The organism is Hylemonella gracilis ATCC 19624 (assembly GCF_000211835.1).
Classification (GTDB): domain Bacteria; phylum Pseudomonadota; class Gammaproteobacteria; order Burkholderiales; family Burkholderiaceae_C; genus Hylemonella; species Hylemonella gracilis.
Map to the genome: position 1 here is coordinate 1 of NZ_AEGR01000039.1, position 55561 is coordinate 55561.

Annotated in this window: 54 protein-coding genes (1 of these 54 cut by a window edge); 17 read left to right on the plus strand and 37 right to left on the minus strand. The window is 66.1% G+C overall.

Going from position 1 to position 55561, the window contains the following annotated elements:
• Window positions 1–517, plus strand: a 517-nt coding sequence (locus HGR_RS03250; RefSeq protein WP_006296653.1) for a methyl-accepting chemotaxis protein, incomplete at its 5' end; no start/stop codon positions are given.
• 88 nt (window positions 518–605) lie between these two features.
• Here the strand turns inward: HGR_RS03250 and HGR_RS03255 are convergent.
• From HGR_RS03255 to HGR_RS03275, 5 genes are all read right to left on the minus strand, one after another.
• A complete protein-coding gene (locus tag HGR_RS03255; protein WP_237701365.1) occupies window positions 606–1055 on the minus strand; it encodes a PaaI family thioesterase in 450 nt (149 codons plus the stop codon).
• Window positions 1052–1498, minus strand: a complete 447-nt coding sequence (locus HGR_RS03260) for an SRPBCC family protein (RefSeq protein WP_006296655.1) — start codon at window positions 1496–1498, stop codon at window positions 1052–1054. The genes HGR_RS03255 and HGR_RS03260 overlap by 4 nt, the downstream gene beginning before the upstream one ends.
• Window positions 1499–1614: 116 nt before the next feature.
• Window positions 1615–2238, minus strand: a complete 624-nt coding sequence (gene rsmD / locus HGR_RS03265) for a 16S rRNA (guanine(966)-N(2))-methyltransferase RsmD (protein ID WP_006296656.1) — start codon at window positions 2236–2238, stop codon at window positions 1615–1617.
• On the minus strand, window positions 2238–3692 hold the full coding sequence (locus HGR_RS03270; RefSeq protein ID WP_006296657.1) for a M16 family metallopeptidase: 1455 nt from the start codon (window positions 3690–3692) through the stop codon (window positions 2238–2240). The genes rsmD and HGR_RS03270 overlap by 1 nt, the downstream gene beginning before the upstream one ends.
• A 51-nt stretch (window positions 3693–3743) precedes the next feature.
• Window positions 3744–5180 (minus strand): M16 family metallopeptidase, encoded by a 1437-nt coding sequence (locus tag HGR_RS03275; protein WP_006296658.1) that lies wholly within the window; start codon window positions 5178–5180, stop codon window positions 3744–3746.
• Window positions 5181–5208: 28 nt separating this feature from the next.
• Between HGR_RS03275 and ftsY the strand changes: the two genes are divergently transcribed.
• Entirely contained in the window at window positions 5209–6207 is a 999-nt protein-coding gene (gene ftsY, locus HGR_RS03280; protein WP_006296659.1) for a signal recognition particle-docking protein FtsY, read from the plus strand.
• A gap of 85 nt (window positions 6208–6292) precedes the next feature.
• Here ftsY and HGR_RS03285 read toward each other — a convergent pair whose 3' ends face one another.
• Complete coding sequence (locus HGR_RS03285) at window positions 6293–7213, minus strand: LysR family transcriptional regulator (RefSeq protein ID WP_006296660.1); 921 nt, start codon at window positions 7211–7213, stop codon at window positions 6293–6295.
• 124 nt (window positions 7214–7337) lie between these two features.
• On the opposite strand from HGR_RS03285, the gene HGR_RS03290 reads away from it, so the two are divergent.
• The 3 genes from HGR_RS03290 (at window position 7338) to HGR_RS03300 (ending at window position 10833) form a co-directional block, all read left to right on the plus strand.
• On the plus strand, window positions 7338–8309 hold the full coding sequence (locus HGR_RS03290; RefSeq protein ID WP_006296661.1) for a Bug family tripartite tricarboxylate transporter substrate binding protein: 972 nt from the start codon (window positions 7338–7340) through the stop codon (window positions 8307–8309).
• 23 nt (window positions 8310–8332) lie between these two features.
• Window positions 8333–9946: a gamma-glutamyltransferase family protein gene (locus HGR_RS03295; protein WP_006296662.1), complete on the plus strand. Its 1614-nt coding sequence runs from the start codon at window positions 8333–8335 to the stop codon at window positions 9944–9946.
• 140 nt (window positions 9947–10086) lie between these two features.
• Window positions 10087–10833 (plus strand): sulfite exporter TauE/SafE family protein, encoded by a 747-nt coding sequence (locus HGR_RS03300; protein WP_006296663.1) that lies wholly within the window; start codon window positions 10087–10089, stop codon window positions 10831–10833.
• Between the two features lie 65 nt (window positions 10834–10898).
• Here HGR_RS03300 and phhA read toward each other — a convergent pair whose 3' ends face one another.
• From phhA to selD, 3 genes are all read right to left on the minus strand, one after another.
• The gene (phhA, locus tag HGR_RS03305; protein ID WP_006296664.1) at window positions 10899–11786 is read right to left on the minus strand and encodes a phenylalanine 4-monooxygenase; all 888 of its coding nucleotides are present in this window, start codon (window positions 11784–11786) and stop codon (window positions 10899–10901) included.
• 15 nt (window positions 11787–11801) lie between these two features.
• Window positions 11802–12125 carry a 4a-hydroxytetrahydrobiopterin dehydratase gene (locus HGR_RS03310; RefSeq protein ID WP_006296665.1) on the minus strand — a complete coding sequence of 108 codons (324 nt, stop codon included), beginning with the start codon at window positions 12123–12125 and terminating at the stop codon, window positions 11802–11804.
• Window positions 12126–12427: 302 nt separating this feature from the next.
• Complete coding sequence (gene selD / locus HGR_RS03315) at window positions 12428–13507, minus strand: selenide, water dikinase SelD (RefSeq protein WP_006296666.1); 1080 nt, start codon at window positions 13505–13507, stop codon at window positions 12428–12430.
• Window positions 13508–13569: 62 nt separating this feature from the next.
• On the opposite strand from selD, the gene HGR_RS03320 reads away from it, so the two are divergent.
• The 3 genes from HGR_RS03320 (at window position 13570) to ypfH (ending at window position 15721) form a co-directional block, all read left to right on the plus strand.
• The gene (locus tag HGR_RS03320; RefSeq protein ID WP_006296667.1) at window positions 13570–14031 is read left to right on the plus strand and encodes an Mpo1 family 2-hydroxy fatty acid dioxygenase; all 462 of its coding nucleotides are present in this window, start codon (window positions 13570–13572) and stop codon (window positions 14029–14031) included.
• Between the two features lie 9 nt (window positions 14032–14040).
• The gene (locus HGR_RS03325; RefSeq protein WP_006296668.1) at window positions 14041–14931 is read left to right on the plus strand and encodes an urease accessory protein UreD; all 891 of its coding nucleotides are present in this window, start codon (window positions 14041–14043) and stop codon (window positions 14929–14931) included.
• A 67-nt stretch (window positions 14932–14998) separates the two neighbouring features.
• Complete coding sequence (gene ypfH, locus HGR_RS03330; RefSeq protein ID WP_006296669.1) at window positions 14999–15721, plus strand: esterase; 723 nt, start codon at window positions 14999–15001, stop codon at window positions 15719–15721.
• 25 nt (window positions 15722–15746) lie between these two features.
• Here ypfH and HGR_RS03335 read toward each other — a convergent pair whose 3' ends face one another.
• The 4 genes from HGR_RS03335 to HGR_RS03350 all read right to left on the minus strand — a co-directional run bounded on the left by HGR_RS03335 (window position 15747) and on the right by HGR_RS03350 (window position 18298).
• Window positions 15747–16181 carry a DoxX family protein gene (locus HGR_RS03335; protein ID WP_006296670.1) on the minus strand — a complete coding sequence of 145 codons (435 nt, stop codon included), beginning with the start codon at window positions 16179–16181 and terminating at the stop codon, window positions 15747–15749.
• 259 nt (window positions 16182–16440) lie between these two features.
• Window positions 16441–17019, minus strand: a complete 579-nt coding sequence (locus tag HGR_RS03340; protein WP_006296671.1) for a YceI family protein — start codon at window positions 17017–17019, stop codon at window positions 16441–16443.
• Between the two features lie 98 nt (window positions 17020–17117).
• Window positions 17118–17702 carry a YceI family protein gene (locus tag HGR_RS03345; protein ID WP_006296672.1) on the minus strand — a complete coding sequence of 195 codons (585 nt, stop codon included), beginning with the start codon at window positions 17700–17702 and terminating at the stop codon, window positions 17118–17120.
• A gap of 26 nt (window positions 17703–17728) precedes the next feature.
• A complete protein-coding gene (locus HGR_RS03350; protein WP_006296673.1) occupies window positions 17729–18298 on the minus strand; it encodes a cytochrome b in 570 nt (189 codons plus the stop codon).
• A 247-nt stretch (window positions 18299–18545) separates the two neighbouring features.
• Here HGR_RS03350 and HGR_RS03355 point away from each other — a divergent pair, with 247 nt between their 5' ends.
• The gene (locus HGR_RS03355) at window positions 18546–20057 is read left to right on the plus strand and encodes an amino acid permease (RefSeq protein ID WP_006296674.1); all 1512 of its coding nucleotides are present in this window, start codon (window positions 18546–18548) and stop codon (window positions 20055–20057) included.
• 128 nt (window positions 20058–20185) lie between these two features.
• Here HGR_RS03355 and HGR_RS03360 read toward each other — a convergent pair whose 3' ends face one another.
• Window positions 20186–20872: a TetR/AcrR family transcriptional regulator gene (locus tag HGR_RS03360; protein WP_006296675.1), complete on the minus strand. Its 687-nt coding sequence runs from the start codon at window positions 20870–20872 to the stop codon at window positions 20186–20188.
• A 74-nt stretch (window positions 20873–20946) separates the two neighbouring features.
• Between HGR_RS03360 and HGR_RS03365 the strand changes: the two genes are divergently transcribed.
• On the plus strand, window positions 20947–21393 hold the full coding sequence (locus tag HGR_RS03365) for a DUF2214 family protein (RefSeq protein ID WP_006296676.1): 447 nt from the start codon (window positions 20947–20949) through the stop codon (window positions 21391–21393).
• Between the two features lie 54 nt (window positions 21394–21447).
• Here the strand turns inward: HGR_RS03365 and eutC are convergent, their stop codons facing one another.
• The 12 genes from eutC to kdpA form a co-directional block, all read right to left on the minus strand.
• Window positions 21448–22284: an ethanolamine ammonia-lyase subunit EutC gene (eutC, locus tag HGR_RS03370; RefSeq protein ID WP_050797378.1), complete on the minus strand. Its 837-nt coding sequence runs from the start codon at window positions 22282–22284 to the stop codon at window positions 21448–21450.
• 50 nt (window positions 22285–22334) lie between these two features.
• Complete coding sequence (locus tag HGR_RS03375) at window positions 22335–23738, minus strand: ethanolamine ammonia-lyase subunit EutB (protein WP_006296678.1); 1404 nt, start codon at window positions 23736–23738, stop codon at window positions 22335–22337.
• 163 nt (window positions 23739–23901) lie between these two features.
• Window positions 23902–24846 (minus strand): DHH family phosphoesterase, encoded by a 945-nt coding sequence (locus HGR_RS03380; RefSeq protein WP_006296679.1) that lies wholly within the window; start codon window positions 24844–24846, stop codon window positions 23902–23904.
• Window positions 24847–24930: 84 nt separating this feature from the next.
• Window positions 24931–26067 carry a TIGR03364 family FAD-dependent oxidoreductase gene (locus HGR_RS03385; RefSeq protein WP_039852240.1) on the minus strand — a complete coding sequence of 379 codons (1137 nt, stop codon included), beginning with the start codon at window positions 26065–26067 and terminating at the stop codon, window positions 24931–24933.
• 32 nt (window positions 26068–26099) lie between these two features.
• Window positions 26100–27806, minus strand: coding sequence for a putative 2-aminoethylphosphonate ABC transporter permease subunit (locus HGR_RS03390; protein ID WP_006296681.1), 1707 nt, complete (start codon window positions 27804–27806; stop codon window positions 26100–26102).
• 98 nt (window positions 27807–27904) lie between these two features.
• Complete coding sequence (locus HGR_RS03395; protein WP_006296682.1) at window positions 27905–29008, minus strand: putative 2-aminoethylphosphonate ABC transporter ATP-binding protein; 1104 nt, start codon at window positions 29006–29008, stop codon at window positions 27905–27907.
• A 120-nt stretch (window positions 29009–29128) separates the two neighbouring features.
• Window positions 29129–30172, minus strand: coding sequence for a putative 2-aminoethylphosphonate ABC transporter substrate-binding protein (locus HGR_RS03400; RefSeq protein WP_006296683.1), 1044 nt, complete (start codon window positions 30170–30172; stop codon window positions 29129–29131).
• 245 nt (window positions 30173–30417) lie between these two features.
• A complete protein-coding gene (locus tag HGR_RS03405) occupies window positions 30418–31119 on the minus strand; it encodes a response regulator transcription factor (protein ID WP_006296684.1) in 702 nt (233 codons plus the stop codon).
• Window positions 31120–31230: 111 nt separating this feature from the next.
• Window positions 31231–34002, minus strand: a complete 2772-nt coding sequence (locus HGR_RS03410; RefSeq protein ID WP_006296685.1) for a sensor histidine kinase — start codon at window positions 34000–34002, stop codon at window positions 31231–31233.
• A 4-nt stretch (window positions 34003–34006) separates the two neighbouring features.
• A complete protein-coding gene (gene kdpC, locus HGR_RS03415) occupies window positions 34007–34621 on the minus strand; it encodes a potassium-transporting ATPase subunit KdpC (RefSeq protein ID WP_006296686.1) in 615 nt (204 codons plus the stop codon).
• Window positions 34622–34665: 44 nt separating this feature from the next.
• Window positions 34666–36738 carry a potassium-transporting ATPase subunit KdpB gene (gene kdpB, locus HGR_RS03420; protein ID WP_039852244.1) on the minus strand — a complete coding sequence of 691 codons (2073 nt, stop codon included), beginning with the start codon at window positions 36736–36738 and terminating at the stop codon, window positions 34666–34668.
• A gap of 32 nt (window positions 36739–36770) precedes the next feature.
• On the minus strand, window positions 36771–38498 hold the full coding sequence (gene kdpA / locus HGR_RS03425; RefSeq protein WP_006296689.1) for a potassium-transporting ATPase subunit KdpA: 1728 nt from the start codon (window positions 38496–38498) through the stop codon (window positions 36771–36773).
• Between the two features lie 265 nt (window positions 38499–38763).
• Between kdpA and HGR_RS03430 the strand changes: the two genes are divergently transcribed.
• Window positions 38764–39636, plus strand: coding sequence for an EamA family transporter (locus HGR_RS03430; protein WP_006296690.1), 873 nt, complete (start codon window positions 38764–38766; stop codon window positions 39634–39636).
• Between the two features lie 139 nt (window positions 39637–39775).
• On the opposite strand, the gene HGR_RS03435 is transcribed toward HGR_RS03430, so the two are convergent.
• Both HGR_RS03435 and HGR_RS03440 read right to left on the minus strand, forming a co-directional pair.
• Window positions 39776–40597 carry a DUF4198 domain-containing protein gene (locus HGR_RS03435; RefSeq protein WP_006296691.1) on the minus strand — a complete coding sequence of 274 codons (822 nt, stop codon included), beginning with the start codon at window positions 40595–40597 and terminating at the stop codon, window positions 39776–39778.
• Between the two features lie 2 nt (window positions 40598–40599).
• Window positions 40600–41106, minus strand: a complete 507-nt coding sequence (locus tag HGR_RS03440; RefSeq protein WP_006296692.1) for an EF-hand domain-containing protein — start codon at window positions 41104–41106, stop codon at window positions 40600–40602.
• Between the two features lie 174 nt (window positions 41107–41280).
• On the opposite strand from HGR_RS03440, the gene HGR_RS03445 reads away from it, so the two are divergent.
• The 3 genes from HGR_RS03445 to HGR_RS03455 all read left to right on the plus strand — a co-directional run bounded on the left by HGR_RS03445 (window position 41281) and on the right by HGR_RS03455 (window position 45824).
• Window positions 41281–43488, plus strand: coding sequence for a TonB-dependent hemoglobin/transferrin/lactoferrin family receptor (locus HGR_RS03445; protein ID WP_006296693.1), 2208 nt, complete (start codon window positions 41281–41283; stop codon window positions 43486–43488).
• A 151-nt stretch (window positions 43489–43639) separates the two neighbouring features.
• Window positions 43640–44482, plus strand: coding sequence for a phosphonoacetaldehyde hydrolase (gene phnX, locus HGR_RS03450; protein ID WP_006296694.1), 843 nt, complete (start codon window positions 43640–43642; stop codon window positions 44480–44482).
• Between the two features lie 178 nt (window positions 44483–44660).
• Window positions 44661–45824, plus strand: a complete 1164-nt coding sequence (locus tag HGR_RS03455; RefSeq protein ID WP_006296695.1) for a benzoate/H(+) symporter BenE family transporter — start codon at window positions 44661–44663, stop codon at window positions 45822–45824.
• Window positions 45825–45850: 26 nt separating this feature from the next.
• On the opposite strand, the gene HGR_RS17210 is transcribed toward HGR_RS03455, so the two are convergent.
• The 5 genes from HGR_RS17210 to HGR_RS03475 all read right to left on the minus strand — a co-directional run bounded on the left by HGR_RS17210 (window position 45851) and on the right by HGR_RS03475 (window position 49425).
• The gene (locus HGR_RS17210; protein ID WP_138922382.1) at window positions 45851–46138 is read right to left on the minus strand and encodes a hypothetical protein; all 288 of its coding nucleotides are present in this window, start codon (window positions 46136–46138) and stop codon (window positions 45851–45853) included.
• A gap of 33 nt (window positions 46139–46171) precedes the next feature.
• The gene (locus HGR_RS03460) at window positions 46172–46987 is read right to left on the minus strand and encodes an ABC transporter permease (protein ID WP_006296696.1); all 816 of its coding nucleotides are present in this window, start codon (window positions 46985–46987) and stop codon (window positions 46172–46174) included.
• A complete protein-coding gene (locus HGR_RS03465) occupies window positions 46984–48012 on the minus strand; it encodes a daunorubicin resistance protein DrrA family ABC transporter ATP-binding protein (protein WP_006296697.1) in 1029 nt (342 codons plus the stop codon). Before HGR_RS03465 ends, HGR_RS03460 begins: the two co-directional genes overlap by 4 nt.
• A 265-nt stretch (window positions 48013–48277) precedes the next feature.
• Entirely contained in the window at window positions 48278–48892 is a 615-nt protein-coding gene (locus HGR_RS03470; protein WP_006296698.1) for a TetR/AcrR family transcriptional regulator, read from the minus strand.
• Window positions 48889–49425, minus strand: coding sequence for a dihydrofolate reductase family protein (locus HGR_RS03475; protein WP_006296699.1), 537 nt, complete (start codon window positions 49423–49425; stop codon window positions 48889–48891). Before HGR_RS03475 ends, HGR_RS03470 begins: the two co-directional genes overlap by 4 nt.
• Before the next feature lie 135 nt (window positions 49426–49560).
• On the opposite strand from HGR_RS03475, the gene HGR_RS03480 reads away from it, so the two are divergent.
• The 3 genes from HGR_RS03480 to HGR_RS03490 are packed head-to-tail and all read left to right on the plus strand — an operon-like array spanning window position 49561 to window position 50748.
• Entirely contained in the window at window positions 49561–50067 is a 507-nt protein-coding gene (locus HGR_RS03480) for a helix-turn-helix transcriptional regulator (RefSeq protein WP_006296700.1), read from the plus strand.
• A gap of 25 nt (window positions 50068–50092) precedes the next feature.
• A complete protein-coding gene (locus tag HGR_RS03485) occupies window positions 50093–50500 on the plus strand; it encodes a VOC family protein (RefSeq protein WP_006296701.1) in 408 nt (135 codons plus the stop codon).
• A gap of 32 nt (window positions 50501–50532) precedes the next feature.
• A complete protein-coding gene (locus tag HGR_RS03490; protein WP_006296702.1) occupies window positions 50533–50748 on the plus strand; it encodes a hypothetical protein in 216 nt (71 codons plus the stop codon).
• Between the two features lie 12 nt (window positions 50749–50760).
• Here HGR_RS03490 and urtE read toward each other — a convergent pair whose 3' ends face one another.
• The 4 genes from urtE to urtB form a co-directional block, all read right to left on the minus strand.
• On the minus strand, window positions 50761–51453 hold the full coding sequence (gene urtE, locus HGR_RS03495) for an urea ABC transporter ATP-binding subunit UrtE (RefSeq protein WP_006296703.1): 693 nt from the start codon (window positions 51451–51453) through the stop codon (window positions 50761–50763).
• 648 nt (window positions 51454–52101) lie between these two features.
• Window positions 52102–52974, minus strand: coding sequence for an urea ABC transporter ATP-binding protein UrtD (gene urtD, locus HGR_RS03500; protein ID WP_006296704.1), 873 nt, complete (start codon window positions 52972–52974; stop codon window positions 52102–52104).
• Between the two features lie 82 nt (window positions 52975–53056).
• Window positions 53057–54175 carry an urea ABC transporter permease subunit UrtC gene (gene urtC, locus HGR_RS03505; RefSeq protein WP_006296705.1) on the minus strand — a complete coding sequence of 373 codons (1119 nt, stop codon included), beginning with the start codon at window positions 54173–54175 and terminating at the stop codon, window positions 53057–53059.
• A gap of 13 nt (window positions 54176–54188) precedes the next feature.
• On the minus strand, window positions 54189–55561 hold the 3' portion of the coding sequence (gene urtB / locus HGR_RS03510) for an urea ABC transporter permease subunit UrtB (protein WP_006296706.1). 211 nt of this gene lie beyond the right edge of the window; the window shows 1373 of its 1584 coding nt (coding positions 212–1584); the start codon falls outside the window, past its right edge — the gene reads right to left on this strand; it ends in the stop codon at window positions 54189–54191.

Sequence of the window (55561 nt, forward strand, 5' to 3'; positions counted from 1 at the left end):
CATCATCAGCGTGATCGACGGCATCGCCTTCCAGACCAACATCCTCGCGCTGAATGCCGCCGTCGAGGCCGCCCGCGCGGGTGAGCAAGGCCGGGGCTTCGCCGTGGTGGCCAGCGAGGTGCGCAGCCTCGCGGGACGGTCGGCGGAGGCCGCCAAGGAGATCAAACGGCTGATCGACGACTCGGTGAGCAAGGTCGGCGCGGGCACCACCTTGGTGGAACAGGCCGGCGAAACCATGCGCGAGATCGTCGCCGGCGTGGAGCGTGTCACGCAGATGGTGGCGGAGATCAGTGGCGCGAGCGCCGAGCAAAGCGCCGGCATCGCGCAGGTGAACCAGGCGATCACGCAAATGGACCAGGGCACGCAACAGAACGCTGCGCTCGTGGAGGAAGCATTGGCGTCCGCGCAATCACTGCGTCAGCAGGCGCAAGCGCTGTCGCGCACGGTGGACCAGTTCCACATCAGCGACTCGGCGGAGGTCCCCAGGTCCAACGCTGCCCTGCCCGCTCCTCGCTGAGCTGGGTCAACATCGGCACCACATCCGCCCCCCGCATCGTGATCGGTGGGCGGATGCAGTCAGTCCCGCAACCCGGCGGGTTGCTGCCTCAGCGTACCGAGGGAATCGCGTAACTGCCCACGGCGTGGGCCACCGGCTCTTCCAGCCCCTCGGAGTACACGGTGGCCTCGCCAACGGCAAGCGTGCGTCCGACCTTGAGCAGGCGGCACACACCGATCAGCGCCCGGTCGCCCGCGGGCTTGCGCAGGAAGTTGAAGCTCAGCTGGGTCGTGACGATCATGGGCAACAGGCCCACCTCGGCCATGATCGCCACGTACAAGGCGACGTCGGCCAGGGCCATCATGGTCGGGCCCGAAACCGTGCCGCCCGGACGCAGTTCGGCCATCCCCACTTCGTGCCGCAGCGTGGCGCCGCCCTCGCTCAGGGACACGATGCGGCACGGTGTCTGCGGAAACTCGCGCTCGAGAAAGGCCGCCAGTTCGTCCTGGGTGGGGCGCTGGGTGATCGGCCTGCGCGGCGAGACCATGTCCAGCCTCATTCGGTGATGTCAGGCTCGACCAGTCGCGCCAATTGCTCCAATGATTCCTGCCATCCCAAGTAGCACATCTCGGTCGGGATCACCTCGGGGATGCCGTCTTGCGTCACCGAGACGTCGGTGCCGCACGACACCGCCCGCAGCAGGACCGTCGTCGTCATCTGCCCCGCCGGACCGGGCGCGTCGAAGCGGTCGGTGTAGCGGATCTTCTGGCCCGGCACCAATTCCAGGTAGTCGCCGCCAAAGGCATGGCTCTGACCATTGCCAAAATTCCTGAAGGCCATGCGGTAACTGCCACCCACGCGCGCGTCCATGTGTTCGATCGTGCAAGTGAAGCCGTATGGCGGCAGCCACTTGGCCAGGGCATCGGGTTCCAGAAAGGCGCGGTAGAGGCGCTCAGGCGGGGCGCGCAAGACACGGTGAAGTTGAACGGTGCCAGTGGCCATGGAGGGCTCCCTGATTCAAGGCGCTTGCAAGGACACGCGCAGCACGGCGCGCGAAGAAGCATCCATGATAAGACGGTGCCGTCCGCCCAAACCCTGGGGCCCGCCCCGAGTGGCCCTCACTCGCGCCGCAAAAGGTGCGCGTGCACGGCGCCGGCTTTGAGATGCCGATGAGGCGCAAGGCCCAGCGGCGCCAGCTGCTCGGCCGTCCATTCTGAAGGTGCTTCGAGGTAGATGCAGGCTCCCGGCTTCACCACGCGCGCCGCCGCCTTCAAGGCCGGCTCGAACAACTGCGCGTCAAAAGGCGGGTCCAAAAAAACGAGGTCCAACCCGTCCTGCGGCTGCGCCGCCGGCCAGCCGGCCAAGGCCGCGATGCCGTCGCCACGTCGCAACGTGATCTGCACGCCCGCTGCGTCAGCCTTGAGGTGATCCTTGATTTTCTGGAGTTGAGCGACCAAGGCCGCGTCTTGCTCGACCAGGGTGACTTCCTTCGCGCCGCGCGAAGCCGCCTCAAACCCCAGCGCACCGCTGCCCGCGAAGGCATCGACGCAGCGCCAGCCCGTGAGGTCCTGCCCCAGCCAGTTGAACAGGGTTTCGCGCACGCGGTCTGGCGTTGGACGCAGGCCCGGTTTGTCGGCCACGGGCAGTTTGCTGCGCTTCCACAGCCCGCCGATGATGCGGACCGCGTGCTTGCGAGGTGTCGCGGATGGCGCGCGCGCCGAGACCTGCTTGCCTTGCCTCATCACTTGCCGCCCAGCACCACCGTCACCATGCGGTCCGCACGCAGCTTGCGCGCGAATGCGGCCCGGATGTCGGCGACCGTCACCTTGTTCACTTGCTCGGTCCAGCTGTCCAGATAGTCCAGAGGCAGGTCGTGCGCGGCGATGTTGGCGAGGTTGTCGATCAGCTTGCGGTTGCTGTCGATGCGCAAGGCGAACCCACCGATCAGATTGGCCTTGGCCGCCTTGAGTTCAGCCTCGGTCGGTCCCTGGATCAGGAAACGGGCCAGTACCTCGCGCGCCACCTTCAGCGCGGCCTCCGCCTGGTCGGGGCGGGTCTGCAAGCCGATGGAGAAGCTGCCCGCATGCAAGCCGGGGTTGAAGTAGCTGTAGACGCTGTAGCTCAAACCGCGTTTTTCCCGCACCTCCTCGGTCAGGCGCGAGACGAAACCACCCCCGCCCAGGATGTAGTTGCCCACGGTCAGCGCGAAATAGTCCGGGTCGTCCCGCTTGAAGCCCGGTTGTCCGATGAACACCTGCGCCTGCGCGGCGTCGAAAGGAATGCGCAGGTCGGCGGACTTGTCCAGGGGCGAGACCTCGGGCACGGCAGGCAAGGACGGGCAGTCCTTGGGGTCGCGGCTCCTGGGCAGTCGGGCCAGCAACTGGGCCGTGAGCTCTTGCGCCTGAGCGCGATTGACCGCTCCCACGATGCTGACCTTGGCGCGGCAGGCCAGGAACGTGCGCCCATGCCACGCCTGCATATCGGCCAGACTGATGTGCGACAGGCTCTCGTCCGTCATGGCCTGCCCGTAGGGATGCGCGCCAAACACCGCGCGCTGATAGGCACGCGAGGCCACGGTCGCCGGACGTGTCAGGGATTCCCGCAGCGCGGCCTGCATGCGCTCGCGTTCGCGCGTCCAGACCGCCTCGGGCCAAGACGGTTCGGCCAGCACCCGTGCGGCCAGGGCGGCGGCGCGCTGCAGCAGATCCGGGTCGGTCAGGCTGCGCAAGGAGAAACTCACGCGGTCCGTGGTGTCATCACCACCGAACATCGCGCCCAGGTCGGCCCAGGCCTCGCCCAAGGCGTTCTCGTCCAACGCAGCATTGTTGTTGGCCCCCACGCTTGTCGCTGCGCGTACTGCGCTGCCCCCCAAGGGGGCCTTCGCGCCTTGGGGCGGCCCGGCGGCGCTCAACTCGCCCCCCGCAGCACGCACGCCCTTGCCCATCATCAGGGTGCCGGCCTCGGCCAGGCCCGCGCGGTCGGCCGGGTCGCGCCGGCCACCACCGTCGAACTCCAGGCGCACATCGACCATGGGGACGGCCGGACTTTCGATCAGCCAGACTTGAGCACCCTGACCTGGGCCTTCCGGCTGGGTCCAGTGCTGGATCGGAATGGCGGCCTGGGCCGAGCCCACGGCCAATCCGCCGAGCAGGGCCGCGAGAAGACGCGCCGCGAATGTGTTGTGCATCATGTTCATGTTCAGTTCACGCTTTGGATGGCGCCGGAGCAGGCCTGCCAGGTCACGCGCTCAGAAATCCCGGCCGCCCATGCCGCCCATGGGACGCGAGCGCCGCTGCGGGTCTGGCGGCATCGGGTGCAGCACCCCCACGGTCAACGTGTCCTCCCCAAAGTACCGCGTCGCGACACTTTGCACTTGCTGGGAGGTGATGGTGCGCAGATGCGCGAGCAAACGGTCATCCGCGTCCAGCGGCAAATTCAGCATGGCGTTGGCCCCAAGCTTGCGCGCGCGGTAGAACAGGGAATCGCGCTGGTAGACCTCGCCAGCCATCCATTGCGTCTTGACGCGGTTCAGTTCGGCCTCGCTCACGCCTTCGCGCGCGATGCGCGCGACCTGCTCGCGCAAGGCCGTCTCCAGCTCAGCCGGCGTGCGCCCCGCCGCGGGCGAACCGTCCAGCACGAACAGTTGCGGGCCCCGACCCGTCAGGCCATTGCCTGCACCGGCGCTGTCGGCCACGCGCTTCGCGTTCGCGCCCTGGCCTTGAACGAGGGCGCGTTGCAGACGCGCACCGTCGTAGCCATCGAGCACGGCGGCGAGCACGGTCAGGGCCATGGCATCCCAATCCTCGGCCGAGGGGTTGGTGATGTTATGCAAGCCCGGCACTTTCCAGGCCAGCGCGACGTAAGCCTGCTCGGCGGGCGCCTTGACTTCCACGCGCTTCACGCCGGCTTGCGGCGGTTCGACGCGCGGCTTGCGCTCGGGCAAGGCACGGGTGGGCAGTTGGCCGTAGTACTGTTCGGCCCAGCGGCGCACCTGGGGCACCTTCACGTCGCCGGCCACCACCACCACGGCATTGGCGGGCACATACCAGTCACGGTGGAAGGCGCGCACGTCGTCCGGGCGCAGATTGTCCAGGTCGTTCATCCAGCCCACGATGGGGCGACGGTAGGGCGAGGCGACGAAAGCCGTGGCCTCCAACGTTTCATACAGCAGCGCGCGCGGCTCGTCCTCGGTGCGCATGCGGCGCTCTTCCTTGACCACCTCGATTTCCTTGGCGAACTCGCCGTCCGGCCAACGGTTGTGCGCGAAACGGTCGGCCTCCAGCTTGATCACGTCTTCCAGGCGACTGGCCGGAATCTGCTGAAAGTAGCCCGTGTAGTCGCTGGCCGTGAAGGCGTTTTCACGCCCACCCAGGGCCGCCACGCGGCGCGAGAACTCGCCCGGGGCGGTGCTCCCGGTGGCCGATTGCGTGCCCTTGAACATCATGTGCTCCAGCACGTGCGCCACGCCGCTCTTGCCGTCCACCTCGTCCATGCTGCCCGCGCGCACCCAGAGCATGTGGACGGCGGTCGGCGCACGCCGATCCACCTGCACGATCAGGGTCATGCCGTTGGCCAGGGTGAACTGCTGGGGCTTGGCGTTGATGGCGTTCGCGCTCGGGTGTTGCGCCTGCGCGCCCGTCCAGGCGGCCAGCAAGGCAAAAAAGCAGATGATTAGGCGTTTCATAGAATGCGGCATTGTAGGAATGCCCTTCATGTTCAGTATCTTCAGAAGCAAATCGACGACCGAAGTTCCTCAGCAGCCCGCGAATCCAGTCTCACCCCCTCAAGCCCGCGAGGGCTGGCTTGGCAAGCTGCGCGCGGGCTTGCGCAAGACGGGCAGCGGCATCGCCACGGTATTCACCGGAACGCGCATCGACGATGCGCTGTATGAACAACTGGAGGAAGCCCTGCTGATGGCCGACGCAGGCGTCAAGGCTACACAGTATTTGCTGGACGATTTAAAACATCGTGTAAAGGAAAGCAAAGCCACCGACCCCGCCGCGGTCAAGGCCTTGTTGGTCGATGCGCTGACCGAACTGCTTGCACCCCTGGAGCAAACCCTGAATGTCGGCGCGCACAAACCCACGGTCATCATGGTCGCGGGCGTCAACGGCGCGGGCAAGACCACCAGCATCGGCAAGCTCACGCACCATCTGGCCGAAGCCGGTGCCAGCGTGCTGCTGGCCGCGGCCGACACCTTCCGCGCCGCGGCACGCGAGCAGCTCATGGTCTGGGCCGACCGCAACCGGCAGGGTACGGGCAGCGTGGACATCGTGCACCAGGCCGGCGGTGATCCGGCCTCGGTTTGCTTCGATGCCGTGAGCGCGGGCAAGGCACGTGGCAAGGACGTGGTGCTGGTAGACACCGCCGGTCGACTGCCCACGCAGCTCCATCTGATGGAAGAGATCAAGAAAATCAAGCGCGTGGTGCAGAAGGCCGACGAGACGGCTCCGCACGAGGTGCTGCTGGTCATTGACGGCAACACAGGCCAGAACGCGCTGACGCAGGTGAAGGCGTTCGACGAAGCGCTGGGTCTGACCGGCCTCATCGTCACCAAGCTCGACGGCACGGCCAAGGGCGGCGTGCTGGCGGCCATCGCGCTGCTGTCGCGCGAACGGCCGCTCCCGGTTTATTTCATCGGCGTAGGTGAACAGCTGGACGAGCTGGAAACCTTCGAAGCGCGAGAGTTCGCGCAGGCACTGCTGAGCTGATCAGCCCCTTCGTCACTCCCCACCAGCCTCTTTTTGAGCAGCGGCAAACTGCGCTCAATCGACCCAGCTCTCCGAACCTGCGCTGTCAACCGCTGGGACGCAGATGCTTGCGCGCCATCGCAAGAAATGCCATCGCCGCAGGACTCAGCGGCTGCTTGGCCAAGCGAATTGCCACGACGGGGAACTCCAGCACCGGCCTCACGATGGGGACGGCACGCAGGTCGGGCGGCATCAACCGCGCCACATAACGCGGCAAGAGCGCCAGGCCCATGCCGGCCTGGATCATTCCGAACGCGGTGCTCAGCATGGCGACGTGCTGCACCACCTGCGGGTACACATTGGCCACGGCGCTCAACTCGCGGCTGATGGCTCGCCAGACCACGGCTTCCGGGTTCACATGCACCATGGGCAAGCCATCCAGATCACGACCTTGAACGCTGGGGCGACCCGCCAGGGCATGGTCCTGCCGCATGAACAAGGCCATGCGTTCGGTGAAGAGACGCTCCGTGGCGAGATCAGAATGCATGTTGCCGATGTCTGACCCCAGCGCCAGATCGACCTCCCGCGACAGGACCATGGACACCATCTGCGCCGCACTGCTGTCATGCGCCGTGGCCACCAGCTGGGGATAGGTCGCCGAAAAACGCGCGAGCAGCGCGGGCAGCAGCGCCCCGGCGGTCAGGTGCCCCACCGCGACCATCACGCGGCCCTCTTTAAGCTGAGCCTGGGAGCGGCAGGAACGCACCGTTTCATCGATCATCCGCAACGCGCGCTGTGCGGTGTCCGCCATCAACTGGCCCGCATCGGTGAGCCGGATGCGGCGCCCCCGCACCACCAGAGGCTGCCCCACCTCCAGTTCCATGCGCTTGACCAGATGACTCACCGCCGGTTGGGTCAAGCCCAAGGCATCGGCCGCGAGCGTGAAACTGCCGGTTTGAGCAATGGCCGCGAGGGCTCGAAACTGTTGCAATGACACTTCGTCACTGGGGATAGGCAGGTTCTTCATGACGCAACGTCATAGTGAAATAAATTCAATTATCTGTTTTGATGGGTCGACGCAGCCTAGAGTGGCGACCGTCTGAGGCAGTCACCCCAGCGTTTTTGTCTGCTCACATGCAAGGAAGAGAACCATGATCCCTCGCCACCTTCTTCTGCGCGGCCTGGCCGCCGCGCTGGCATTGGGCGCCGTTGCGCCCCTGACCTTGGCCCAGCCCGCCAAACCCATACGCTTGGTGGTCCCCTTCCCCGCAGGCGGTGCCACCGACCTGTTCGCGCGCACGCTGTCGCAAAAAATGGGGGAGAAACTGGGCACCACCATCGTGATCGACAACAAGCCAGGCGCCGGTGGCAGCCTGGGCTCGGACTTGGTCGCCCGCGCGCCGGCCGACGGCTTGACGCTGCTGCTGGCCACGACCAGCACGCACTCCATCGGACCGGCCCTGGGCGGTAAGTTGCCCTACGACACAGTGCGTGACTTCACGCCGATCGCCCATGTGGGCAACGCGCCCAGCATCATGCTGGTGCCCAATGACTCACCGGCCAAGACCGTCAAGGAATGGATCGAGTACGCCAAGAAGAATCCCAACCAGCTGAACTACGCTTCCAGCGGTAACGGGACCATCGTTCAGTTGACGGCCGAACTGTTCAAGGCGCAGGCGGGCTTGCAGGTGACGCACGTACCCTACAAGGGCACGGCGCTGGCCATACCGGACTTGATCAGCGGTCAGGTGCAGGTGATGTTTGATTCGTTGCCAACGGGCATGCCCCATGTGCGCGATGGACGCCTGCGCGCGCTGGGCGTCACCACGCTCAAGCGCAGCCCCCTCGCGCCCGACCTGCCCCCGGTGGCCGACACGCTGCCGGGCTTCGAGTCGAACACCTGGTTTGGCCTGTACGGCCCCAGGGACTTGCCGGCCGAGGTCGTCGCCCGCGTGAACACCGCCGCGAATCAGGCGCTGAATGATGCCGAGGTGCGCGCCAAACTCACGACGCTGGGCATCGAACCGGTCAACAGCACCCCACAACAATTCAGCAAGATGGTGGCGGCCGACCTCGCCAAGTGGAAGCAAATCATCGTCGAGCGCAAGATCGTCAACGAATAGTCCCCTTCCTGCAATCGACCGTCATGCAGTTCAACTACCAGAACCCCTACCTCTCCACCCGCATTCCCGTTTTTGCGCGCAACGTCGTCTCCACCTCGCATCCGTTGGCAGCGCAAGCGGGTCTGCGCATCCTGCAACAGGGGGGCAACGCGGTGGATGCCGCGATCGCCACCGCCGCGGTGATGACGCTGGTGGAACCCGTGAGCAATGGTCTGGGCAGTGATGCGTTCTGCATCTTGTGGGATGGGCAACAGCTGCACGGCCTCAATGCCTCTGGCCAAGCACCCCAGGCCTGGACCGTCGACTACTTCAAGGCCAAATGGGGGGCCGACGCCGCCACGCCGCCCATGCGCGGCATCGACTCCGTGACCGTCCCCGGCGCGGTGCGCGGGTGGGTGGCTTTGAGCGAGCGTTTCGGCAAGCTGCCCTTTGGCGATCTGATGGCGCCCGCCATCGAGGTGGCCGAACGGGGTTATCTGGTCCCCCCAGTCGTGCAACAGAAGTGGGCCGCTGCCACACCCCTGCTGCGAGGTATCGCGGGCTTTGCCGACACCTTCCTGCCTTGGGGCCGCGCTCCGGAAATCGGCGAATTGTTCCGCTTCCCGGCCGCGGCGCGCGCGCTCAAGGCCATCGCCGCGACACGCGGAGATGCCTTCTACGAAGGGGAGATTGCCGAAGCCCTGGTCGCCTATGCACGGGCACAGGGGGGCGCCATGACGGCGCATGACTTGGCCACCTATCAGCCTGAATGGGTGGTGCCGATCGCCCGTGATTACCGGGGCTACACCCTGCACGAAATCCCGCCCAACGGCCAAGGTATCGCCGCCCTGATCGCGCTGGGCATCCTGGAACAGTTTGACGTGGCGAGTCTGCCAGTGGACTCGGGGGCGTCTCAGCATCTGCAAATTGAGGCCATGAAGCTCGCCTTTGCCGATGTCTATCGCTACGTGTCCGACCCCTCAACCATGACGGTGACGCCGGCGCAGATGCTAGACAACGCCTACCTGGCATCGCGCGCCCGCATGATCGACCCACGTCGCGCGCAGAACTTCGCGGCGGGCAACCCGGTCAAAGGCGGCACGATCTACCTCACGGCAGCCGACGAGAAGGGGATGATGGTCAGTTTCATCCAAAGCAATTACATGGGCTTTGGTTCAGGCTGCGTGGAACCGAGCTACGGCATCAGCCTGCAGAATCGGGGGCACGGCTTCAGCCTACTAGCCGATAGCCCCAATGTCGTGGCTCCTGGCAAGCGTCCATTCCACACCATCATTCCGGCGTTCCTGACCAAGAACGGTCAACCGGTGATGAGCTACGGCGTCATGGGCGGCAATATGCAGCCTCAGGGGCACATGCAGACTTTGGTCCGCATGCTGGACTATCAGCAGGGACTCCAAGCCGCCTGCGATGCCCCGCGCTGGCGTTTCAACAAGGGACTCAACATCAATGTGGAGGCGGCGATGAGGGCTGACACCCTGCAAGGTCTGCAAGACTTGGGACATGAAATCGACGTGATCCACGACTCCTACCAGGACTTTGGCGCCGGCCAATTCATCTGGCGCCTGGGTGATCCAGCCGTCGAGGGCTACGTGGCGGCCAGCGACCCGCGCCGCGATGGCTTGGCCGCCGGATATTGAGATCACTGCGGCACGCCAACTCTCTATTCCACTTGCACCCGCAGGATGACCAGTGCCGGGGCCAGACAGCGCGAATCCACCGCCGCTGAAGGCAAGGCACAATCCCCGCTCTTTGGCTTAGCCCCCTAGGGCCTCCTCGCTTGACCGACATTTCCATCCTCATCATCGGTGCCATCCTGGGCGGCTTGGTGCAAGGCATCTCGGGCTCCAACTTCGGCATGACGGCCACCGCGGTCTGGGCCTGGTTCTTGGCACCGCAGCTGACGGCCGTGCTCGCGCTCTGCGGTGCGCTGACCGGGCAGGTTCAAGCGGCCTTCACGCTGCAGCGCCAGTGGCATTGGCGGCGCTTTCTGCCCTTTCTCGCCGGCGGCCTGCTGGGCATCCCCTTGGGCGTCCTGCTGCTGCCGCGACTGGACGTGGGGCTCTTCAAGACCGCGCTGGGCGGCTTGCTGGTGGTGGCCTGTCCGGCCTTGCTGCTCGCACCCCAACTGCCACGCATCCATCATGGCGGGCGCTTCGCCGATGGTCTGAGCGGTCTGGGCGGCGGCATCCTGGGCGGGTTGGGCGGCTACACGGGCGTCCTTCCCACGCTCTGGGGCACGCTGCGCGGGTGGCCCAAGGACGAATTGCGCGCCCTGGTGCAGAACTTCAACCTCGGCATCCAGCTCGTCACCCTGATCGCCTACTTGACGCGCGGCCTGATCACCCGCGCCACCCTGCCCTCGCTGGCCCTGCTCATCCCCGTGGTACTGCTCAGCTCCTGGCTCGGCACCCGGCTCTACCTGGGCCTGAGCGAGGCACGCTTTCGCCAGATCGTGCTGCTGCTGCTCACGATTTCAGGCGCGGCTCTGCTGGTGTCCGGGCTGACGCAACTGCTCGCACGCTGACGCTGAGGCATGCCTGAAAAGGCACGCCCCCTTGGCTCGCCGCCCTCGCCCTGAAGAATGGCAACTCAAGGCGCACGCTTGGCAGCGTGGTAGCGGCCGGTGCCGCGCGTGAGGACCCGATCCGTCTCCAGGACGTCACCCGGCTGCAGCTCGGCTTCGGTCGCAGCCCGCGCATAGAGTGGCGCGAAGTCGATGTTCGCGAGCCCCAGCAGTTCATTCAGGTGCGGGAGGACGAAATAGCTCTCCTGGAAATCGTCGATGCGGTAGCGGGTGCGCATCACACGCGCCAGATCGAACCATAGGCGGTTGGGTGAAGCGTCCTCGACACTGAAACAGGTCTCGGTGTACGAGGACACGATGCCCGCGCCGTAGATGCGCAGCCCATCAGACTGCTGCACCAGGCCGAACTCCACCGTGTACCAGTAGACCCGTGCCAGCTTGTCGAGCACGCCCAGGCGCTGGGCGCGCAGTCCCCCTTCGCCATAGGCCTGGATGTAGTCGGCGATGACGGGGTTCATCAGCATGGGCACATGGCCGAACACGTCGTGAAAGACGTCCGGCTCCTCGAGGTAATCCAGCTCGTGCGGCTTGCGAATGAACTGACCCGCGGGGAACCGCCGGTGGGCCAGATGCTCGAAAAACACCTCGTCCGGCACCAGGCCCGGCACCGCCACCACCTCCCAACCGGTCCTGCGGCGCAGCACCTGGGACATCTGCTCGAAGTCAGGAATGCGATCCGCGCGGAAAGGCAAATCCCCCATGCCGCGGAGGAACTCATCGCAGGCGCGCCCCGGCAAGAGACGCGACTGCCGCTCGAACAAGGTGGCCCAGACCGCGTGTTCCTGCGCCGTGTAGTGCTGCCAACCCTGGTCGATGACCCAGCCGGGACGTTGCGGCGCATGGCCCGATCCCGCCGCCAGGCCGTGCTTGGCGGATGCCGTCATGGTTTGCATGGCGAGGCCCCCGGCTCAGCGCGCGCCGGACAAGAGCGCCGCCGCGCATCGGTCCATGAAGCGCGCCATCGCGATGTCCTTGAGGGTCAGGCCCTGGGCATCGTGGGTGGTCATCACGACCGACACCTTGTTGTAGACATTGAACCACTCGGGATGGTGGTTGCGCTTCTCGGCCTCCAGGGCCACTTGGGTCATGAAGGCAAAGGCTTGGTTGAAATCCGCGAAGCGGAATTCCCGCGTGATCAAGCCGCCGCGCTCGGTGCGGTGCGCCCACTCAGGCAAGCTGGCCAGTTCGGCGCGCAACGGCGCCTCGTCAAGTTTCAGGGAAGTGTTGGACATGCTGCAAGCTCCAGAATTCGAATGACCCAGACCGACTGCCCATGCCCACACGGGGAGGCAGCCAAGACAACAAGGAGGTCAATTCGGCGGCGCGCAAGGCACGCCCCGCACGCTGCGCGCGAGGTGGTCGCCGATGATGCTGAAAGCGCGCGTCATGGTTGCACTGCAGGTCTGTCGTGATGCCCCGCCACCCGGCAAGGGCGAATCCATTATCAGTGCCTGACTCACCAGCGACGCCGTGGGTAAACCCTGGACCGGCCTCTGGCGGCACCACACGGCACCACACGGCGCCACACGGCGCTTCAGCGCACCACCAAACGGCCCGCGCCCTCGTCCGTCACGCGGCCGATCTCGGCAGCGGCTTCAAAGCCGAGGCGCCGAAAGGTCTCCAGCACCTGCGGCACGGCCTCGGGCGCGCAACTCACCAGCAGGCCACCGCTGGTCTGCGGATCGCTCAGCAAGGCCTGGTCCACGGGCGCGAAGCCCGCGGGCAGGCTCACGGACGCGCCGTAACCCGCCCAGTTACGACCCGACGCACCGGTGACAAAGCCTTGCGCGGCCAGATCGCGCACGCCCGGCAACAAGGGCACGCGGGGCCAGTCGATCTCTACGGTGCGCCCCGCGCCGCGCGCGAGTTCCAGCGCGTGGCCCGCGAGACCAAAGCCCGTGACGTCGGTCAGGGCGTGCACACCCTCGATCGCCGCCAGTTCAGGGCCCGGCGTGTTCAGGCGCGTGGTGGTGTCGATCATGCGCGCATACCCTGCGGCATCCAGTTTTTCTTTCTTGAGAGCGGCGGACAGCACACCCACGCCCAGCGGTTTGCCCAAGATCAGACGGTCACCGGCCCGGGCATCGGCGTTGCGCTTCACCCGACCTGGGTGCACGAGCCCCAAGGCCACCAGGCCATAAATGGGTTCGACCGAATCGATGGTGTGCCCGCCCGCGATCGGAATCCCCGCTGCCTTGCAGACGGCCTGGCCCCCATCGAGGATGCGACCGATGGTCACGGTGGACAGCACGTTGATGGGCATGCCCACCAGGGCCAGCGCCATGATGGGCCGTCCACCCATGGCGTAGACGTCGCTGATGGCATTGGTCGCGGCGATACGGCCGAAGTCGAAGGGGTCATCGACGATGGGCATGAAGAAATCGGTGGTGGCGATCAACGCCTGCTCGTCGTTGAGACGGTAGACCGCCGCGTCATCGGCGGTCTCGATGCCCACCAGCAGTTCGGGCGGCACGGGCAAGCCGTTGCTGCTTTTGAGGATGTCGGACAGCACGCCCGGCGCGATCTTGCAGCCGCAACCGCCGCCGTGGGACAGGGAGGTGAGGCGGGGTTCAGCGCCCAGGGAAACACGAGGGGTGGAAGACGATTCAGCCATGGCTATCATTGTGCCCTGCACAAGAGGTTTGCGCCCCGGACCCACCCCACCAGGAGACCGACATGACCACGCTCACCCAGGCCAAGCAAGACCGCACCACGCGCCGCGTCGACCAGCTGCTCGACCACTACGGCGAGAGCCACCAAAACCCGGCCAACGAACTGATCCACTACGCCGCCATTCCGCTGATCATGCTCAGCATCGTGGGGCTGATCTTCGCCATCCACCCGCTGGCGGCCTATGCCTTCATTGGGGCCAGCCTGATTTATTACATCCGTCTGTCGCGCCTGTTCACCCTGGCCATGGCGGCCATTTCAGCCATCGGCCTGGCCCTGGTGCACCTGATGGGTGACTACCGCGTCGCGATCTGCGCCAGCATCTTCGTCGTGGCCTGGATCTTCCAGTTCATCGGCCACCGCATCGAAGGCAAGAAGCCGTCCTTCTTCGAGGACGTTCAATACCTCTGGGTCGGGCCGCTCTTCGTGCTCAGCCATCTGTTTCTCAAGCGCGGCTTGCGCTGGTAAGTTTTCTGCATGAGCTGGCACGCCGCGCTGCGACTCGATTACACGCTCCACAACGGCCGCAGCGTGGCGCATTTCCGCCACGATGGGCCGCTACGCATCCTGCAAAGCCTGTACCCCGAGGGCGGCTCGATTTGCCACAACGTGATGGTGCACCCACCCGGCGGTCTGGTGGGGGGTGACACCCTGGACATCCAGCTTTCGGTCGCCGCTGGCGCGCACGGACTGGTGACCACCCCGGGCGCGACGCGCTTTTACCGCAGCACCGGTGACAGCGCCTCGCAACAGGTTCATGCACGGGTTGAGGATGGCGCGCGGCTGGAGTGGCTGCCGCTCGAAGCCCTGGCGTATCCGCAATGCCTGGCTCACAACCAGGCCGTGTTCGACCTGGCCCCAGGCGCGGAGCTGATCGGCTGGGACGTGACGGCACTGGGCCTGCCCGCAGCCGGACAAACCTTCAGCCAGGGGCGCTTCTCGCAGCACCTCGAAATCCAAGGTGTCAGCGGGCTAGGCGATGAAGTGCGCACGCCGGTGTGGCTGGAACAAGGCCGCATCGATGCGACCGACACGCGCCTGATGGACGGGCCGCTGGGTTTGGCTGGCCACCGCTGTCTGGGCACGCTGTTCTTCGCCGCGGGCACGGCCATCGCGCGGGAACGCCGCGAGGCAGCCCTGGACGCGGTACGGACCGTGCTGGAACCCTTGCGCCCTGGTCCCGCTGCTGACGGCGCGGCCCTTCCCCTCGTCGCGGGCGCGACCAGCCCCCACCCGCAAGTGCTGACGGTGCGTGTGCTGAGCCCCCTGGTGGAGCCCGCGCTGGACCTGCTCAAGCGCCTGCGCGGCATCTTGCGGCGCGAGCTCTGGCAACTCGACGCCACGCCGCCGCGAACCTGGGCGCTTTGAGCCGCAAATTGCAAGGCCGTGCCACGACTTGGGGCGGCCCCCACCAAGCTTAGACACGGAACACACCATGAACGACGACGCCCTCATCCTCCAAGACCCCGCGCAAGGCGGCGACGCGAAGGCCGCGCAACTCATCCTGCTGCTGCACGGCGTGGGCAGCAATGCGCAGAGCATGGCGGGCTTGGGGCGCGCCTACGCGCGCGTGTTCCCCAAGGCCATGGTCGTGGCCTTGAACGCGCCCGATCCCTTCATGCCCGGCTCGCCGGTGCAGTTCGCGGGCCATCAGTGGTTTTCCATCCACGAAGTGACGGAAGACAACCGCCCCGCGCGTGTGGCCGCCGCCCTGCCCAAAGTCGAAGCCCTGGTCCGCCAGTGGCAGCAGCGCAGCGGCGTGGATGCGGCGGGCACGGCGCTGGTCGGTTTCTCGCAAGGCGCCATCATGGCCCTGGCCGCCGCGATGCAGCCGCAACCGGTGGCGGCACGCACCATCGCCATCGCGGGGCGCTTCGCGCCCCTGCCCGAAACATCGCCACACGAGAGCTGCACCATCCATCTATTGCATGGCAAGACCGACGCCGTCATGCCTTACCGCCACGCCATCGAAGGCGCGCTGCGCCTCAAGGACTTCGGTGCCGACTTCACCGCCGATGTGCTGCCCTTCGTTGGCCACGAGCTGCACCCGGACTTGATCGAACTGGCGGTGGAGAAGCTGGAAAAGCACATCCCCGCTCGGCTCTGGTTGAAGCCTGGCGAGGGGGATGATGTGGGCGAGGAACGTGAGTCAAGATGACTCCGTGCCCCGCACGGTCGGCACGCTACTTGGCAGCGGCGCCCTGTTTGAATTCATTCAATGCGACGGCAAGGCAGACGATTCCCCAGAAAACCGGGTACTCGTATCCACCGGTGTTCCAAGTCCAACCAAAACCTTTGACCATGTGAAGGGCATACACGGCCACCGCCAACGCGCCCGCAGCTCCCAATGCCGCAAAGCGGGTGCATATTCCTAGAACCAGAGCGATCCCCGTTCCCACTTCAACCATGGCGGCCAAGATCACCCAAAACTCCGGGGGTGCGAAGCCCGCCTTGGCAAAAAAGCCAACGGTTCCCGGGTTCAATGCACCAGCGGCAAATTTGCTTGCCGCGTGGGGGAACATGAACGCACCGCAAATGATGCGAAGAATGTTCCAAGCATGGGTCAGATTGAAGCTTTCAGCGCGGATTGAAAAATCCTTCTTGGTGATTCCTAGCATGATGTTTTTCCTTTCGTAGATCACGACTCATCGTATTCTTTGCAGAGGTCATGAATCGAGCAGATCCAATGACTCCATTGATTCAAATCAATCAAAGAGTCCGTCCGTCATGAACGCGAACCTGGCAAAGTCCGATCACTCACCATGGAGGCCGCCTGACCCACAGCTTTAAGCTGGCCTGCTTCTGAATTCAGCGTGACGAGGCACAAAAAAAGCCGGTCGGAAACCCGACCGGCTTTTTTGAGAAAGCGAAACCCGCTTACTGCTTGACGGCTTCCACCTGCACCAGCAGCTTCACTTCCTTGGGGAAGCCCCAGTTCAGACCGAAGTCGATGCCATAGGCGCTGCGGTCGATGATGGTTTCGAAGTCGCCACCGCAGACTTCACGCTTGAGCATGGGGTTCACATAGCAGTTGAACTTGCTGGCCTTGAGCGTGACGGGTTGGGTCTTGCCCACCAGGGTCAGGGTGCCGGCAATCTCGCTGACCTTGTCACCGTTGAAGCTGAACTTGTCGGCGGTGAACTTGGCGGTCGGGAATTTCTCGGCGTTGAAGAAGTCCGCGCTCTGCAGGTGCTTGTCGAAGGCCGAGGTACCCGTGTTGATGGAGGTCATGTCGATGGTGATCTGGACGCTGCCCTTCTTCGCGGCCTTGTCCAGCGTGACCGAGCCCTCCTTCTTGTCGAAGCGGCCACGGTTGGTCGAGGTGCCCATGTGGTCGATCTCGAAGGTCACGAAAGTGTGCGTCGGGTCGATGCTGTAGGTGGCGGATTGGGCTTGGGCGGTGCCAGCGGCAGCCAGGGCCAGGCCGACGAGGGTGGCGACGGTGATCTTGCGCATGAGGGGACTCCTGTGAATCAGCAAGGGTTGAGGAAGGGAAAAATGGAAGAGCGTGAGCGTGAGCATGAGCGCGGGACGCATCGGCGTTCAGCAGAACGTCAGAGCTTGCCCACGCCGGTCAGCGCCAGCTTGAACTTGACCTGAACCTCGTCCGCCACCATGGAGGTGTCGGACCACTGGTTCTCGCCAATCGCGTAGGCCAGACGCTTGATGGTGAACAAACCGGTGGCGGTGGTCGTGCCGCCGACTTGCGAGAGCGTCACCGGCACCGTGACCGGGTTGGCGCGGCCCTTGATGGTGAGCTGGCCCGCCACCTCGTACTTGCCGCCACCCAGGGCTTTGATGCCGCTGGACTGGAAAGTCGCCTTCGGAAAGCCGGGCACGTTGAACCACACGGCCTTGGGCAGCTCGGCGTCCGCCTCGGGCACGCCCAGAGTGGCGCTGGCCATTTCGGCCGTGAAGGCGATTTTGCTGGTCTGCGGCTTGGCGGGGTCGAAGGCGATCTGCGCGTCGAACTTCTTGAAGTAGCCCTCGACCGGCACGCCCATCTGCTTGCTGACGAAGACGATCTCGCTCTGCGCGGGCACCAGCTTCTGCTGGCCCTGGGCGGGCAGCGAGACGCTGGCGAGGACGGACAAAGCCAGCAGCAGGCTGCCCGAAACATGACGGCGGATGAAGTTCATGGCGGAAATAACTCCGAAGTGGAAGATCAGGAACGGCCAAACCACATGCGGCCGATGAGGCCATCGCGGTCCAGCCACTGGTGTTTCAAGGCCGCGGCCACGTGCAGCAGCACGAACAAGGCCATCAGGTAGGCGCCGATTTCATGCGCCTCCTTCAGGGTGTGGGCCAAGGCCGCGTCCTTGCCCACGAAGTCGGGCAAGGGCAGCACGCCAAAGAGCACGATGGAAAAACCCGTGGCCGAGCTGTAAGCCCAGCCCAGCAGGGGCACGGCGAAGAACAGCAGGTAGAGCACGGCATGCGTGCCATGGTGCGCCACGCGCTGCCAGGCCGGCATGGCCTGCGCGATGTGGGATGGCAGGGCTGGCGCGGGGCGGATCAGCCGCCAGAACAGGCGCAGGAAGGACAGGGCCAGCACCAGGATGCCCACCCATTTGTGCCAGTTGAACAGCTTGAGCCGTTGCGGCGAGAAAGGCAGGTCGGCCATGTACACGCCCAGGCAGAACAGGCCGATCAGCATCAGGCCCAGGGCCCAGTGCAGGACGACGGCCAGGCCGTTGTAGCGCGCGATCGGAGGGATGGAAGTGGTGGTATTCATGGCAATGGGCTGCGATTCTAGGAAGCCCCCTTTATCCCCAGGATGAGCGGGCTTGTCGGCTGAGTTCAAATTTTTTGCTCGCGGCCCGATGCAGCGCCAGGGCAACTTGCCCTCTGGCACCGTTTTTGCACTCGCCCTCAGGGTTGACCCGGTGTCTGCTTTGTTCAGACCCGGTTCGCCTGCTTCCTGTTTCCCTTGTTCCTCTTCCCCTTGTTCCTTGTCTTCTCCTTTGCTGAAAGGCACTTCCATGAGTGAAACAACAACAGCCGCGGCGTCTGGCGGCGGTGTCACCTACCAATCGGTGGACAGCAGCTACTTCGAGAAACGCGGCTTGCGCCGTTACGCGGGTGTGGCGTCCCTGTGGGCCTTGGGCGTGGGCGCGGTGATTTCCGGCCACTTCTCGGGCTGGAACTTCGGGCTGGGCGTGGGCGGCTGGGGCGGCATGCTGATCGCCACGGTCTTCATCGCCATCATGTACCTGGGCCTGACCTTTTCCATCGCCGAGATGAGCCCGGCCTTGCCCCACACTGGCGCGGCGTATTCCTTCGCCCGCTCCACCATGGGGCCTTGGGGCGGATTCATCACTGGCCTGTGCGAGAACGTGGAATACGTCATCACGCCCGCAGTCATCGTCTTTTTCATCGGCTCCTACCTGGGCTCCATCTTCGGCACGTCCGAGAGCTTCCAGCCGGTCTACTGGATCGGCGGCTACATCGTCTTCGTGGGCCTGAACGTTGTCGGCGTGGAACTGTCCTTCAAGGTCACGCTGGTGGTCACCCTGCTGGCCCTGGCCTGCCTGGTGGGCTTCTGGTTCAGCGCCATCCCCAACATGGACTTCACCCGCTGGGCGCTCAACATCGGCGTTGGCGCCGATGGCGCGCCGGTGGAGCTGGCCGAGGGCGGCGGCAGCTTCCTGCCCTTCGGCCTGCATGGCGCGTTGGCGGCCATGCCTTTCGCTGTCTGGCTCTTCCTGGCCATTGAGCAGTTGCCGCTGGCGGCCGAGGAATCGGTGGACCCCAAGCGGGACATGCCGCGCGGCATCATCCTGGGCATCATCACGCTGATCATCTCGGCGTTCATGATCCTGTTGCTGAACGCCTCGATCGCCAAGGGTGCTTTCGCACTCTCCACCTCGGGCGAACCGCTGCTGGACGGTTTCCGCGCCATCTACGGCGACGGCATCGCCAAGATCCTGGCGCTGATCGCCGTGATCGGCCTGATCGCCAGCTTCCACACCATCATCTTCGCGCAGGGTCGCCAGATCTACTCGCTGTCGCGCGCGGGCTACTTCCCGCGCGCGCTGTCCATCACGCACGGCACGCGCAAGACGCCGCACCTGGCCATGGTGGCGGGCGCGGTGGTGGCACTGATCGTGATGTGCGTGATCTGGTACGGCGTGGCCAACAGCGCGGCCATCATCGGCGGCACCCTGCTCAACATGGCGGTGTTCGGCGCGATGATTTCCTACATCATGCAGGCCCTGTCCTTCATTCTGTTGCGCAAGAAGTTTCCCCAGATCGCGCGTCCCTACAAGAGCCCCTTCGGCGTCGTGGGCGCGGTGCTGACCATGCTGATCGCGCTGGTCACCATCTACTTCCAGCTCTCCGACCCGGTCTACCGCGCCGGAGTGATCGGCGTGGCGATCTGGTTCGCGGTCGGCATCATCTACTTCGCGCTCGTCGGGCGCCACAAGCTGGTGCTCTCGCCGGAAGAAGAGTTCGCCCGCTCCAAGGGCACGGCGGAGTACAAGTCTCTCTGAGCCACCCTCGACGACGCGGCGGAGCGCGGGGCTCCAGAACCCGAGGGTTCTAGGGCCCCAAGCCCCCGACGCTGCAGGTGACCCAGGGAAGAAGGGCAACCTTCTTCCCTTTTTTTCATGCCGGGTCTTCATGCCGGGTCGGCCAGACCCCCCATCAGCAATTGCAGCAGCTTGGCGCCCATGGTGCTGGCGGCCTCCTCGCGCCCCGCACCCAGGCCGTAAAGCCCCGCCGTTTGTTCTTCGAGCACCAAGGTGGCGTAGCCATGCGCGCATGACCAGGCCAGCAGAATGCGCTCCCCCAGCTCGGCGGGTGGCAGGCCCCGCTCGGCGATCAGCTCCGCATACACCTGGCGCAAGGCATCCCCGGTGCGGCGCCCGGCGGCCTGCAACGCGGCGTCTTGCGGGTCCAGCCGATCGCGGCGGAACATCAGCTGGAACAGGGCACGGTGCGCCAAGGCGAAATCGATGTAGGCCGCGCCCAGGGCCTGGGCGCGCGCGCGTGCGTCCTGGCCCGCGCTGTCCATGCGCGCCTGCATGGCGTCGGCCAGGCGCTCGAAGCCATCGGCCGCGCAGGCCGTCAACAGGCCGCGCGCATCGCCAAAGTGGTGGGCCGGCGCCGCGTGCGAGACCCCAGCCGCGCGCGCGGCGGCGCGCAGGGAAAAGCCCTCCAGCCCCTGCTCGCGCAGCAACTCGCTGGTGGCGTCGATCAGCGCCCGGCGCAGGTCGCCGTGGTGATAAGGCAGGGGCTCGGCTGCCGGGCGGCGGGAAGCGGCGGCGGGAAGCGCGACGGGAGAGGCAGTTTTGGAGCGAGGCATGACGGCATCATAACTTGACAATGTCAAATTGCACCGCTACAGTCCATTCACTCTATCTTGACAATGGAAATATCATGACCCCTCAACTCTCAGATCTCTTGCTGGCGCTGCTGCACCACCTCGCCGTTTTCGCGCTGGTCGCCGCGCTCTTCTCGCAATACCTGCTCCTGGGCGGCCAGCCCGATGCGGCACGCCTGCGCACCCTGGGGCAACTGGACAAAGGGTATGCCGCGCTGGCGGCGGGCATTCTGGCCATCGGTTTCGCGCGCGCCGCGCACGGGGCCAAGGGCTGGGCGTTCTATGCCGACAACCCGGTGTTCTGGACCAAGATCGCGGTCTTCGGGCTGATCGGCCTGCTGTCCGCCGTGCCGACGCTGCGCTTCCTGCGCTGGCAAAAGCAAGGCGGCTTGCCGGACGCGTCAAGCTGGCGCGGCACCCGGCGTTGGATCTTGGCGGAGTTGCTGCTCTTGCCCTTGCTGCCGCTGCTGGCCATCCTGATGGCGCGTGGCATCGGCTTGTGAAGGGCTTGCGACAACGCCCGCAGGGCCTGCGCAGCCCGATGCCGTGAACGAGAACTAGGACAAGACCGGCGCGGACCCACCGGCGTCGAGCGTCAACCCATCGCTGCGGTCCTTCAGGTCCACGCCCGTGAGCTGCAGCTTGCGCGCCTCGCGGCACAGCCACCACAGACGTGCCGCCGCGGCCGAGGCGGGCAAGCCTTCGGGTCGCACATTGGAGATGCAATTGCGCTGAGCGTCGTTGCGCCCCGGCCGGGGCGCCCAGGTGAGGTAGATGCCCAGACTGTCGGGCGAGGACAGGCCGGGCCGTTCGCCAATCAGCACCGCGACCATGCGGGCCTGGAGCAGCGCCCCCACTTCGTCACCCAGAGCCACGCGCGACTGAGTGGCGATGACCACGGGGCCGAGCGTCCAGTCCGTGGGCGCGAGCTGGCGGATGGCCTCGATCAAGGGCACCGCCTGACGCTCCACCGCCAGGGAGGATAGGCCGTCACCGACCACCAGCAACAAATCACAGCCCTCGGGCCGGGCTTGCGCGGCAAGTTGGGACGCATCCTCGGCATTCAAACGACGGCCGAGGTCAGGCCGCAGGAGGTAGGTGGCGCGGTCGCTGGCGGCGCTGCGCACGGTCAGCGTCTCGCAGCCCAGGGTCTGCAAGCGCGCGGCCAGGGCCGCTGCGTCCAGCTGGATGTGCACCGCGTCCCGAGCCTGGGCATGGGCCAGGCCGAAACTGAGCAGTTCCTTGGTGGGCAGGCCCGCCCCGACGCGGCCGAGGGCGATGCGCGCCGCGGTGTGGGCGCGCAAGTCGGTCCAGGGATCCGCGGAGCCCACCTCGGCGCCCCGGGCGTCGGGGCTGGACGATGGGGAGGAAAACTCGACCACCTTGCCGTTCATGGGATCCCCCTTGCTCTGCTGTCCATCAGAACTCTCGATGCGCCGCGGGATCACGCCGCCTTGCGCATCAACTCCAAGGCTGGCTGCCGCGCGCTGCTGCTGAGCAGACGGCCGGCTTCGTCAATGATCTGCATGCGCTGCAGCCAGGCTTCAAATTCCGGCGCGTGGCGCAGGCCCAGCACCTGGCGCACGTACAGCGCGTCGTGGAAGGAGGTGCTCTGGTAATTGAGCATGATGTCGTCCGCGCCCGGCACGCCCATCACGAAGTTCACGCCCGCAGCGCCCAGCAGGGTCAGCAGGTTGTCCATGTCGTCCTGGTCGGCCTCGGCATGGTTGGTGTAGCAGACGTCCACGCCCAAGGGCGCGCCCAGCAGCTTGCCGCAGAAATGGTCTTCCAGGCCAGCGCGCACGATCTGCTTGCCGTCGTACAGGTATTCGGGGCCGATGAAGCCAACCACGGTGTTGGTCAGCAAGGGCTTGAACTCGCGCGCCACGGCGTAGGCCCGCGCCTCGCAGGTCTGCTGGTCCACGCCATGGTGGGCGTTGGCCGAGAGGGCGCTGCCCTGCCCGGTCTCGAAATACATGACGTTGTCGCCCACGCCATCTTGCAAGGGCCGGCCGCGCTTGAGCGACAGCGCCGCCTCGCGCGCCTCGCGCAGCACGGCCAGGCTGACACCGAAGCTCGCATTCGCGGCCTCGGTGCCCGCGATGGACTGGAACACCAGATCCACCGGCGCGCCCTGCTCGATCATCTGGATGGTGTTGGTCACGTGCGTGAGCACGCAGGTCTGGGTCGGGATGGCCAGGCGCTCCACCACCTCGCCCATGCGTCGCACCAGGGTGCCCAGGGCGGCCACGCTGTCGGTGGCGGGGTTGACGCCGATCACCGCGTCGCCACAGCCGTACAGCAGACCATCGATCATGCTGGCCGCGATGCCGCGCACGTCGTCGGTCGGGTGATTGGGCTGCAGGCGCACGGCCAGCCTTCCCGGCAGGCCGATGGTGTCGCGAAAGGCCGTGACCACGCGGCATTTGCGCGCCACGGCGATCAGGTCCTGGTTGCGCATCAGCTTGCTGACCGCCGCCGCCATCTCGGGCGTGATGCCTGCGCGCACGGCGCTGAGCGTGTCGCTGGTGGTGCGCTCGTCCAGCAGCCAGTCACGGAAGGCGCCGACGGTCAGGTGCGCGATGGGCGCGAAGGCTGCGCCATCGTGCGTGTCGATGATGAGCCGCGTGACCTCGTCGGTCTCGTAGGGAATCAGGGCTTCATTGAGGAAGGTGCGCAGCGGCAAATCGGCGAGGGCGAGACGCGCCGCCATGCGCTCCACCGACGAGGTGGCCGCCACGCCCGCCAGTGCGTCGCCCGACCGCAGGGGCGTGGCCTTGGCCATCAGATCCCGCAGGTCACGGAACTGCCAGGTCTGGTGCGCGACAGTGGCTTGGTAGGCGGGCATGGTGCCTCTCCTTCAAGCAGCAAATATGCCAGCGCGGCCCCGTGCGGGCAAGGAGATGCCGATGTGACGACCAGCGCGACGACCGGCCCGCGTCGGCGCGCCAGCCTGCGGAGGCGCGGTCGGTGTGGGCGGTCGAGTGTGGACGTCTGGCGCTGGCTGGGACTCAGCCGTCCGCGTTGATCTTGGCGATCAGCTTCTTGAGCACGTCCTCGGCCTGGTCGTTCGGCACCTGACAGGTGCCCGCCGCCTGGTGCCCGCCGCCGCCGTACTGCAGCATCAGGTCACCCACATTGGTCCTGCTGGAGCGGTCGAGGATGGATTTGCCCGTGGCGAACACCGTGTTCTGCTTCTGAGGACCCCAGAGCACGTGGATCGAGATGTTGGTCTGCGGGAACAGCGCGTAGATCATGAAGCGGTTGGTCGCGTAGATCGTGTTCTCGCCCCGCAGGTCGAGCACCGCCAGATTGCGGTGCACCGTGGTGCAGCGCTTGATTTGTTCCTTGGCTTTTTCCGTGTGCTCGAAATACAGGTCCACGCGCTCCTTGACGTCCGGCAGCGCCAGGATCTCGCCAATCGAGTGGTCCTTGCAGTACTTGATGAGGTCCATCATCAGCTGGTAGTTGCTGATGCGGAATTCACGGAAACGACCCAGGCCCGTGCGCGCGTCCATCAGGTAGTTCAAGAGCACCCAGCCCTTGGGGTCGAGCACTTCATCGCGCACGTACTGCGCGCTGTCGGCCTTATCCACGGCCTCCATCATCTCGTCGGAGATGCCGGGGAACTTGGCCTTGCCGCCGTAGTACTCGTAAACCACGCGCGCGGCCGAAGGCGACTTGGCGTCGATGATGTGGTTCTTGCGTGCGTCGGCGGACTGGCCCGCGTTGCGGATGGTTTCGGAGAGGTGGTGATCAAAGGCCAGGTGCGCGCCGGGCACGTAGGGCAGGTTGGTGGTGATGTCGCGCTGGCTGATCTCGACCTTGCCATCCTGCATGTCCTTGGGGTGGACAAACTTGATGTCGTCGATCAGGTCCAGTTCATTCAGCAAGACGGCGCAGACCAGACCATCGAAGTCGCTGCGGGTGACAAGGCGGTATTTTTCTTGGCTCATTGATCACTCTCCTCCATGAATATGTAAGCAGATATTACAACACCGGTTTTGGCGTGTGAGCGGGTATCGACCCGGGGTCGGACCTCATGCGCCGAGGGCCAGCGCGAGCAATTCCTCGGCGAAGGCATAGGAGGTGGACGCCCCCGTGCCGCCGGTCACGATGCCCAGCGCCACCCCTTGGGACGGAGACGTCTTGAACACCACGTCGGCGGCGCTGGCGTAGGTGCCGGTCCAGCGCTCGGTCACGACGGCGCCCGCGGACCCGGCCGCGGGCAGCACGCGGCGCAGCTCGTCCAAGATCAGTTCGTCCACGGCCGTGCTGCCAAAGGGCGCTTCGGCATCCCCGTAGACATGGCTGTCGCCCACCACCAGCGAACCATCGGCCGACTGCACCACGATCAGGTGCACGCCCTGCTTCAAGTGCTCACCCTGTTCCGCTTGCAGACGCTGCAACAGGGGCGCGGCCTCGGGCAACTCACTGTAGCCCTCGTAGCGCACCAGGCTGAGGTCAGACATCAGGGCTGCGGGCAGGTGGACGGGCACGGCGGGCCGCACGCGCATCATCTGCAAGGTGCTCATGCGGATACGGGCCTGCTCGATGGCCTCGGGGTAGAGCGCGTTCAACTCATGACCCGGACAGACCACGCAATGGTCGGCACGCAGCACACCGCGGCTGGTGGCGACGGTGGGCAGGTCCACACCATGCACCACCGTGCGCCAATGGAAATCCACGCCCTGCGCCGCCTGCAACCAGGCGGCGAGCTTGGGGATGGCCTCGCGCGACTCCACGCGGCGCTCGTGCGGGCTGTAGAGCGCGGCAAGGTGCGGTCCCAGCGCCGTCTCGCCAAAGCGGGCTTGCGTCTGCGCGGGCGTGAGCAGTTCGCAACCCTCGCCCATTTCGGTGCGCAAGAAGGCCTCGACCACGGCCAGGGCCTCGGGCCGCTGCGCCGTGAGGTACAGACCGGGATGGATGACCGGGATGCCCGCCTGCGGCGCGATGGCCAGCCAGGCGTCACGCGTCTTCATCGCGCGGCGCCAATGCTCGCCACGCCGCTGACCCGTGACGGTGACGAAACCGAAGTTGCGGATGGACGCCCCGATGCTCTGCGCCGTGCGCTCGACCACGGCCACCTTCAGGCCCCGTTGCCGGGCCGCGTAAGCGGTCATCAAGCCGACCACCCCCGCCCCCACGACCACCAGGTCGTAATGTTTGTCGCTCATGCTCCGCGCCATGTTGTCCACCTTGGAAAAATTCAACGGACTCGCCAGGCCTGGGTACGGCGCCCCGCCCACCATCCCAAGGCCATGAAGACCAGGCTGGCGAGACCGGACACGAGCGTGATCAGCACCGCCATCGCGGCGGCTGGCCCGGTCTCACCCGCTTCGTCCAGGTTGAGGATGGCGATGGCTGCGACCTTGGTCTGCGGCGCGTACAGGAACACCACGGCCGACACCGTCGTCATGGCGTTGATGAAGAAATAACGCGCGACGTCGATCACGGCCGGCAGACAAATGGGCAAGGTGACACGCCAGGCCGTCTTGTAGAAGGGCACCTTGAGCGAGGCGCTGACGGACTCGAACTCATTGTCCAGGCCCTTGAGCGCGGTCACCGCCGTCAGATGCCCCGTGGTGTAGAAATGGACGATGGTGCACAGCGTGAGCAGGGTCATGGTCTGGTACAGACCGCCCAGGGGATTGCCCGGCGCGTTGAAGAAGAAGATGTAGCCCAGACCCAGCACCAGGCCCGGCACGGCCATGGGCAGCATGGCCAGGAGACGGAGCAAACCGCGCAGCAGTCCATCCAGGCTGACCCCGGAGCCCTGGGCTCGGCGCGGCGCCGTCTTCTCCAAGAGGTAAGCCCCGGTGAACACCAGCACCGTGCCACCCAGCGCCGCGCCAGCCGCCATGCGCAAGCTGTTGACGAACCCCGCACCCACCTCGGCCTCGGTCAGGCCGTACACGTAATGGTTGAGGCTGGGCATGAGCTTGTAGGGCCAGAACGTGGCGAGCGACGCGAACACGGCCATGCCCAGCATGGCGAGCATCAGCGCCGCGACCACGAGACTGTAGAGCGAGAACGCGGTGTCGCGCCCCCGCGCGGGCTTGGGCACGTAGGGCACGGCGCGCGCGCTCAACATCGCGGTCTGGCGGCGTTGCAGCAGGTGGTCAACGGCGAAGGTCAGCACGGCTGGCGCCAGCAAGAGGATGGCCACCACCGAACCCTTGGCGAAATCCTGCTGGCCGATGACCAGCTTGAACACATCGGTGGCCAGCATGTTGAAGTTGCCACCGATCACCTTGGGAATGCCGAAGTCCGTGATCACCAGCGTGAAGACCACGAGCGCGGCCGACACCAGGCCGTACTTGGCGCCCGGCAAGGTGATGGTGAAGAACTTGCGCACCGCGCTCGCGCCCATGGAATCCGCCGCTTCGTAGAGCCGCGCATCGGCCAGGGCCAGCGCCGTCACCAGGATCATCAGCGCATGCGGGAAGACCGCGAAACATTCGGCCAGCACGATACCCGGCGCGCCGTAGATCTGCGCATAGCCCAGGCTTTGCAGCAGCCCCTTGGCCACGCCCTGATTGCCGAACCAATAGATCAGAGAAATGGCCGGCAGCAGCGAGGGCGCGAGCAGCGGAATCAGCGCCACCAAGCGCAGCAACCCTTTCAGACGCATGCAGGTGCGCGTGAGCGCGTAGGCCAAGCCAAACGCCAGCGGCAAGGTGATGATCGTGACCAAAGCCGCCACCCAGACGCTGTTCCAGAGGCTTTGCAACAAAGCAGGCGTGCGCGCGTAGGCCAGGAAGTTGTCCAAGGCGACAAACTGTCCCTCCTTGCCCAGCATGGCCTGCCAAAGGATGGCCAGCAGGGGCAGCGCCAAAAAGCACGACAGCAGCAGCACGGCCAGCAGCACGAGGGCGCGCGCCAGGCGATCAGTCCAGTGCAGGCGCTGCTGCACCGGCTCCCTCAAGGGTGAGCGGGAGTGGGAGGGGGAGCGCGAGAGCGGAGCCGACCGCGCGCCGCGCTCAGCCCTCGCGTCGGTCGCTTGCGCCGTGCTCAAGCGGCCTCCGCCCCGGCCGGGAAGACGCGTACCCGGTCGGCGCGCAGCGCGAAGGGCAGCGGCTGACCCAGGCGCACGCCAAACTCGTCCATCTGGTTGAGCGAGAACTGCAGGTACAACGGCAAGGGCTGGCCTTCGGCGTCGCGCAAGCCTTCCACCTCCAGCTCCGCCAGGCAGTTGCCGCCCAGGAATTCGATGCCGCGCACCACGCCCGTGCAACGCCCCGGGTCGTCCGCGGCCACGTCGATCATGCGCCGGTCCTCCGGGCGCAGGTACAGCGTCACGGGACGGCCGGGACGGAACTCCGCGCCTTGCGTGCACTGCAGGCGCAGCGGCCCGCAACGGAACCAATGCCCGCCCTCGGCCACGGCCGGCAGGCGGTTGACCTTGCCCACGAACTCGGCCACGAAGGGCGTGGCAGGCGTGCGGTAGATCTCCATCGGCGTGCCGACCTGCTCGATCACGCCCTGGTTCATCACCACGATGCGGTCGGCCATGGACAGAGCTTCGTCCTGGTCGTGCGTGACCATGATGGTCGTCAGCCCCAGCTTGCGCTGCAGCGCGCGGATTTCCTTGCGCAGGTGCACGCGCACGATGGCGTCCAAGGCCGACAGGGGTTCGTCCAACAACAGCAAGCTGGGCGAAGTCGCCAGCGCGCGCGCCAGCGCGATGCGCTGCTGCTGCCCGCCCGACAACTGCGCCGGATACTTGCGCTCGCTGCCAGGCAAGCCCACCAGCGTCAGCAACTCGTCCACCCGCGCGGCGATGCGCGCCTTGTCCATGCTGCCGCTCAGGCCATAGGCCACATTGGCCGCGACCGTGAGGTTGGGGAACAGGGCGTAACTCTGGAACACGATGCCGTAATCGCGCTGCGCGGGCGGCAGCGCGGAAATGTCCCGACCGTTCTGCCAGACCTGGCCACTGCTCTGCACTTCCAAGCCCGCGATGATGCGCAGCAAGGTCGTCTTGCCGCAGCCCGAAGGCCCGAGGAAACAGACCAGCTCACCCGCTGGCAGGTCCAGGTCAATGCCGTCCAGCGCCGTGAACGCACCGAAGTCCTTGCGGACCTGGCGCAGGGAGAGATAAGGCGATTCAGGCATGTTGTGACTTCGTGCGCGAGCTCCCATGGAACCGGCTTTGCCGGGCCATCGGGAGCGTCTCCCCTGCCACCGCAGGTTGGCGTTCAGGGGAGAAGGCGCGCAGCGCCTCAGAGGGGTGGGTTATTTCTTCACTTCAGTCTTGCTGTCGTACCGCTTCGTCCACTCGGCCAGGATGCGCTCGCGATTGGACGCCGACCAGGCGAAGTCCATCTTCACCAGGCGCTGTTCGTAATCCGCGGGCACATTGGCCAGGGGCTCGGCCACGCCAGGCACGGCCGTGATGGCGAAGTTCTTGCCGTAGAGCTTCGCCGCGTCCATGCTCGAAGCCCAGTCCGCCAGCTTCTTCGCGGCAGCGAGGTTTTTGGTGCCTTTTTGGATGGCGAAGGCTTCCAGATCCCAGCCCAGGCCTTCCTTGGGGAAGACCAGGTCGATGGGCGCGCCCTTGGCCTTGTTGCTGTTGCCGCGGTACTCGAAGCTGATGCCCGCCACGTACTCGCCGCTGGCCGCCATGTTGCAAGGCTTGCTGCCGCTGTGCGTGTACTGGGCGATGTTCTCGTGCAGCGCATCCATGAACTTCCAGCCGTCGCCCTTGCCGTCCTTGTCGCCCCACAGGGTCAGCCAGGCGGCCACGTCGAAGTAGCCGGTGCCGCTGGAAGCCGGGTTGGGCATGACCACCTGGCCCTTGAACTCGGGCTTGGTCAGGTCCTTCCAGCTCTCGGGCTTCTTGATGCCTTTCTTCTCGGCTTCCACGGTGTTGAAGCAAACCGTCGCACCCCAGACATCCATGCCGAACCAGGCGGGCGGGTTCTTCTTGTCCTTGTAAGCGGCGCTGATGGCCTTGAGGTTGGCCGGCGCGTAGGGCTCCAGCATCTTGTTGTTGTCCAGCAGCGCGAGGCTGGAGGCGGCCACGCCCATCACCACGTCGGCCTGCGGATTGGCCTTTTCGGCCAGCAGCTTGGCGGTGATCACGCCCGTGCTGTCGCGCACCCATTTGATCTCGATCTCGGGCTCGACCTTGTTGAAGCCCTCCTGGTAGGCCTTGAGCTGGTCGGTTTCCAGCGCGGTGTAGACCAGCAAGGTGGTTTTCTGGGCCAAGGCCGCCGTGGCGGTTCCGGCCAGCGCGGCCGCGAACACCCAGGTCCGGAAAGAAAGACGCATGCGCATGGTGAATGCTCCTGATGGTGGAAACCGGCATCGTGTGACGTCACCGTGACGCGCTGATGACGGCGGCCTGACCGATCAATGCAAGCCTCGTGCCCGCCGCTCGAAGGGGCAGGCCGGTCCAGCGCGCGGTCGGCGCCGGCAGGGGCGCCGGATTTCACTGTTCTGGTGCAATCCGGCGAAACATCGGGCATGCGGCCGTCCCGTGCGGCGACACGCCCGGGGGCGGCTCTGACACCGGTCTGGTTTCAGGGCGGGCTGGCCAGAAAGCGCAGCCCCACCCCCGGCTCGGTGGCGATGTAACGCGGGGCCACGGCGTCGTCCCCCAGCTTTTGCCGCAGCTTGCCCACCAGGATGCGCACGTAGTGCGTGTCGTCCTGGTGGGTCACGCCCCAGACCTCGCGCAAGATCTGCGGCTGCGTCACCACGCGCCCAGCGTGCTTGAGGAGCAGCGCCAGCAGCGCGTACTCCTTGCGGCCCAGGGCGAGCAGTTCGCCGTCCAGCCGCACTTCGCGCCGCGCCAGATCGATGCGCAGATGGCCATCGTCGAACAGCGCGTTGTCGTGCTTCACGTCAGCTTGCTGGCGCAGCAACACACGGATGCGCGCCATCAGCTCCTGCGTGCCGAAGGGCTTGGTCACGTAGTCATTGGCGCCTTCGTCCAGCGCCATGACCTTCTCCGATTCGCCCGCGCGCACGCTGAGCATGATCACCGGCACCTGCGACCAGGCCCGCAGCTCACGCAGCACCTCGTGGCCGTCGATGTCGGGCAGGCCGATGTCGAGGATGAGCAGATCGGCGCCCCGGTCCGCCAACGCGGCCAGCCCCTCCCGGCCGCTCGCGGCCAGCGTCACCTCGTAGCCCTGCGCGCGCAGGCTGATGTCGAGGAAACGGCGGATCTGCGGCTCGTCGTCGATCACCAGCACGCGCACCGGCGTGGAGGCCGGCATGGGAGGCGACACGGAGGTAGGCATGGGCAGGGACGTCAAGGGTCGCGGTCGTCAGGTCGTCAGGTCGTCAGGTCGTCAGGTCGTCAGGTCGTCGGTCGTCAGGGCTTCGGCTCAGCGATCAGCATCCGGCGGTTTCGACGAGGGTGTGAACGGCGGCGTGATCAAAGGCAAGGTGATGCGGATCACGGTGCCGCGCCCATCCGGCCCCGGCAGGGCAACGACGTTGCCGCCGTGCGCGCCGACCATGCCCTGCGCGATCGTCAGCCCCAGGCCCGTGCCATGGCGTCCCCGATCGCCGCGCTCGACACTGTAGAACATGTCGAAGATGCGCCCGCGCTCGTCCTCCGGGATGCCGGGGCCGCGGTCGCGCACGTCCAGTTGCAGAACCTCCCCGCGCGTGCGACCCGCATCGTCGTCCACCGGGTCCGCCAAGCGCGCCGTGATGGTGATGGGTTCATCCGGTGGCGAGAACTTGGCCGCGTTTTCGAGCACGTTGAACAAGGCCTGCTCCACCAGCGCCGGGTGCACCCAGATCGGCGGCAAGCCGGGCGAGAGGGTCACGTTGGCTTGCACGCCCGGCTGGTAACGGCGCAGGCGCCCGGTGGCCGAACCGATCAGCTCGTCCACGCCGATCCAGTCGCGCTTGAGGCTCAGGCCCGTGTGGCCCAGCCGGGTCATGTCCAGCAGGTTCTGGATGTAGCGGTCCAGCCGCTCGCCCTCGACCAGGATGGTGTCGAGCAGGTTCTTGCGGTCCTCGGCGCTCATCGCGTCGCTGTACCCGGCCAGGCTGCCCGCCGAACCGATCATGGCCGCCAGGGGCGAGCGCAGGTCGTGCGAGACGGAGGACAGCAGCGCGGAGCGCAGGCGTTCGGTTTCGTTGCTGACGCGCGCTTTCTCGAGATCAGCCACCAGACGCGCGCGCAGCGCGGCCTGGGCGATGTCCTGCGCCATGGCCTCGGCCAGACGACGCTGCGCATGCGACAGCCGCCGCATGTCTACGCCGAAACGCAAGCCCACCACGCCGATCACGCCTTGGCCCGCCGGCCCGCTGGCCCCCGGCTCCTCGCGCAGCGGCAGCCACCACCAGGCCGCCCCGGCCAGGGTGTCGGTGTATCGCCCGGCGGACTGCCCATGGGACAGCGCCCAATCCATCGCGGCCCGGTCAATGTCCGCCAGCTCGGCGTTGGGGGAACTGGCCTCGGTGCTGGCGCCCGCCTCGCCAACGCGCAGCCAGGCGCCAGCGCTGAGATGGCGCTCCAGCGCGGCGCGGCCAGCTTGCAGCACTGCACCCAGATCGGCCGCCGCGCTCAATTGCCGGCCCAAGCCCTGCAAGGCCGTCGCATGCGCGTTCGCGGCGCGCAAGGCCAACACCTGCATGCGCAGCTGCGAGGCCAGGCGGCCGGCCACCAAGGCGGCGATCAGGAAGAGAAAGACCGTGGCCACGCCCTGACGCGCGCCGATGAACAGCGTGAAGCGCGGCTCGATGAAGAAGAAGTTGTAGGCGAGAAAGCACAGCCCCGCGGCCAGCACCGCCGCCGCCATGCGGGTGCGCGCCGCGACCAGCACCACCGCCACGATGAACACCATGGACAGATCGCTCAAGCCCAGCCAGAGCTCCGCGGCCCAGGCCGCGAGGATGGCGGCCAGCGTGGCGAAGAGGGTCAGCGCCAGGTCATCGCGTCCCAGCCAGGTGGCAGGACTTTCCCAGCGACGGCGTGCGCGGACCTTCGCCTGCGGCGCGCTGATGATGACCAGCTCGAAATGCGTCCCGTGCTGCAAAAGCTGCTGCGTGAGTGTGCGGTTGACCATGCGCGCGAAAGGCCGCTCGCGCGTGCGTCCGACGACCAGGGTCGAACTGCCGCCGCTGGCGGCGTGGTCGAGCAAGGCATCGGCGATGCGCGGACCGTGCAGCACTTCGGTGTCCGCGCCGAGATTGCGCGCCAACGCGAAAGCGCGGTCCAGCTCGGCCTGCCGCGCCGGATCCACCTTGTCGCCCGCCCCCGTCTGCACCGTCACCACGCTCCACGGCGCGTCGCGCCGCTCGGCGATGCGGCGGCCCGCGCGCACCAGGTACTCGGACGAACCCAGGCCATCGATGGCGACCAGCACGCGCCTGCGCAGCGCCAAGCCGGGCAGGCCGCGCGCGGCCTGGGTCTCGCGCAAGTCTTCGTCCACGCGGTCGGCGGCCGTCTGCATCGCCAGCTCGCGCAGCGCGGCCAAGTTCGAGGGCAGGAAAAAAGCTTGCAGGGCGCGTTCGGCCTGCTCGGGCAGATAGACCTTGCCCTGCTTGAGCCGCTCGATCAATTCACGCGGCGGCAGGTCGACCAGGCGGATGTCGCGCAGGCGGTCGAACAGCGCGTCGGGCACGGTCTCGCTCACGCGCACGCCGGTGATGCGGTGCACGACATCGTTCAGGCTTTCCAGGTGCTGGATGTTGACGGCGGTGCACACGTCGATGCCCGCGTCCAACAACTCCTCCACGTCCTGCCAGCGCCTCTCGTGGCGACTGCCCGGGGCGTTGCGGTGGGCCAGCTCGTCGATGATCGCCACGCGCGGACGGCGCGCCAGCACCGCGTCGATGTCCAGTTCCTCCAGCTGGCGGCCCTGGTAGTCGATGCGCTGGCGCGGAATGATGTCCAGGCCGTCCAGCAAGGCGGCGGTCTCGGCGCGACCATGGGTCTCGACGATGCCAACGACGATGTCGACGCCCTGCTTCTGCAATTCGCGCGCGCGCGACAACATCGCATAGGTCTTGCCGACACCGGGCGCGGCGCCCAGAAACACCGTCAGCCGCCCGGCCGCCTGGCGGCGCAGCTCGCTCGCCAGCGCATCGGCCCGGACTTCTCGGCCAGCGTGGGGTTGGGCGTCTTGCTCCTCGCTCATGGGCTTATTGTGCGGTGGCTGCGGTGGCTGCGGTGGCTGCGGTGGCAGTCTTCAGGGCACCCAGCGCCAGGTTCAGTTCCAGCACGTTGACGCGCGGCTGACCGAAGAGGCCGAGCTGCGGGCCTTCAACCTGGTTCGCCACCAGGGCCTCAAGCTGCGCGGGACTCAAGCCCCGCGCCCGCGCGACCCGAGCGATCTGGATGCGTGCGCCCTCCGGGCTGATGTGCGGGTCGACGCCGCCGCCGGACTGGGTGAGCAATTCACCCGGCACGGCCTCGGGCGCGATGCCTTCGCGCGCGGCCACGGCGGCGCGGGTCTGCTCGATGCGCTGGCGCAAATCGGGATTGCTGCGCGCCTGGTTGCTGCCGGCCAGCGCCATCAGGTCGTAGTTGGCCGCCGAGGGACGGGGCTGAAAGTAGCGTGCGTCGGCGAAGGGCTGCGCGACCAGGGCGGAGCCGATGACGTTTCCGTCGCGTTCGATCAGGCTGCCGGTGGCCGTCCGCGGAAACAGCAGACCGCCCAGGCCCGTCGCGGCCAGCGCATAGAGCAGGCCGAACAGCAGCAACGAGACCAGGGCCAGGCCCAGTGAAGCCCGCAGGGAAGAAGACGTGGTGTTCATGATGAGACCTCGTGATGTTTGGAGGAGGCTGAAAGCTTCGACCGTCAGACACCGACCGTCGCGGCCAGCAGCATGTCGATCAGCTTGATCGCCGGGAAGGGCAGGATCACGCCGCCCAGTCCGTAGACCAGCATGTTCCTGCGCAGCAGCGCGGTGGCGCCCATGGGGCGGAAGCGCACGCCGCGCAGCGCCAGCGGAATCAGCAGCGGAATGATGAGGGCGTTGAAGATCAGCGCCGCGATCACCGCGTTGGCCGGGCTGGACAGCTGCATCACGTTAAGCGCCGCCATGGAGGGAATCGCGCCCGCGAACAGGGCCGGCAGAATCGCGAAGTACTTCGACACGTCATTGGCCAGCGAGAAGGTGGTGAGCGCGCCGCGCGTGATGAGCTGCTGCTTGCCCACTTCCACCACCTGCAGCAGCTTGGCGGGGTCCGAGTCCAGATCGACCATGTTGCCCGCCTCCTTGGCCGCCTGCGTGCCGGAGTTCATCGCCAAGCCCACGTCGGCCTGCGCGAGGGCAGGCGCGTCGTTGCTGCCGTCACCCACCATCGCGACCAGGCGGCCGCCGGCTTGTTCGGCGCGGATGCGCGCCAGCTTGTCCTCGGGCCGGGCCTCGGCGATGTAGTCGTCCACCCCGGCCTCGGCGGCGATGGCGGCGGCGGTCAGGGGGTTGTCGCCAGTGATCATCACCGTGCGGATGCCCATGGCGCGCAGTTGGGCGAACTTTTCCTTGATGCCGTGCTTGACCACGTCGGCCAGTTCCACCACGCCCAGCACGTGACGGCCGTCGGCGATGACCAGGGGCGTGGCCCCCTTGCGCGCGACCTGCTCGACGCGCACCTGCAACTCCACCGGCACGTTACCGCCCGCCTCTTGCACGCGGCGCACGATGGCATCCATGGCGCCCTTGCGGATCGAGCGGCCGTCGGGCAAGTCCACGCCCGACATGCGGGTGGCGGCGCTGAAGGCGATGAAACGCGCGCCCACCGGCTCTTCCAGCGGCGCAAGCGTACCTTCGCGGTTGACGCGACGCGCCAGCTTGACGATGGACTTGCCCTCCGGCGTCGGGTCGGCCAGCGAGGCCAGCAAGGCGGCTTCGCGCAGCGTGGACAGATCCACGCCGGCCAGCGCATGCAGCACCGTGGCCTGGCGGTCACCGTGGGTGATGGTGCCGGTCTTGTCCAGCAGCAGCACATCCACATCGCCCGCCGCTTCCACCGCCTTGCCGGACTTGGCCAGCACGTTCGCCGCCAGCGCGCGGTTCATGCCCGCGATGCCGATGGCGGGCAGCAGGCCGCCGATGGTGGTCGGGATCAGGCACACCAGCAGCGCGACCAGCAACAGCGGATCGAGCGTGATACCGACGAAGGACGCGATGAAGGGCAGGCTCACGACCACGATCAGGAAGGTCGCGGTCATGGTGAGCAGCAGCAGGCCGAGCGCCACTTCGTTCGGCGTCTTTTGCCGGTTCGCGCCTTCGACCAGGGCGATCATGCGGTCGAGGAAGCTGTGGCCCGGCAAGGCCGTGATGCGCACCACGATTTCGTCGGACAGCACCTTGGTGCCGCCGATCACGCCGGAGCGGTCGGTGCCCGCCTCGCGCAGCACGGGCGCCGATTCGCCCGTCACCGCCGATTCATTGAGGGTGGCCAGGCCGTGCACGATCTCGCCATCGACGGGAACCATCTCACCCGCGGAGACGACGACCAGATCGTTGGTCACCAGCTCGGCCGCCGGAATGTTCTGCGCGCCGCTGATCGCGTCCGCACGGTCCACACGTCGCGCCACCAACCCCTGGCGCACGCGGCGCAGCGAGGCGGCTTGGCCGCGCCCACGCGCCTCGGCCACGGCCTCGGCGAAATTGGCGAACAGCACGGTGACCAGAAGCAGCGCCGTCACGGCCCAGCCCATGCCGTCGGGCGTCGCCCCCAGCAGGGTCAGCACGGCGCACCAGAGCGTGCCGAACCAGACCACGGCCATCACCGGGTTCTTGAAGGCGTGTTGCGGGGCGAGCTTGAAGAAGGAAGCCCGCAGCGCGGCCTTGAACCCGGCGGCATCCAGCAGCACGGCTTGGCGGCCCGAGGCGACCTGGGGCAAAGTTGTCTTGACGTTCATGATGAAGTTCTCCGGCTTGCGTTCCATGCCGTTCACCGCGCGAGCATCGAGAGATGCTCGGCGACGGGCCCCAGCACCAGCACGGGCATGAACTGGAGCAGGGTGAGGATCACGATCACCGCGATCAGGGTCAGGGCGAAGGTGGGCGTCTCGACCTGCAAGGTGCCTGCACTTTCCGGCGCGAGGCGCTTGCGCCCCAGGGACGCGGCGATCACCAACGGCAGGATCAACGCCGGGTAACGGCCCAGGGCCAGCACGACGGCGCAGCTCAGGTTCCACCAAGAGGTGGCATCACCCAGCCCTTCGAAGCCGGAGCCGTTGTTGGCAAAGGCCGAGGTGTACTCGTACAGCACCTGGCTGATGCCGTGGAAGGCCGGGTTGGAGTTGCCGGTGAGCGACGGCAGCGCCAGCGTGAGGGCGGTGAAGCCCAGCACCACCAGCGGCTGCAGCAGCACCAGCACGGCGAGCAGCTTCACTTCCGGCGCTTCGATCTTGCGGCCGAACAATTCCGGCGTGCGCCCGGTCATCAGGCCAGCGAGGAAGACGCTCAGCAGCAGATAGACCAGGAACTGCTGCAGGCCACAACCGATACCGCCCCAGATGGCGTTGACCAGCATATTGCCCAGCGTGACCAGACCGGTCAGCGGCGCCAGCGAATCGTGCATGGCGTTGACCGAGCCATTGCTGGTCTGGGTGGTCAGCGCGGCCCAGAGGGCCGACGCATCAGCGCCGAGGCGAACTTCCTTGCCTTCCATCAGCGCCGCGTCCGCGGCGGAGGACGAGTGGCCTTCGGACCACAGCGCCAGGCCCGTGGAGGCCAGCGACATGAGCAACATGCTGCCCAGCACCAGGGCGGTGAACTTCTTGCGTCCGCTGAAGGCCCCGACCATGAAAGCCACCGACACCGGCAAGAGGATGATGGCCAGCATCTGCAGCAGGTTGGACAAGGGCGTCGGGTTCTCCAGCGGCACCGCGCTGTTCGGGCCGTACCAGCCGCCGCCGTTGGTGCCCAGCTGCTTGGCCGCAACCATGGGCGCGACCGGGCCCAACGGAATCTTCTGTTCCTTCAGGGTCACGCTGGCATCCAGCGGCGTCGCCACCGGTCCGCCGGCCAACGTGGACGGCACGCCTTGCCAGGTCAGCAGCAGCGAGAGCAACAGACACAGCGGCAGGAATACACGCACCGTGGGACGGATCACGTCAGCCCAGTAGTTCCCCAAATCCAGGGCACCCGATTCCGGCTGGCCCGTGTTCGCTGTATTCGCTGGGTTCACCACCTGCGCCTTGCGACCACCGAAGAGACCGCGCAGCGTGGCCACCACCAGGGCCAGGCCCATCATGGGCGTGATCACCTGCAGGCCAACGATGCCCGTCATCTGCGCCAAATAGGACAACTGCGCCTGACCCGAATAATGCTGCTGGTTGGTGTTGGTCAGGAAAGAGACCGCGGTGTGCAGCGCCAGATCCCAGCGCATATTGGGCGCATCGTTCGGGTTCAGCGGCAGCCAGGCCTGGGTCATGAAGATGCCCATGGCCAGCAGGCCGAGCACGAGGTTGCTGAGCAGGAAGACGCCGGCATAGGCCTTCCAGCCCATGCCCTGCGCGGGGTCCACGCCCAGCAGGCGGTAGAGGGGGCGTTCCACCCAACCGAAGAGCCGGTCACCGCGCATGGGTTCGCCGCGCATCACGGCGGCGAGATAACGTCCCAGCGGCCAGCCCAGCACGAGGGCCAGCCCCAAGACCGTGACGAATTCGATCATGAAAGAACTCCTGCACTTGCATTCAGCGACGGCCACCGAGACCTCGGTGACCTTGGTGAAAATTCTCGGAGCGAGCCCCGTAAAGTCGCCAGCCCCCTGCACCGGTTGACCCGTAAATTCGGCGTAAATTCAGGTGCGTCGCGCCCGCCGCGCGCGACGCGGGTCTCAGCCCAGTGGCAGGCTCTTGGCAGGGTCTTCGCAGGCACTTCAATGCCACCGAAAGCGGTGGCGCGTCGCACCGGCCTCGATCTGCGACACTCGGCCCATGACCCTCACCTGGCCCATCGCCGCCGCCGTGCTGTTCGGCGCGCTACTGCACGCGAGTTGGAACGCGCTGGTCAAATCCAGCCAGGACAAGACGCTGGACACGGCACTGATCCACCTGCTCGGCTCCCTGGTCACCCTGCCCCTGCTGCTGTGGCTGGGGCCGCCCCCCCTCTCGGCTTGGCCCTACATCGGCGCGTCGGTGCTGATCCACATCGGCTACTACATCGCGCTGGCGCGGGCCTACCACCATGGCGACCTGGGCCTGGCCTACCCCTTGATGCGCGGTACCGCGCCGCTGCTGGTCGCGCTGAGTTCGGCACTGTTCGTGGGTGAGCACCTCTCACCGCTGGGCTGGGTCGGCGTGCTGGGGGTGTGCTGCGGTGTGCTGGCCTTGGGGCTGTCACGCCACGCGCTGGATTCGCCCAAGGCCGTGGGCTTCGCGCTGGCCAACGCGGTGATCATCGCCATCTACACCCTGGTGGACGCGCTGGGCGCGCGCACGGCAGGCCAGGACACGGACGGCCTGGGCACGCTGCGCTACGTGGTGATGCTGTTCGCCTTCGACGGCTGGCCCTTCGCCTTGCTGGTGCTGGCCCGGCGCGGCAAGTCAGCGTGGCCAAGCACGGTGGCCTACGCCCGCCATCGCTGGCCGGTCGCGCTCGGCGGCGCACTCGCTTCGCTCGGTTCCTACGGCATCGCGCTCTGGGCCATGACGCGCGCGCCCGTGGCCACCGTGGCCGCGCTGCGCGAGACCTCGGTGCTGTTCGCCGCCATCATCGGCGCCTGGCTGCTGCGCGAGCGCTTCACGCCGCGCCGCGCCATGGGCACGGCCGTGATCGTCGCGGGGGTGATGGCGCTGCGGCTGGGCTAGGGCCTGTTCAGACTAATTTCCCGAGATGCGTTGCAGATCAAAAAAAGAAGCCCGCACGCGCCTGCCTGGGCCGCGTGCGGGCTGTGTGCCAGCTGCTTGCTGACTGCTTGCTGGCTATGGGTCTGATCTCTGACCCTGTTTACGGCGCCAGGACCCGGAAGGTCAAGGTGTAGTTGTAGCCGTACATCGGCGCGGCGGCGCCCTTGGGTGCCGCGCCACGGTAACGCACCAAGGCCAGGTAAACACCGGGTTGGCTCAAGGGGTAGGCCACGCGGCCCTGCGCATCGGTCTTGACACTGGCGCTGGTGTGCTCGCTGCCCAGGTCCATGGGGGAGCGATAGATGTCCACCGTCTGCCCCGCCAGCGGCTTGCCATCGAACAGCACGGTGAACTCGAACTTCTCGCCCGCGACCAGGTCGTTCGGATGGGTGACCGGCGCGATCTCCAGGCCCTGCTGGGTCGGCTCCAAGGCGCGCTTGTTCGGCGCGCCAGCGGTCACATAGGCCTCGGAAATCGAATGCGACTGGTAGTGGGACAACAGCTTGACGCCGGGCGGAGGCGTCTTGTTCCCGTCGCGCGCGATCTCCACCTTGCCGTCCTGCTCCCAGCTGCGGAAGATCGAACCCAGGCGCACGCCCGTGCTCAAACGGTAGGTGCCCTTGGCGCCGGGCAATTTCTGCTCGGCCACGGTGCGTGACTTGAACTGATGCACTTCACCGAAAGGCAGCACGCTGCCGTCGGGTGTGGTGATGGCAAAGCGCGTGTCGCCAAAGTTCACTTCGGACAGGAAGAATTTTTCAGCGTACCCCGCGTCCACGCTGACGATGGCGTCGGGCGCCACGTCGAAGCTCATGGGCAGCAGATAGGGGGTGTGGGCCTGGGCTACGCCCGCGAGCATCAGGGCGGTACCGGCCACGGCACGCGAGGCGCGGCCGGAAAGAACGTGAAGCAAACGACTCATGATCAGTTGGCTTCCTTCTTCATGTTGTCGGCGGCGTTGACGACACCATCCAGGTTCACGTCACCGGTCTTGAAGGTGCGCTCGGCAACGTCGTTTTCCTCGTCCATGCTCAGGCGGCCGTCCTTGTTTTTGTCCAGGATGTTGAAGCGCACATGGGCCTGCTTCATCATCTGCTGGTAGCCATCGTCCACCGCGCGGCCCTGCGCGGCGTACTGCTGCTTCAGGCGCGCCTCGAACTCGGCCACGTACTCGGCTTCGCTGAGCGCGCCGTCCTTGTTGGTATCGGCTGCCACGTAGCGCTCCTTGCGCAGCGCGTCGTACTCCGCGCGCGTGACCACGCCGTCACGGTTAACGTCGTAACTGCCCATGAAGGCAGCGTGGCCGTGGCCGCCGGCGGGGTTGACGGGGCCGAGTGCTTTGTCGGCCGCGGGTTGGGAAGAAGCACAAGCGGTGAGCAAGACGGTCACGCCGACGGCAAACCCCAGGAGGGCCGGATTTTTTTGTTTCATGAAAACCTCAAGGATGGATGGGTGAGGGGGTGGGAATCAGAGAAGTGGGCTATTTTTGCACAAATATTATTGCGAATCATTCTCATTATTAATATACTTTGCAAAGATTTGCCGTGCATCGCAGGCCAGCAAGTCAGTCCATCCCTCTTTCCTTCACTGTCTACAAGAAAGTCCATGCCCTCCAAATCCATGTCCCGTCGCGACGTCGTCCGCACCTTCCGCCTGAAACCTCTGGCTTGGCTGGCGGCCTGCGCACTCAGCCCCATGCTCACGACCCAGGCTCAAGCTCAGGAAGTCGCACAACTCCAGACCATCGTCGTCAGTGGTTCGCGCGTTGAGCAATCCGCCGACGATTTGCCCATGTCCATCGACGTCATGGGCACCGAGACGATGGAAGAAAAGCAGGTGCGCGACATCCGCGACCTCGCGCGTGAGTTGCCCAATGTGAGCGTGCAACGCTCGCCCGCCCGCTTCGGCATGGCCACCGGCAGCACAGGCCGCGACCAGAACGCGGGCTTCAACATCCGCGGCCTGGACGGCAACCGCGTGCTCGTGCTGGTCGATGGCATCCGCCAGCCGCGCAGCTACGCCTTCGGCGCCACCTCCTTCGGTCGTGACTACCTCGACCTGGGTCTGATCCAGCGCGTGGAAGTGGTGCGTGGCGCCACCTCGGCCTTGTACGGTTCGGATGGCATGGGGGGACTGGTGCACTTCATCACCGTCGACCCGGACAACGTGCTCGACAAGGGCGACGACTTCGCGGGTCGCATCAGCCTGGGCTATGACAGCGCGAACCAGTCCAAGCGAGTCGGCACCACGCTGGCCGGCCGCATCAACGACGAGCTGCAGTGGCTGCTGGGCGCGAGCGTTTCGCGCGCGCAAGAACTGGACAACCAGGGCGACAACGACAGCAAGAACAGTACTCGCACCAAGCCCAACCCCCAGGAAGACGAAAACTACAGCCTGCTGGGCAAGTTGGTCTGGACCCCCAATGCAGGCCAGCGCCATGCGCTGACGCTGGAGCATGTGGACAAAAGCAGCGACTATGAGTTGCTGACGGCGCGCACGGCCACGGTGCTGAGATCCGACGCCACCACGGACATGGAGCGCAGTCGCGCGACCTGGGACAGCCGCTGGCAAACGCAATCGGCCCTGGCCGATGAAGTGCGCGCCGTGTTGAGCTACCAAGATGCGCACTCGCGCGAATGGGCCGATGAAGATCGCACCACCACGGACCGCGTGCGCGACACGACCTACGACGAAACCACCTGGCAGTCCAACCTGCAGGGCAACAAGCTGCTGCGCATGGGCGGCGGCTCGGCGCAGAAGATCACCTATGGCGTGGACTACGTCGTCACCGACGTGGTCAACGAGCAGGATGGCGTGACGCCCCCCGCGGGCGAGACCTTTCCGCTCAAACGCTTTCCTGACACCCGCGAGACCAGCACCGCGCTGTATGTGCAGGACGAATTCATCATCGGCGACTTCAGCGTGACGCCGGGCGTGCGCTTCGACCACTACAGCATTGACGCCAGCCAGAACAACTTCAGCGCCGACGCGAAGTCGATTTCTGGCGACGCCACCAGCCCCAAGCTGGGCGTGCTCTGGCGGGCCACTGACCAGTTGAGTCTGTTCGGCAACTACGCTGCGGGCTTCCGTGCTCCGAACGCCGGTCAGATCAACGCCTTCTTCGAAAACGCCGCCTCCGGCTACAAAACGATCCCCAACCCGGATCTCAAACCCGAGACCAGCCAGAATTTCGAGCTGGGCCTGCGCGGCCGACTCGACGGCGTGAGCTTCGACTTCGCGGCCTTCACCGGCCGGTACAAGGATTTCATCGAGGACACCTACAAAGTGGGCGGCGCGGGCACGCAGGCCAATCCGACGATCTACCAGTCCGTCAACATTGGACGGGTGGAAATCAGCGGCTTCGAAGCCAAGGCCGACATCCGCTGGGGCGCGCCGGGCCAGTTCGCGGGCGGCACCCTGTCCAGCCCTGTCAGCTACAGCCAGGCCCATGGACGGGACACGGCCCAGGACATCCCGCTGGACTCGATCAACCCGGAACGCCTGACCGCCGGTGTGCGCTACGAGACGCCCGTCTGGATGGTGCGCCTGGACGCCACGCACAGCGCCGCGAAGGAGAAAAGCGATGTGGACTCCAACACACAGTTCTTGCCCGACGCCTACACGGTGTACGACCTCAGTGGTCAATGGCGCATCCGCAAGGACTTGCGCTTGACGGCCGGCGTCTACAACCTGACCGACGAGAAGTACTGGAACTGGTCTGACGTGCAGGGGCTCGCCGCGACGTCGGCCGTGTTGGACGCCTACACCCAGCCAGGCCGCTCGGTGCGGGTCTCGATGAGCGCGGACTTCTGACGCCCGCCACGGCCTGACGGCCACGCACCTCCAGGCCGGTCATGCGCACAGCGTGACCGGCCTTGTGCGTTGTTGGACCTCGCCCAAGGGTGTTCGCAGCCCGGCAAGCTGACGGGGGCCGGCCGTCATCTGCGGGCGGGATAATGAAGCCATGACCTTCGTGAAACCCCCGCACCTGCCCTCCCCCGTCCTCGCCGTGATCTTTGACTGGGCCGGCACCCTGGTCGACCATGGCTCGCTCGCGCCCACGCAGATCTTCGTGGACGCCTTCCAGACCTTCGGCATCCGCATCACGCTGGACCAGGCCCGCGGGCCCATGGGCCTGTCCAAGCGCTTGCACATTCAGCAGCTGCTGAATGATCCGAGCGTGCGGGCGCAGTGGCAGCAGGTCTTCGGGCGGCCTTCGACCGAGGCCGACATCGACGCGATCTACCAGCGCTTCATGCCCATGCAGATCGAGAAGGTCGGCGCTTACTCGCAGCCGATTCCCGGCGCGGTCGAGACATTGACTTGGCTGCGCGCGCGCGGCGTGAAGATCGGTTCCTGCTCGGGTTATCCCAAGCAGGTGATGGACGTGCTGCGTCCGCTGGCGCAGCAGGCGGGCATCGCGCCAGACCATGTGATCGCGGGCGACGAGTTGCCCGCGGGCGGGCGGCCCGGCGCCTACATGGCGCTGGCGAATCTGCTGGCCCTGCAGGTTCCGAATGTGCGCGCCTGCGTGAAGGTGGACGACACCACGCCGGGCGTGGAGGAAGGTCGCAACGCGGGCATGTGGAGCGTGGGCCTGGCGCTGTCCGGCAATGAAATGGGTTACACGCTGGCGGATGTGCAAGCCATGAAGGCGGAACAGCCCACCGAGTACGAGACCCGCCTCGCCAAGGCCCGGCGCCGACTGCAGGATGCGGGCGCGCATTACGTGATCGACAGCGTCGCCGATTTGCCTGCGGTGATCGAGAACATCGAGGCGCGGCTTCTGAAGGGCGACGCTCCTTGAAAATGCACATACGACCTTGGTGAGGGCACGAGGCCGGGGGGCAAAGACTGCGCTCATGTCCCCCGGAACGGCTGCGCCGTTCCTCCTCCTTGACTTCGCTCCGCCTTCGCCCCCCGGCCTCGTGCCTGCCATCATTCCTGGCACTCTCATATCAAAGACAGCACTGAACTCGTCAGCCATGCGTTTCTTCAAAGACCTCCAACTCTCCGCCGCCAGCGCGGGCTTCGTCGCCGTACTGGTGGGGTTCACCAGCTCCGTCGCACTCGTGTTTCAGGCCGCTCAATCGTTCGGCGCGACGCCGGAGGAAATCAGCTCCTGGATGTGGGCGCTGGGCCTCGGCATGGGCCTGTGCTCCGCCCTGCCCTCGCTGCTGCTGCGCCAGCCGGTGATGGTGGCCTGGTCCACGCCGGGCGCGGCGGTGCTGGCTGCGGCCGGGCTTGCGGGTGGCTTCAGCATGGCCGAGGCCATCGGCGCCTTCATCGTCAGCGCTGCACTGATCACCGTGGCGGGCGCCACGGGCTGGTTCGAGCGGGTGATGAACCGCATCCCCATGGCCCTGGCCGCGGCCCTGCTGGCGGGTGTGCTGGCGCGCTTCGGCCTGAACGCCTTTGGCGCGGCGCAGACCGCGCTGCCGCTGGTGCTGCTGATGCTGGCCACCTACCTGCTGGGCAAGCGCTTCGTGCCGCGCTACGCGGTGCCGCTGACCCTGGTGGTCGCCGTGACCTACGCTGCGCTGCGCGGCCAACTGGCCTGGAAAACGGTGAGCTTTTCGCTGGCCGTGCCGGTGTTCACGATGCCGCAGTTCACGCTGTCGGCCATCGTCAGCCTGGCGCTGCCGCTGTTCGTGGTGACCATGGCCTCGCAGAACCTGCCCGGCGTGGCCGCCATCCGCGCGGCGGGGTACGACATGCCCATCTCGCGCCTGCTCACGATGACCGGCGTAGCCACCCTGGTGCTCGCGCCTTTCGGTGCCTTCGCGCTGAACTTCAGCGCCATCACCGCCGCGATCTGCATGGGCCGCGAAGCACACGAAGACAAAGCCAAGCGCTACACCGCCGCCGTGGTCTGCGGTCTGCTCTACGTACTGGTGGGCGTCTTCGGCGCCACGGTCACGGGCCTGTTGCTCGCCTTCCCCAAGGAACTGGTCGCGGCGATCGCCGGCCTAGCCCTGCTGGGCAGCATCGCCGGCGCGCTGGCATCTGCCTTCGCGCAGGAAGACCAGCGCGAAGCCGCGCTCATCACCTTTCTTGTCACGCTCAGCGGCGTGGTGATCGCGGGCGTGGGGTCAGCGTTCTGGGGGGTTGTGGCGGGGACGGTTGCGTTGGGGGTGCGAAGGAAGTGATGCTGTTGCCTCGCCACAGAGCTTTTCTACCGACTTTCGTTTTCCTCAGGTTGTTTTTCTCGATAGGTTCTTTTTGCTTTGCGCCAGCCTAAAGGGTCGTTGGTAAATGGCTTGAAACCTATAGCGCTAGCTCTCCCTTCAAACATTAATGTGAAAGCAGCGATCAGAGAAACGGCACCCAAGGGCAACGCCAACCAAAATGAAATTTGGTTCAGGTAAGGAACGCCATACCATCCAAAAACAACTACTGAGATCAAAACGATTTCTGCTATCCAAGTCAGTTTCCCATCACGGATAAAGATCGCTTTCTTCATACGGTTGCCTCCACTTTTCCAGATGTACTTTGACTATCTCTCCCGGTAATACATCCTCATCGCAATCGGCGCGGCCACAGCGGTGATGGCGGCAGAGGCGACCAGCACCCAGATCACATCTCCCACCACCACATTGCCATGCATCAACCCGCGCGCCGCGTTGGTCAGGTGGGTGACGGGGTTGAGGTTGACCACGGTCTGCATCCAGCCGGGCATGGTGGTCGGGTTGACGAAGATGTTGCTGACGAAGGTGAGCGGGAACAGCAGCAGCATGCTGGTGGTCATCACCATCTCGGGCGTGCGCACCAGCATGCCGATGATGATCCAGAACCAGGACAGGGCCGAGGTGAAGAGCAGCACCAGCGCCAGGGCGCACACCACGCCGGTGACGCCACCCGTCGGGCGAAAACCCAGGATCAAGCCAACGGTGAGCACGACCAGGGCGGCCAGCAGGTAACGGCTCAGGTCACCGAACAAGGCGCCGACGATGGGACTGGGTTGCCAGATGGGCAGGCTGCGGAAGCGCTCGAACAGGCCCTTGGTGATGTCGGTGCACAGGCCCATGCCGGTGTAGATGGTCAGGAAGACCAGGGTCTGCACCACGATGCCCGGGATCAGCCACTGCAGGTAAGCGTCGGTCGAACCCGCCAGCGCACCACCGAACAGGTAGGTGAACATGAAGGTCATCATGATGGGGAAGACCAGCACGTCGAACAACTGGAAGGGCACATGCTTGATCTTGAGCATGGCGCGCCAGGCCAGGGTCAGCACGGCCGCGCCCGCGCTGGCCGGCGCGGGGCGCGGGTCCTTGCTCAACACACCATGCAGGGAAATCTTGTCGCTGCTCATGGCTTTTCTCCTTGTTTGCCGGTGCCATTCCCGGCGCTGGTGCCATCCTTGGATTTGTCTTCCGCGGGTTTGCCGGTGATGGCGAGGAACACATCGTCCAGGCTGGGCTGGGCCAGGGCGAATTCGGCGATCGCGATGTTCGCGGCCGCGAGCTGGGCCAGGGCCTGGGGTGCGAGCTCGTCCCGCGCGACCTTGGCTCGCAACAGGCCCTCGTCGTCTTCGTCACCGGCCTGCGGATCGACCAATCCATTGCCCAGCACACGGTGCAGGATCGCCTCGGCCGCCGCGCGCTGACCCGCATCCGCCAGACGCAGTTGCAGGGCGCGCCCACCAACGGAAGCCTTCAGCTCGCGGCTCGTACCTTCGGCGATGACCTTGCCGTGCTCGATCACGGCCATGCGCTCGGCCAGGCGGTCGGCTTCTTCCAGGTACTGCGTAGTCAGCAGCACGGTCGTGCCCTCGGCGGCAATGGCGCGCACGATGTCCCAGACCTGGTTGCGGCTGTGCGGGTCCAGGCCCGTGGTGGGCTCGTCCAGGAACAGCAGGTCGGCCGTCACGATGAGGCTGGCCGCAATGTCCAGCCGGCGCCGCATGCCCCCCGAGTAATTGCGCGCCTGGCGCTTGGCGGCCTCCTCCAGGTCGAACGCCGCGAGCAACTGCTTCGTGCGCGCCTTGGCCGCGCTCCAGGAAAAGCCGAGCAGCCGCGCGATCAGGATGAGGTTTTCTTCGCCGGTCAGGTCTTCGTCGACCGACGCGAACTGGCCCGTCACCGCCACCTTGGCGCGCACCTGGGCGGCTTCGCTCACCAGGTCATGCCCAAGCACCCGGGCCGAACCGCCGCTGGGCTTGAGCAGCGTGGTGAGCATGCGGATGGTGGTGGTCTTGCCCGCGCCGTTGGGGCCGAGCAGGCCGTAGACCGAACCGCGCGGGATCGCCAGATCGATCCCCTGAACGGCGACGAAATCACCGAACTGCTTGCGCAGGCCGTGCGTCTCGATCGCCAACTCCGTTACGAGTGCAGGCATCCCGTCTCCTCCTGAAAAAAGAGGGGATGAGTGTACGGGCAGCATCCTGTTTTTTGCGTGACAAACCGTGCTTCAAGCTTGGGGCAAACACGCACGTCGTCCGGCGCGATGCCCAGATGCACGGCCGGTAGCGAGCGGAGGCGCGGAGTGACGGTGGGGCGCTTCAAGCGGCATGGCGAAACGCTCGCCGGGCAGAGACCTGTGTCCCTGGACAAGGGCGTGCTGAAAATCCAGGCGCCGCGAGGCACTGCGTCAACACGACCGCTCACGGCGCTGCCATCGCCAGACGCTGCAGCAGGCAAGTGAGCGCCAGCTGGTAGTGCGTCGTCATCGCCTGCGCCTGCAAGGGATCACCGCGTGCCGCCACCAAGGCCAGGCCGCTGCCATGGGCGTGGTCAACGAGGATGTCGCGCCACAGCACGGGCTGCTCCGTCAGGGTGGCCAGCAGCGCCGTCAGGCGATCGGTGATCTCACGCGTCACGCCCGCGAATGCCTGCGGCGTCGAGAAAATGGCCAATGTCAATTGCGGATGCTTGCCGATGGCCGTGTAGTAGCGGCTGAGCAAGGCGGTGATCGCGGGCCGCGGGTCCGACGTCGGGTCTAGCGTCGAGGCCGACGTCGGGTCCAACTTAGGGTCCAACTTTGAGTTCAAAGGCTCCAGCACCTCGGCGTAGACCTGATCCGACAAGGCGCGCAACAACGCCTCATGCGTTCCGACATGACGGTAGAGGCTCATGGGCGTCACGCCCAGGCGCTTGGCCAGGGCGCGCATCGTCAGACCTTGCCCGCCGCATTCGTCCAACAGCGACAACGCCGTGGCCAAAATGGTGTCACGTGACACCCCCGCGCCCTGCGCTGGACGACCGCGCGGGAGCGTCATGGCCTGACCCGATAGGTCGACTGCACCAGCCCGGAGGGGAAGCTGCGGGATGACACCAAGGTCAGGTCGATGTCGCTGGTCAACCCGCCAAACAGCGGGCGTCCGGAGCCCAGCAAGACAGGCACGGTGGTGATCACCATGTCCGCGACCAGACCCTCGCGCAGGAAGGACTGCAACAGCAGCCCCCCGTCCAGATAGACGCGGCGAACGCCTGACCGCGCCAACTCCTCCATGACGGCCTGGGGCGCGAGCCCGGAAAAGCGCACTTTGCCCTTCAACCGCTCCGGTACCGGCGTGTCCGCGAGTTGGCGCGACAGCACGCACACAGGCAACTCGTAGGGCCACGCGTCGAAGGTGAGCACCTTTTCATAACACCCACGGCCCATGACGATCATGTCCTTGTCCGCGATGAAGCTGGCGTAGCCGTGGTCCTCGGTGGGGTCGTCGCGTTGCAACAGCCATTCGATGTCGCCATCGGCGCGGGCAATGAAACCGTCCAAGCTGGTGGCGATGAAAACGTGCGCAGTGGTCATGTTCATTCTTAAATATACGTCGTATATTATTCTACGCAAAGCCGGGACACTGAACCCCGCAGGACCTCGTCAGCCAGGAAAAAATGGTCCCGGCACGGCCCACGACAGGTCGTGTCACGGCATCATCGCGACGGCATGACGAAAAACGCCCCTCTTCTGTCGCCCGCCGCGGTGCAGACACCGCCCGAACTGCTGCGCCGGCTGCTGCGCGCCAAGGACCGCATGGACGCCGCCTCTCAGGAGGCCTGGCCGGTCGAGCGGCTGGCGCGGGTCAGCAAGGTCTCGGCGACGCATTTCGCGCACGCCTTTCGCGAGGCCTTCGGTCTGCCACCCCATCGCTACCTGCTGACGCGCCGCATCGAGCGAGCCTTGGCGCTGCTGCGCGACACCGAACTGCCCGTGACCGACATCGCCTTCCAGACCGGCTGGGAAAGTTTGGGCAGTTTCGGCCGCACCTTCCGGGACATCACCGGTCTGAGCCCGACCGCCGCACGCGCTCAGGCCCGCGCCCGCGCGCCGCAGGAAGCACGGACGCTGGCTTTGGTGCCCGCCTGCTTCATGAACGCAGCGCAGCGTCCCGCGCTCGACATCGCAGTTTCGGAGAAGCGCCGCCGCGAAGCCGTCGGTATAAACCGCGCCTGAACTCACTTCAGGAAAGGACACGGCCATGCGCCTTGGTGTTGAAGTCGTCGGACTCTACGTGCGCGACCAGGATGAAGCCCTCGCGTTTTACGTCGACCAACTCGGTTTTAGCGTTCACACGGATGCACGCAACGGGGACTACCGCTGGCTGACGGTGCAGCTCCCCGATCAACCCTCGTTCCAGCTCGGCCTCTTTTTGCCAGGCCCGCCAGTGCACGACGCGATGACGACCCAGACCCTGCAGGCCATGGTGGCCAAGGGCGCGATGCCGCCGTTGGTACTGACGGTGGACGATTGCCGCGCCGCGCACGCGCGGTTGCAGGCGCTCGGCGTGGAATTCACGCAGGAGCCGGTGGAGCGTTATGGCAGCGTGGATGCGAGCTTTCGCGACCCCTCCGGCAATGGCTGGAAGCTGGTCCAGGCGCGCGGGTGAATGCGCGGACACAACAAGAAAAGGAAACTGCCATGAACTGGAACCAAGGCGTCCGCCAATTCCACCGCTGGGTCTCGCTCGTCTTCACCCTCACGGTCATCGCCAATTTCGCCGCGATGGCGATGAACGGGGGCCAAGCGCCGATGTGGATCGTCTACGCGCCGCTGCCGCCGCTCTTCCTGCTGCTGTTCAGCGGCTTGTACCTGTTCGTGCGGCCTTACCTGGGTCGGCGGGGCACCTTCGGCTGAGAGGGTCAGGCCTCAAATCGCGACGAGCTTGCGCACGCCCTCGGCTTCCATGTTCTGGCCCAGGCCGGCAGCGATGACGGCGCCGCGCTCCATGACGACATAGTCGTCGGCAAGTTCCTCGGCGAAGTCGTAGTACTGCTCGACCAGCAGGATGGCCATGTCGCCGCGGTCGGCCAGCATGCGGATGACACGGCCGATGTCCTTGATGATGCTGGGCTGGATACCTTCGGTGGGTTCGTCGAGCACCAGCAATTTGGGTTTGGCCGCGAGCGCGCGCGCGATGGCGAGTTGCTGTTGCTGGCCGCCCGAGAGGTCACCGCCGCGCCGGCCCAGCATCTGCTTGAGCACGGGAAACAGTTCGTACAACTCGGTCGGAATGGGCGTGCCGCCAGCTTGGCTGGCCAGGCCCATGCGCAGGTTTTCCTCCACCGTCAGGCGGGCGAAGATCTCGCGGCCCTGGGGCACGAAGCCGATGCCGGCGCGGGCGCGCTCGTAGGGCGTGGCCTTGTGGATGTCCTTGCCCTCGAACTCGATGCTGCCGTTCTTGATCGGCACCAGGCCCATGAGCGATTTGAGCAGGGTGGTCTTGCCGACGCCGTTGCGGCCCAATACGACGGTGACCTTGCCCAGGTTCGCGCTCAGGCTCACGTCGCGCAGGATGTGGGAACCGCCGTAGTACTGGTTGATGTTTTTGACGTTCAGCATGGGCCGATTCCTTGTAGTCCTTGCGCCTGAGCATTGGCGCACGACGCGAGCCACGTTGGCTGGACCGCCTGCCGAATGGCGCCCCCGGCCCGACCCGATTGCGCCGGCCGCTGCGCGGCTACCCTGCGATGCTCGGACAGCCGGTCCATCGCGTAACTCGCTGCGTTCGCTGCGCTCTCTCCGCTCGGACAGACGCGATGAGTCAGATCACGAAGCACGCGCGACTGCGCGCGTGCCAACCGGCCGCCCTGCGCTTCTCGGCGGCGCAGACGGGCCGGGCCGGGGGCGCCCTTCGGCAGGCTTTGGGGCATCGAAAAATTCAGGGCATTGAGTGCAATGTTCTGCGGCGCTTGATGCTCAACTCCGGCACCCGAACAAGAGCCGGAGGCTCGCATAGAACCTTGCCTCTCGGGGCACGCCGTCTTCGTCACCGCAACGCGGCAAGGCCTGTGTGGCGCAGCGAATGGACGCGGCCGAGCAGCGCAGCGGTTGGCGGAAAAAGGGGCGCGCCGTGTTTGAGCGCAGCGAGTTGGCGCGTCCCCCGCCAACTGCGAGCAGCGCAGGGAAGTCGCGTAGCGACCCGTGTCCTTTGAGCGGAGCCACACAGGCCTTGCCGCGTTGCCAACCAACAAGGACACAGCAAGATTCTCACCGCCCAAGATACACCTCGATCACCCGTTCATCCGCCTGCACCTGCTCCAGCGTCCCTTGGGCCAGCACGGAACCATCGCAGAGCACGGTCACGATGTCGCTGATGGTCTTGATGAAGCTCATGTCGTGCTCCACCACCATCAGCGAATGCTTGCCCTTGAGTGTCAGGAAGAGCTCGGCCGTGCGGGCGGTTTCCTCGTCCGTCATGCCGGCCACGGGTTCGTCCAGCAGGAGCAGCTTTGGGTCTTGCATCAGCAACATGCCGATTTCCAGCCACTGCTTCTGCCCATGGCTCAGATTGCCTGCCTGGCGACCCACGCTGTCGGCGAGATGGATGGTGTGCAATATGTCGGCCAGGCGATCCCCCTGCGCGGAATCCAGCTTGAAGAAGATGGACGATTTCACGCTCTTGTCCATCTTCAGCGCCAGCTCCAGGTTCTCGAACACCGTGAGCTGTTCGAACACCGTGGGCTTCTGAAACTTGCGGCCGATTCCCAGCTGCGCGATCTGGGGTTCGCTGTAACGCAACAGGTCGATGGTGGAGCCGAAGAACACCGTGCCCTCGTCGGGCCGCGTCTTGCCGGTGATGATGTCCATCATCGTCGTCTTGCCCGCGCCATTGGGACCAATGATGCAGCGCAGTTCACCGGGCGCGATGTCCAGGCTGAGCTTGTTGATGGCCTTGAAACCATCGAAGCTCACGCTCACATCCTCCAGGTAGAGGATGCGGCCGTGCGTCACGTCCACTTCGCCAGTCTTCAGCAGGCGGCCATAGCTGGCCTGCTGACCGCCGGCTTCGGTGTTCTGGCGCGCGGTCTCGCGCTGGGCCTGCGCGCGCTGCGCGCCTTGTTCAAGCAGATCGGGGGTCATGTGTGTGCCCCCACGCTTGTCACTTCGTGTACTGCGCTGCCCCCCGAGGGGTCCTTCACGACTTGGGGCGGCCCGGCGTCGCTCATGCTTTCTCTCCCCGGAATTTTTTCCACAGGCGCTTGACCAGCCCCACGATGCCGTCGGGCAGGAACAGCGTGACCAGGATGAACAGGCCACCTAGGAAGTAAAGCCAGAAGGCGGGGAAGGCCGCGGTCAGCCAGCTCTTGGCACCGTTGACCACGAAGGCGCCGACGATGGGGCCGATCAGCGTGGCACGTCCACCCACCGCCGCCCAGATGGCGATCTCGATGCTGTTGGCCGGGCTCATCTCGCCCGGGTTGATGATGCCAACCTGCGGCACGTAGAGCGCCCCTGCGATGCCGCACATCACGGCCGAGAGCGTCCAGATGGTCAGCTTGTAACCCAGGGGGTTGTAGCCCGAGAACATCACCCGGCTTTCGGCGTCGCGGATGGCCTGCAGCACCCGGCCGAACTTGGCGTTCATCAGCCAGCGCCCGAGCAGGAAGAAACCCAACAGCGTGAACCCCGTGAGCATGAACAGCATCATGCGCATGCCTTGGCCGATTGGGATGCCGAGGATGCGCTTGAAGTCCGTGAAGCCATTGTTGCCGCCGAACCCCGTTTCGTTGCGGAAGAAGAGCAGCATGGCGGCGAAAGTCAGCGCCTGCGTGATGATGGAGAAGTACACGCCCTTGATGCGCGAACGGAAGGCGAAGTAGCCGAAGACGAAGGCGATCAAGCCGGGCACCAGCACGATCAGGATCAGCGTGGCGACGAAGCTGTCGCTGAAGGCCCAGTGCCAGGGAAATTCCTTCCAATTCAGGAACACCATGAAATCGGGCATGTCGCTCTTGTACTGACCGTCGCGCCCGATCTGGCGCATCAGGTACATGCCCATCATGTAGCCGCCGAGCGCGAAGAACAGGCCGTGGCCCAGCGACAAAATGCCGGTGTAGCCCCAGATCAGGTCCATGGCCAGCGCGCAGATGGCGTAGCACATGATGCGCCCGAGCAAGGCCACTGTGTAGTTGCTCATGTGGAACACATGGCCGTCGGGCACCAGCAGGTTGAGCACGGGTGCCAGCACGAGCACCGCGATCAGCGCCGCGAGAAACGCCGTCCAGCCGCGCCGGTTCAGCAGGGGCGCGGCGGCGGGAAGCGTCAGGGAAGTCGTCGTCATGTCGGTCCGCGCCTCAGTCCACCGAACGGCCCTTGAGGGCGAAGATGCCTTGGGGGCGTTTTTGGATGAAGGCGATGATGAAGATCAGCACCATGATCTTGGCCAGCACCGCGCCCTGCCAGCCTTCAAGCAATTTGTTCACCAGGCCCAGGCCCAGCGCGGCGTAGACCGTGCCCGCGAGCTGGCCGACGCCGCCCAGCACCACGACCATGAAGGAATCGACGATGTAGCCCTGGCCCAGGTCCGGGCCCACGTTGCCCACCTGCGAGAGCGCGCAACCCGCCAGCCCCGCCACGCCGGAGCCGAGTGCGAAGGCATAGGTGTCCACACGCGCCGTGTTCACCCCCATGCACGAAGCAATCGGACGGTTCTGCGTCACGCCCCGCACGAACAGGCCCAAGCGAGTGCGGCTGATCAGCAAGGCCATGCCCAGCAGCACCGCGAAAGCGAAGGCGATGATGACCAGACGGTTGTAGGGCAGCGTGAGGTTGGACAGCACCTGCCAGCCGCCGCTCATCCAGGCCGGGTTTTCCACGGCCACGTTTTGCGCGCCAAAGAGGGAACGCACGGCCTGCATCAGCACCAGGCTGATGCCCCAGGTGGCCAGCAAGGTTTCGAGCGGGCGGCCATAGAGAAAGCGGATCACGCCGCGCTCCAGCGCCGCACCCACCAGGGCGGAAGCGAGGAAGGCCACGGGCACGGCCGCGACCAGGTACCAGTCGAAGGCACCGGGCAGGTAACTGCGGAACAGCCCCTGCACCACGTAGGTGGCGTAGGCGCCGATCATGATGAGCTCGCCGTGCGCCATGTTGATGACGCCCATCAGCCCGTAGGTGATGGCCAGGCCCAGCGCGGCCAGCAGCAGGATGCTGCCCAGGCTGATGCCGGTGAAGAGCACACCCGCGCGCTCGCCCCAGGCCAGGTGATCCTCGATGGCGCGCTGGGCGGCCTGGATCGCGGCCTTGACCCGCGCGTCTTCCTCGCTGGCAAGCTGTTGGCCCAGCAACTGCCGCGTGGCGGGCGTGCGGTAAGCCGACAGAAGCTGCACCGCCGCGTAACGCTGCGCGGGCTCGGTGCTGGACAGCAGAATGGCGGCGCGCGCCAAATCAAGCTGCTCGCGCACGGTGGCGTCTTTTTCAACGGCCAGGGCCTTGTCGATCAGCGGCAGGCGTGAGGCGTCCGGCTCGGTCGCCAAGGCCTGGGCCGCCGCCCTGCGCGCCGTCACGTCCGGGCCAAACAGCTGCAAGGCCGCCAGCGCGCTGGCGATCTCGCCCCGCATGCGGTTGTTGTTGACCACGTCCTCCGCATCCTCGGGCACGGCCAAGGATTGGCCCGTGGCCGGGTCTTCACCCTTCCATTCACCCTCCACCTCGCGCACGAGGATGA

Excerpts from the sequence above, each read along its gene's own strand:
- HGR_RS03255 (WP_237701365.1), bottom strand. The coding sequence starts at position 1,055 with ATGAGGCTGGACATGGTCTCGCCGCGCAGGCCGATCACCCAGCGCCCC.
- HGR_RS03260 (WP_006296655.1), bottom strand. The coding sequence starts at position 1,498 with ATGGCCACTGGCACCGTTCAACTTCACCGTGTCTTGCGCGCCCCGCCT.
- rsmD (WP_006296656.1), bottom strand. The coding sequence starts at position 2,238 with ATGAGGCAAGGCAAGCAGGTCTCGGCGCGCGCGCCATCCGCGACACCT.
- HGR_RS03270 (WP_006296657.1), bottom strand. The coding sequence starts at position 3,692 with ATGAACATGATGCACAACACATTCGCGGCGCGTCTTCTCGCGGCCCTG.
- HGR_RS03275 (WP_006296658.1), bottom strand. The coding sequence starts at position 5,180 with ATGAAACGCCTAATCATCTGCTTTTTTGCCTTGCTGGCCGCCTGGACG.
- ftsY (WP_006296659.1), top strand. The coding sequence starts at position 5,209 with ATGTTCAGTATCTTCAGAAGCAAATCGACGACCGAAGTTCCTCAGCAG.
- HGR_RS03285 (WP_006296660.1), bottom strand. The coding sequence starts at position 7,213 with ATGAAGAACCTGCCTATCCCCAGTGACGAAGTGTCATTGCAACAGTTT.
- HGR_RS03290 (WP_006296661.1), top strand. The coding sequence starts at position 7,338 with ATGATCCCTCGCCACCTTCTTCTGCGCGGCCTGGCCGCCGCGCTGGCA.
- HGR_RS03295 (WP_006296662.1), top strand. The coding sequence starts at position 8,333 with ATGCAGTTCAACTACCAGAACCCCTACCTCTCCACCCGCATTCCCGTT.
- phhA (WP_006296664.1), bottom strand. The coding sequence starts at position 11,786 with ATGCAAACCATGACGGCATCCGCCAAGCACGGCCTGGCGGCGGGATCG.
- HGR_RS03310 (WP_006296665.1), bottom strand. The coding sequence starts at position 12,125 with ATGTCCAACACTTCCCTGAAACTTGACGAGGCGCCGTTGCGCGCCGAA.
- selD (WP_006296666.1), bottom strand. The coding sequence starts at position 13,507 with ATGGCTGAATCGTCTTCCACCCCTCGTGTTTCCCTGGGCGCTGAACCC.
- HGR_RS03320 (WP_006296667.1), top strand. The coding sequence starts at position 13,570 with ATGACCACGCTCACCCAGGCCAAGCAAGACCGCACCACGCGCCGCGTC.
- HGR_RS03325 (WP_006296668.1), top strand. The coding sequence starts at position 14,041 with ATGAGCTGGCACGCCGCGCTGCGACTCGATTACACGCTCCACAACGGC.
- ypfH (WP_006296669.1), top strand. The coding sequence starts at position 14,999 with ATGAACGACGACGCCCTCATCCTCCAAGACCCCGCGCAAGGCGGCGAC.
- HGR_RS03335 (WP_006296670.1), bottom strand. The coding sequence starts at position 16,181 with ATGCTAGGAATCACCAAGAAGGATTTTTCAATCCGCGCTGAAAGCTTC.
- HGR_RS03340 (WP_006296671.1), bottom strand. The coding sequence starts at position 17,019 with ATGCGCAAGATCACCGTCGCCACCCTCGTCGGCCTGGCCCTGGCTGCC.
- HGR_RS03345 (WP_006296672.1), bottom strand. The coding sequence starts at position 17,702 with ATGAACTTCATCCGCCGTCATGTTTCGGGCAGCCTGCTGCTGGCTTTG.
- HGR_RS03350 (WP_006296673.1), bottom strand. The coding sequence starts at position 18,298 with ATGAATACCACCACTTCCATCCCTCCGATCGCGCGCTACAACGGCCTG.
- HGR_RS03355 (WP_006296674.1), top strand. The coding sequence starts at position 18,546 with ATGAGTGAAACAACAACAGCCGCGGCGTCTGGCGGCGGTGTCACCTAC.
- HGR_RS03360 (WP_006296675.1), bottom strand. The coding sequence starts at position 20,872 with ATGCCTCGCTCCAAAACTGCCTCTCCCGTCGCGCTTCCCGCCGCCGCT.
- HGR_RS03365 (WP_006296676.1), top strand. The coding sequence starts at position 20,947 with ATGACCCCTCAACTCTCAGATCTCTTGCTGGCGCTGCTGCACCACCTC.
- eutC (WP_050797378.1), bottom strand. The coding sequence starts at position 22,284 with ATGAACGGCAAGGTGGTCGAGTTTTCCTCCCCATCGTCCAGCCCCGAC.
- HGR_RS03375 (WP_006296678.1), bottom strand. The coding sequence starts at position 23,738 with ATGCCCGCCTACCAAGCCACTGTCGCGCACCAGACCTGGCAGTTCCGT.
- HGR_RS03380 (WP_006296679.1), bottom strand. The coding sequence starts at position 24,846 with ATGAGCCAAGAAAAATACCGCCTTGTCACCCGCAGCGACTTCGATGGT.
- HGR_RS03385 (WP_039852240.1), bottom strand. The coding sequence starts at position 26,067 with ATGAGCGACAAACATTACGACCTGGTGGTCGTGGGGGCGGGGGTGGTC.
- HGR_RS03395 (WP_006296682.1), bottom strand. The coding sequence starts at position 29,008 with ATGCCTGAATCGCCTTATCTCTCCCTGCGCCAGGTCCGCAAGGACTTC.
- HGR_RS03400 (WP_006296683.1), bottom strand. The coding sequence starts at position 30,172 with ATGCGCATGCGTCTTTCTTTCCGGACCTGGGTGTTCGCGGCCGCGCTG.
- HGR_RS03405 (WP_006296684.1), bottom strand. The coding sequence starts at position 31,119 with ATGCCGGCCTCCACGCCGGTGCGCGTGCTGGTGATCGACGACGAGCCG.
- HGR_RS03410 (WP_006296685.1), bottom strand. The coding sequence starts at position 34,002 with ATGAGCGAGGAGCAAGACGCCCAACCCCACGCTGGCCGAGAAGTCCGG.
- kdpC (WP_006296686.1), bottom strand. The coding sequence starts at position 34,621 with ATGAACACCACGTCTTCTTCCCTGCGGGCTTCACTGGGCCTGGCCCTG.
- kdpB (WP_039852244.1), bottom strand. The coding sequence starts at position 36,738 with ATGAACGTCAAGACAACTTTGCCCCAGGTCGCCTCGGGCCGCCAAGCC.
- kdpA (WP_006296689.1), bottom strand. The coding sequence starts at position 38,498 with ATGATCGAATTCGTCACGGTCTTGGGGCTGGCCCTCGTGCTGGGCTGG.
- HGR_RS03430 (WP_006296690.1), top strand. The coding sequence starts at position 38,764 with ATGACCCTCACCTGGCCCATCGCCGCCGCCGTGCTGTTCGGCGCGCTA.
- HGR_RS03435 (WP_006296691.1), bottom strand. The coding sequence starts at position 40,597 with ATGAGTCGTTTGCTTCACGTTCTTTCCGGCCGCGCCTCGCGTGCCGTG.
- HGR_RS03440 (WP_006296692.1), bottom strand. The coding sequence starts at position 41,106 with ATGAAACAAAAAAATCCGGCCCTCCTGGGGTTTGCCGTCGGCGTGACC.
- HGR_RS03445 (WP_006296693.1), top strand. The coding sequence starts at position 41,281 with ATGCCCTCCAAATCCATGTCCCGTCGCGACGTCGTCCGCACCTTCCGC.
- phnX (WP_006296694.1), top strand. The coding sequence starts at position 43,640 with ATGACCTTCGTGAAACCCCCGCACCTGCCCTCCCCCGTCCTCGCCGTG.
- HGR_RS03455 (WP_006296695.1), top strand. The coding sequence starts at position 44,661 with ATGCGTTTCTTCAAAGACCTCCAACTCTCCGCCGCCAGCGCGGGCTTC.
- HGR_RS17210 (WP_138922382.1), bottom strand. The coding sequence starts at position 46,138 with ATGAAGAAAGCGATCTTTATCCGTGATGGGAAACTGACTTGGATAGCA.
- HGR_RS03460 (WP_006296696.1), bottom strand. The coding sequence starts at position 46,987 with ATGAGCAGCGACAAGATTTCCCTGCATGGTGTGTTGAGCAAGGACCCG.
- HGR_RS03465 (WP_006296697.1), bottom strand. The coding sequence starts at position 48,012 with ATGCCTGCACTCGTAACGGAGTTGGCGATCGAGACGCACGGCCTGCGC.
- HGR_RS03470 (WP_006296698.1), bottom strand. The coding sequence starts at position 48,892 with ATGACGCTCCCGCGCGGTCGTCCAGCGCAGGGCGCGGGGGTGTCACGT.
- HGR_RS03475 (WP_006296699.1), bottom strand. The coding sequence starts at position 49,425 with ATGACCACTGCGCACGTTTTCATCGCCACCAGCTTGGACGGTTTCATT.
- HGR_RS03480 (WP_006296700.1), top strand. The coding sequence starts at position 49,561 with ATGACGAAAAACGCCCCTCTTCTGTCGCCCGCCGCGGTGCAGACACCG.
- HGR_RS03485 (WP_006296701.1), top strand. The coding sequence starts at position 50,093 with ATGCGCCTTGGTGTTGAAGTCGTCGGACTCTACGTGCGCGACCAGGAT.
- HGR_RS03490 (WP_006296702.1), top strand. The coding sequence starts at position 50,533 with ATGAACTGGAACCAAGGCGTCCGCCAATTCCACCGCTGGGTCTCGCTC.
- urtE (WP_006296703.1), bottom strand. The coding sequence starts at position 51,453 with ATGCTGAACGTCAAAAACATCAACCAGTACTACGGCGGTTCCCACATC.
- urtD (WP_006296704.1), bottom strand. The coding sequence starts at position 52,974 with ATGACCCCCGATCTGCTTGAACAAGGCGCGCAGCGCGCGCAGGCCCAG.
- urtC (WP_006296705.1), bottom strand. The coding sequence starts at position 54,175 with ATGACGACGACTTCCCTGACGCTTCCCGCCGCCGCGCCCCTGCTGAAC.